This is a genomic window from Streptomyces beigongshangae (genome assembly GCF_019710745.1).
GTDB classification, from domain to species: domain Bacteria; phylum Actinomycetota; class Actinomycetes; order Streptomycetales; family Streptomycetaceae; genus Streptomyces; species Streptomyces beigongshangae.
The window spans coordinates 1-57671 of sequence record NZ_JAHKJW010000038.1 but is presented as its reverse complement, the minus strand read 5'-3'; the positions used below and the strand labels follow the sequence as shown (position 1 = coordinate 57671).

Here is a 57671-nt window from a genome sequence, read left to right as displayed (position 1 = left end):
CGCGTCATCGCCGCGGGCGTCGCGGAGTTCGGACGCGTCGACACACTGATCAACAACGCGGGGCTCTTCGTCGCCAAGCCCTTCACCGACTACACCGCGGACGACTACGCCGCCGTGACCGGTGTGAACCTGGCCGGCTTCTTCCGCATCACCCAGCTGGCCGTCGAACGCATGCTCGCCCAGGGCGGCGGCCACATCGTCAACATCACCACCAGCCTGGTCGACAACGCGGACTCCAGCGTCCCGTCCGTGCTGGCCTCGCTGACCAAGGGCGGCCTGCAGTCCGCCACCAAGTCCCTCGCCATCGAGTACGCCACGCGCGGGATCCGCGCCAACGCCGTCTCCCCCGGGACCATCAGGACCCCGATGCACCCCGTGGAGACCCACGAGGCCCTCGCCGCCCTGCATCCGGTCGGCCGGCTGGGCGAGCAGAGCGACATCGTCGACGCGGTGCTGTACCTGGAGAACGCCCCCTTCGTCACCGGCGAGATCCTCCACGTCGACGGCGGCATGAGCGCGGGCCACTGACCCGCGGGGGGCATGGTGCGGGGCCGCCCGGCCGGCTCCGCACCGGGGCCTCCCACCACTGCGGCGCAGTGACCGTACGCCGGACCCCACCGACACAGCGGCAGGAGAACCCCGTGAACACCACGACGGGCACCACGACGGACGACGCGACGGACGACGCGACAAGCAGTGCGACAAGCACCACGACGGACGGTACGGCGATCCTGCGGGGTGTTCTCGACCGGTGGAAGGCCGCCGTCGACGCACATCGACCGGAACGGGCGGCCGCCCTGTTCACCGAGGACGCCGTCTTCCAGGGGCTGCGCCCGTACAGCGTCGGGAGGCCGGGCATCGCCGCCTACTACGACTCGCAGCCCGCCGGGCTGACGGCGGAGTACCGGATCCTGGAGACCCGGCGCCCCGCCGACGGCCTCGTACTCGGCTACGCGGGCGTCGACTTCTCCTTCACGGACCGCCCGGCCGTCCGCGTGCACCTCGGCGTGCTGGTGAAGCGGCTCGGGGAGGACTGGTACATCGGCCACTACCAGGTCTCGCGCACCGGATGAGACCGCCGGCGCGCGTCAGGGGCGGTACATGCCGATCGATCAGGGACGGTACATGCCGATCGAGTCGTGCGCGGCGACGTCGACGAAGCCGAACTTCTCGTAGAGGAAGCGTGCGGGGCCGTCCGCGATCAGCGAGACGTAGGCGGTGGCGGGCGCCCGGCGCTCCAACTCCCCGGTGAGCGCGGCCATGATGCGCCCGCCGAGGCCGCGCCCCCGGTGCGCGGGGTGGACGCAGATGTCGACGATCTGGAACGCGGTACCGCCGTCCCCGACGACGCGCCCCATGCCGACGGGTTCGCCTTCGTGGTGCAGGACCACCCCGTACCACGTGCGGGGCAGGGCGAGCGCGACCGCTTCCGGGTCCCGGTCCGAGAGACCGGCATCGGTGCGCAGGCGGCGGAAGACATCGACGGAGGGGACGCCCGCACGCAGCTCGTAAGGGTCATCTTCAACCTTCATGGATTACATCCTAGACGGGGCGGCCGAGGACGCACGGGGAAGGACTTTGAACACTCGCAGTACAAAGTATGGACATGCCAAGTGAAAGTCCTCTACGTTGGCCGCGCAACGCAGCCACATCAGGAAAGACCGGAACGGAATCCGGCACGGTCCGGTCATGCACCATGGAGGACCGTTGTCCCACCATCAGTTCCTGCGTGCCCGAAGAGTCCTCACCACCCTACTGACCGGGGCCGTCCTGACCGGCGGCCTCCTGGCCGCCCCGGCGTCCTCGGCCGCCCCGGCCGCCGCCCCGCCCCAGGAACCCGGTGTCACACTCCGCGTGTTCGACGTGCAGACGCCGCTGAGCAAGCTCTGCACCCTCAAACCCGGACAGACCCCGAACCACGACGCGCTCAGGTCCACGGTGGACTGGTCCACGACCGAGGACTTCGGCGGCTTCTCCGACCGCTTCGTGACCGAGGTGACCGGCAACCTGGTCGTGCCCAGCGACGGCACCTACGGGTTGCGGCTCACCAGCGACGACGGTTCCCGGCTGTCCCTCGACGGCGCCACGGTGATCGACCACGACGGGCTCCACGGCGCGGAGCCGAAGGACGCCGCCGTCCAGCTCACCGCGGGATCGCACCCGCTGCGCATCGACCACTTCGAGCGCGACGGCGGACAGCAGCTCCAGCTCTTCTGGCGGCCGCCGGGCCAGGACGAGTTCAGCATCGTGCCCCGCGAGGCGCTGAGCACGGACGCCGACGTCGTCCGGGTGACGGCACCGGGACGCAAGGAGTGCGAGGGGAGCAACGACACCCCCGGCGACGGCCTCCCGCTCACCGAGGTGCGCCCCGACCTGACGCTCACGGATCTGCGCCCCGACGGTTTCGAACCGCAGGTCAGCGGCATGGACTGGCTGCCCGACGGACGGCTGGCGATCAGCACCTGGGGCGGGTCCGACAACGTTGCCGGTGAGGTGTACCTGCTGGACAACGTCACCGGGAAGACCAGCCGGGACAAGGTCACCGTCAAGAAGGTGGCCAGTGGGCTGCGCGAGCCCATGGGCATCAAGTACGTGGACGGTTCGCTGTACGTCTCGCAGAAGCACGAGCTGACCCGGCTCGTCGACCGCAACCGCGACGACGTGGCCGACGAGTACCGCACCGTCGCGACCTGGCCGTACGGAAAGAACTTCCACGAGTTCGCCTTCGGCCTCCTGTACCGCGACGGCCACTTCTACGTGAACCTCTCCGTCTCGATCAACCTCGGCGGGGCGACCACGGTTCCGCAGCCCGCCCCCGGCCGCGGCACGACGTACAAGGTCAGCAAGAAGACGGGGAAGATCAGCCCGGTGGCGGGCGGTCTGCGCACCCCCAACGGGATCGGCTGGGGTCCGGAGGGCGGCATCTTCGCCACGGACAACCAGGGCGGCTGGCTCCCCTCCTCGAAGCTCGTCCAGATCAAACAGAACCGCTTCTTCAACCACTACACCGAGCCGGCCGGCCCCTTCGACTCCGCCGAGCCGACCGCTCCGGTCCTGTGGCTGCCCCAGAACGAGATCGCGAACTCGCCCTCCACGCCGCTGTATCTGAAGAAGGGCCGCTTCGCGGGCCAGATGCTGATCGGCGACGTGACCTACGGCGGTCTGCAGCGTGCGTACCTGGAGAAGGTGAAGGGCCAGTACCAGGGCGCGGTCTTCCGCTACACGCAGGGTCTCGAAGCCGGCGTCAACCGCCTCACCCTCGGCCCCGACGGCTCGATCTACGCCGGCGGTCTGGGTGCCGACGGCAACTGGGGCCAGGAGGGCAAGCTCAGGTTCGGCCTGCAGAAGCTCACGCCCAACGGCGGCAACACCTTCGACATCCACACGATGCGTGCCGTACCGGGCGGCTTCGACCTGACCTACACCCAGCCGGTGTCCGCGAAGACCGCCGAGGAACTGGCCAAGCACTACCAGGCGCAGCAGTGGCGGTACACCCCGACCGCCGACTACGGCGGCCCGAAGATCGCCGAAGAGGCGCTGCCCGTGCGGTCGGCCGAGCTGTCGAAGGACAAGCGCACCGTGCGGCTGCGGCTGGACGACCTGAAGCCGGGACGGGTCGTCCACCTGCGCTCGCCGCGTCCCTTNTGGACGACCTGAAGCCGGGACGGGTCGTCCACCTGCGCTCGCCGCGTCCCTTCACCTCGGAGTCCGGTGAGTCGCTGTGGAACACCGAGGCCTGGTACACGCTCAACGCCATGCCCGGCAAGCAGCCGCCCGCCGCCACCCTGTACGAGGCGGAGGAGGCCCGTATCACCGGCACGCCCGGCATCGACCGCGACCACACCGGCTTCTCCGGCAGCGGCTTCGTCGACCGGTACGACACGGAGGGCAAGGCGGCCACCACCTTCGACGTCACGGTTCCCAGGACGGGCGCCTACGACGTGGGCCTGCGCTACTCCAACGGCCCGAACCCCTTCGAGGGGACCAAGTCCCTCTCCCTGTACACCAACGGGAAGAAACTGCGGCAGGTCAAGCTCCCCTCCACCAGCAACTGGGACTCCTGGTCCACCCGGACCGAGCGGGTCGTGCTGCGCGCGGGGAAGAACACCCTCTCCTACCGCTACGACGCCGGTGACACCGGCCACGTCAACCTCGACCTGATCACCGTCCGCAGGCACGGCGCACCGGCCGCCCTCTTCGACGGGAGCGCCGCCTCGCAGGCGCAGTGGCAGCACACCGACGGCCGCAAGCTGGAGTGGCCGCTCGCCGACGAGTCGTCCATGGAGGTGTGCTGCGGCGACATCCGCACCATCGACGCGTACCAGGACTTCAAGCTGCACGTCGAGTTCCGGGTGCCGCTGCTGCCCGACGAGGTCACCGGACAGGACCGCGGCAACAGCGGGATCTTCCTCCAGGACCGCTACGAACTGCAGATCCTGGACTCCTACGGTGACACCACGCCGGCCACCAACGAGGCCGGGGCCTTCTACCTGAAGAAGGCGCCCGACGTGAACGCGGCCAAGGCGCCGGAGACCTGGCAGACCTACGACATCGTCTTCCGCGCCGCCCGTTACGACGACGAAGGCCGCAAGACCGAGGACGCCCGGGTGACCGTGGTGTGGAACGGCAGGAAGGTGCACGACAACATCGCCCTGGACGGCCCCACCGCCTCGGGCCGGGCCGAGACACCGGCGACGGGAGCCATCCGTCTGCAGGACCACGGGAACAAGGTCCGGTTCCGCAACATCAAGCTGGAGCCGCTGAGTTGAACCGGTGACATGACCCGACACGGTCCGACACGACCTGAGACGGCCTGAGACCGGGCCCGGCTTCCGCCGGGCCCGGTCCGCTGTTCCCGGGCCGTGGCCGCGGACATGGGGCCGCCGGGTGTTCCGGCGGTAGTGCCTGCGGTACCGCAGGTGGGCAGCGTATGGGTTGGAGAAGGACCCCGTTCGCACGGGAATCTCCAGTCATGAAGCGACGCAAGGCAGTAATCATTCCCTCGGTCCTCCTCTCCCTCGGCGCCGTGGCGGTCGCCACCCCGGCCGTCGGCGGTGCCATGGACAGGTCACCGGCTCCGGTCCCGGCGTCCGCCGACCTGTCCAAGACCTCCGGCGGCTTGTCCGGGACCTCCGCGGCGGGGCATCGCACGGGCGGGGTGGGTGATGCGGGCGCTGTGGTCGACGCCATCGAGCGCAGTGCCCACACCCTGAGGAGCACCGAGCCCGAAGGCGGTCTGCGGGACCTGGACGCGCTGGGCCGTATGGTCGGCGACGCCGAGGTGGTGGGTCTGGGCGAGGCCACCCACGGATCGCGGGAGTTCTTCCGCATGAAGCACCGGGTCTTCCGCTACCTGGTCGAGGAGAAGGGCTTCCGGACCTTCTCCCTGGAACTCCCCTGGAGCAGCGGGCTGCGGCTCAACGACTACGTGCTGAACGGCGAGGGCGACCTCCGGAAGATGGCGGACGAGGAGTTCCAGGGGGCGTACCGGATCTGGAACAACCAGGACTACCTCGACCTCGTCGAGTGGATGCGGGACCACAACCGCCGGCACCCCGGGGACGAGGTGCAGTTCATGGGCAACGACATGGGCTATGCCGGGCCGGAGCTGTACGAGGAGGTGACCGACCGGGTGGCGCGCGCGTACCCGCGGTTGCTGGAGCGCGTCACGGAGCTGTACCGCGGGCTGGCGCCGACCACCGACGCCGGCACCTACGGCGCGGAGTACCTGGAGCTGCCCCTGGCCGAGCGGCAGGAGCGGGCGGAGCGGACCGGCGAGGTGTACGAGCTGCTGCGCAGGCAGCGCCCCGGCTCCGGTGCCGACCGCGGGGAACACCTGTGGACCGTGCAACACGCCAGGGCCATTCACCAGCTGGCCGAGGGCTACTCCCTCGACATCACCGACGAGACCCAGGTCGCGGAGATGATGAGGCTCCGTGACCAGGTGATGGCGGAGAACGTGGCCTGGTGGCGCCGGCACACCGGTGACCGCGTCCTGCTGTCGGCGCACAACACCCATGTGGCGTACGACTCGTTCGACGCGCGGTATCCCAAGACGCAAGGGGCCTTCCTGCGCGATGTGTTCGGCGGGGACTACGTCAGCGTCGGCTTCAGTTTCCACCACGGTGCCTTCAAGGCGTTCGGCACCGGCGACGACGTGATGCGCACCTACCGGGTGGGCGCCGCGAAGCCGGGCTCCAACGAGCACACCCTGGACGAGGCCCGCCAGGAGGACTACGTCCTCGACCTGCGCACGGCACCCCGCCCGGTGCGCGCCTGGCTGGACACGCCGCGCGTCACCTGGAACATCGGTGCCGGGTGGCCCGACCCCGAGACGTACCGGAGCGCCCCGGGCCGGGCGCACGACGTCCTCATCCATCTGGACGAGGTCGAGGCCACCGAGTACCTGGGCAAGCCCTGATCCGCACGGTGCCCCCCGGTGGGCGAATCGCCCGGTCCGGCTACGAGCTCGTCTGCGGCCGGGAGGACCATGACGACCGCGGACTCACCAGGGCGTACCCCGGCGGTGTTGACGACCGCGCCAACACCGGTGGTGAGGCCACCCCGATCGCGGCGGACCGCCTCGAACGCGCCGGGACCCCACTCGCCGGGGTGTCCCCGCCGGTCCGGGGATCTCGTTAGCCTGGGGATCTCGCCACCGAAAGGAGTCACCATGCCGGAGGAACCGACGCCGGGGGGCCCGCTGGGCACAGCGATGCGGAAAGTGACGTTCCCGGACGGGTCACGCGGGATCATCCTGGTGAAGGCCGGTACATCGCAGAAGGACGCGGACGAGCTGGCGGCGCGGGTGTGGGCCGACCGGGCGGAGGACGGCCCGGCGGGGGCGTAGCCGGACACGGCCCCCGGCGCCGCCGCCCGCCCGTACCGGACCGTCGCCACCCTTACCGGACCGTCGCCACCCTTACCGGGCCGTCGCCGCCCGTCCGTACCGGGCCGGGGCGCCCGCCGGAACGGGGCGCACCGGCCCGGTGCTGTCGCGCCGCCTCAGACGAGCCCGAGTTCCCGCGCGCCGAGCGGCTCGAAGAAACGCTCCACCTCCGCGTCGGTGACCTCGGCGAGCGTGGCGGGGGACCAGCGCGGACTGCGGTCCTTGTCGACGACCTGGGCGCGGATGCCCTCGACCAGGTCGGGCGTGGCCAGTGCGCGGCAGGAGACCCGGTACTCCTGCTCCAGCACCCGCTCCAGCGAACCCAGCCGCCGGGCGCGGCGCACGGCCGCCAGGGTGACCTTCAGCGCGGTGGGCGACTTGGCCAGCAGGGTCTCCGCGGTCTCCTTCGCGGCCGGGTCCCCGTGGGCGAACAGCCGCCGGACGATCTCCTCCACGGAGTCGGCGGCGAAGCAGGGGTCGATCCACTCCCGCCGCCCGGCGAGCTCCCCGGCCGGCGTGGGCTGCGTGTGCCGGTCCAGTGCCTCCCGTACGGGCAGGTCCGCGAGGTCGGCGACGAAGCGCGGGAGCGACGCGGACGGTACGCAGTGGTCGGCGAGCCCGCACAGCAACGCGTCCCCGGCACCGATCTGCGCGCCCGTCAGGGCGAGGCAGGTGCCCAGTTCACCGGGGGCGAGAGCGAGCAGGTGGGTGCCGCCGACGTCCGGCACGAAGCCGATGCCGGTCTCGGGCATGGCGATCCGCGACCGTTCGGTGACGACCCGGACGCCGCCGTGCGCGGAGAGACCGACCCCGCCGCCCATGACGATGCCGTCCATCACGGCGACGTAGGGCTTGGGGTAGCGCGCGATACGGGCGTTGAGGTGGTACTCGTCGCGCCAGAACGCGGCCGAGGCGGCGCCGCCGCCGTCGCGGGCGTCGTCGTGCACGACGCGGATGTCGCCGCCCGCGCACAGACCGCGCTCCCCCGCGCCGGTGAGGACGACCGTCTCGACGGCCGGATCGTGCTCCCACGCGGTCAGCGCCTCGTCGATGCGCCGCACCATGGTGTGGTTGAGGGCGTTGATGGCCTTCGGGCGGTTGAGGGTGATGTGGGCGGCCCGGCCGGTGGTGTGCAGCAGGACGGGGGCTTCGCCGCCGGTCATCCCGGTGCCTCCGTCAGGGCGCGGGCCACGATGACGTGCATGATCTCGTCGGTTCCTTCCGGGTTCCGCTGGACACGCAGGGCGCGCGGGACCGCGCGCAGGACATGGACGATCATCTCAGTGCCGTACGCGCCGGAGCGGCCGGAGCCCGCCCCGCCACCGGCCCGTGCGTCGGCCCCGGAACTCCGCGGGGAGTGCCGGGGCCGACGGGGTGCCCGGACGCGGTCCCGGGACGGCGGCTCAGACGTGCGGACCGCCGGTGCCGTAGTAGGTGCCCAGTTCCTCGCGGTGGCCCCGGTCGCCCAGGTGCTTGTCCCGGTCGAACTCGGGCGCGTCCTTGATCTGCTGCCTGGTGCGGTCGACGATGATCCGCCGCTCCTGCGTGTCGACGGTGAGGACCGTGCTCGCCGGGAGCAGGACCTCCCTGCCGAAGATCCACGCACCGGTGTCCACCACCAGGTAGGCGTCGTCGACCTCGTCGGAGTGCTTGTCGACCTTGCCGATGCTGCCGTCGGTGGCCTCGACCTTGTACCCCGTGAGGTCGACGCCCTCCGGACGGCCCGCCGTCACCCTGTAGCCCCAGACGTTCTCCGTCACGCGAAATCAACTCCTCCGGTACCACAGGCCGGTGGGGCTCCCCCACCGGCCACGCTCCATCCGTACGTCGTGCGCTGCCGGTCTCCGCGACCGTCCTGGCTGCGGGTGCCCCGCGTCCCGCGTCCCACGCGCCCCCGGGCCGGGTGTTCAGCCCCCGGACGGGGCCGAGGTGCTGCTCCGGACGACGAGCCGGGGCGTCATGGTCGTCAGGACCGCGTGCTCGCGGTGGCCCTCCACCCGTTCGATGAGCAGCCGGGCGGCGGTGGCCCCCATGTCGTGCCCGGCCTGGTCGACGCTGGTGAGCTGGACGGTGGCGAGGTCCGCGACGGCGGTGTTGTTGTAGCCCACGAGGGAGACGTCCCCGGGGACCCGCAGGCCCAGTTCGTGAGCCGCCCGCCAGACACCGAGCGCCGCCACGTCGGCACCCGTCATGATCGCGGTGGGCCGGTCCCGCGCGGTCAGCAGGCTCGTGCCGGCCTTGTGACCGCCTTCGTCGGAGTACGCCGCACGGCAGATCCGGGTGTGCTCCGCCAGGCGGTTGCGGCCCATCGCCTCGGCGTACCCGTTGCCCAGGACGATCTCCGGCGTGCGCGCCCACTTGCTCGACCGGGTGCCGGGCGAGGGGACCAGCGCGATGTTGCGGTGGCCCAGGGACACCAGGTGGTCCACGACCAGACCGGCTCCCGCCCCGTCGGCGTCCACGACGGAGTCGTGCAGTTCGGAGGTGTCGTGGTGGCCGATGACGACCGTGGGGGTCGACTGGGCGGTGGACAGCACCTCGGAGCGCCGGGTGCCGGGGGCGATCAGGATGAGGCCGTCCATCCGGCGGTCGACCATGGCCCGGACGGTCTTGCCCTGCGCCTCGGTCCCGAAGCCCGCGTCGCCGATCAGCACGGTGTACTCGCTGTCCCGCAGCTCGTCGCGGATGCCGTCGAGGATGTCGGCGAAGAAGGTGTTGCGGATGTTGTCCAGCAGGACGCTGATCGTGTAGGTCCGGCCGCGCATTCCGCGTGCCGCGGCGTGGGGCCGGTAGTCCAGCTCCGCCATGGCCGCCCGTACCTTCTCCCGCATGGCGGCGCTGACCCCGTAGGCGTTGCGCATGACCTTGGAGACCGCCGCGGTGGACACACCCGCGTGACGCGCGACATCCGTGATCGTCACGCGCTTCTTCCGCTCTGATCCCTGCTGCATTCCCGCTGTCCCCTGGGGTCCTCTTCGACGTAGAGAACGTTATACAACTAGGGCGCACCGGGTCGCTCGCGGGCCGCGCACCCCTGGATCCCCCTCAAGGAGCGAAAAAGCTTCTCTATAGGGGCGGTTCCGGGGTGTCCCCCGGAAGGACCCGGCAGAAGAATCGTCGCGAGACGAGAGGAGACCCATGCGTAGAGTCGCCCACGATTCCTCCGCCACCGCGATGAGCTCCGTACAACTGGACGGCGGTCCCATCGAGTTGGCCGGGGCAGTCGAGCTCACCGAGCTGGATGAGGTGATCTTCTCCGAGGAGAAGATCAAGATCCGTCACGGCAACGGATACGAGCACTACGAGTTCGTCCGCCCGCAGGTGCTCACGCCCTCCGGAAGTGAGGAATCCGAGCGGACGACCCTCCGGTGGGTCGGACGTACCAAGATCGCCGAGTAGGCGGGGAGGTCCACGGCCGTACCGGCACCGCGCCCCGTCCCTCCGGCGGGGCGCGGTGCCGCGCCGACCGTGCGGCCGGTGCGACGGCCCGGCCCCCGCCGGAGCGTGCCACAGCAGGACGGACCGGCCCCCGCCGGCCGTGTCACGGCAGGATGGAGTCGACGTATCCGCCGTCGACGCGCAGCGCGCCGCCCGTGGTGGCCGACGCCTGGCCGGAGCTCAGGTAGACGACCATGTTGGCGATCTCCTCCGGCTCGATCAGCCGCTGCAGCAGGGACTGCGGCCGGTACTCCCGCATGAAGACGCGCTGGGCCTCGTCCCACGGCAGATCGCGGTCGACGAGTCCGTACACGAAGTCCTCCACCCCGCCGGTGTGGGTGGGGCCCGCGATGACCGAGTTCACCGTGACGCCGGTGCCCGCCGCCTGTTTCGCGAATCCCCGGCCCACCGCGAGCAGGGCGGTCTTCGACATGCCGTAGTGGATCATCTCCGCGGGGACCACGACCGCCGAGTCGCTGGCGATGTACTGGACGCGTCCCCATCCCCGCTCCGTCATCCCCGGCAGGTAAAGGCGGGTCAGCCGCACGGCGGCGAGGACGTTGACCTCGAAGTAGCGGCGCCATTCGTCGTCGGTGATCTCCAGCGGGTCCGCGGACCCGAAGATCCCGAGGTTGTTGACGAGGATGTCCACCCGCGGCAGGGCCTCCACGACCTGTGCCGCCCCTTCCTCGGTGGCCACGTCCGCCGCCACCGGCACCACGTCCGCCCCGGGCACCTCCCGGGCCAGCCGCTCGGCGCTCTCCCCGGCACGCCCCGCGTCGCGCCCGTTGACGGCGACACGGGCGCCCGCGCGGGCGAGCCCGGCGGCGATCGCCGCCCCGATGCCCTGGGTGGAACCGGTGACCAAGGCCGTGCGGCCGGTCAGATCGATCTGCATCTCCATGCCCTTTCGTGTACGTCCGTCGGCCGGGTACCCGTTCGGGCGCTCCGGCAACAAGGGGCACGGACCGCGCCCCCGGACGGCCGCCACGCTGCTAGCCTCGATGCCATGGCACGAGGTATCTGGTCGCAGAAGGTCCGCTCCGCCCGCTGACGGCGGCGCCTTCCCCCACCTGAAGCAGCGTCCGCCGTCCCGGTTCCCGCCGGGCGGCCGCTCTCCGCTGCCCGGCTCCACTGCGAGCTGCGGAGCATCCCTTGAACCACCTTCCGGCCCCCGGAGCCACGTCCCCGTCCGTCGAGGCGAGCGCCGGCGCCCATCTCCGGGCCGAGCACATCACCGTCACCCTCGGCTCCCGGCGCGTCCTCGACGACGTGTCGGTCACCGTCTCCGCCCGGTCCCGGACCGCCGTCGTCGGCGAGAACGGCCGTGGCAAGACGACGCTGCTGCACGTCCTCGCCGGGCTGATCACCCCCGACGGGGGCACCGTGCACCGCGCCGGGACGGTCGGCCTGGCCCGCCAGGAGCTGCCCGCGCGCCACGGTGAGACCGTCGCCACCCTGACGTCCGAGGCACTGGCCCCGTCGCTCGCGGCCCTCGGCGCGCTGGACGAGGCGGCCCTCGCCATGGCGCAGGGGGATCCCACCGCCGGCGACCGTTACGCCGCGGCCCTGGACACCGCCGGCCGGCTCGGCGCGTGGGACGCCGAACGCCGCGTCGACGTCGCCCTCGCCGCCCTGGGCGCCTGCGCGGACCGCGACCGTCCGCTGTCCACGCTGTCGGTCGGGCAGCGCTACCGGGTCCGGCTGGCCTGTCTGCTCGGCGCGCACCACGACGTCCTGCTGCTCGACGAGCCGACCAACCACCTCGACGCCGGCGGGCTGGACTTCCTGACCCGCAGGCTGCGCGAGCACGACGGCGGCCTCGCCCTCGTCAGCCACGACCGGACGCTGCTGCGCGAGGTCGCGGACCGGTTCCTCGACCTCGACCCGGCCCGTGACGGCAGGCCGCGGCCGTACGCGGGCGGCTACGACGCCTGGCAGGACGCGCGGCGCCGCGAGCGGGAGCGCTGGGAGCAGGACCACGAGGAGCAGCGCGCCGAACACCGGCGGCTGCAGGACGCGGTCTCGCAGGCCCGGGACCGGCTCACCACCGGCTGGCGGCCGGACAAGGGGACCGGGAAGCACCGGCGCCAGTCCCGCGCGCCCGGCGTCGTGCAGTCCCTGAGGCGGCAGCAGGACGCCCTGGAGGCGCACCGCGTCGACGTGCCGGAGCCCCCGCCCGTGCTGCGCTGGCCGGACCTCGCCGTCCGGCCGGGCGTGCCGCAGGTGCGGGCGCACGGCGTCGCGGTCGACGGGCGGCTGGCCGGTCCGGTCGACCTCTCCCTCGACGGCGGCGACCGGTTGCTCGTCACCGGACCGAACGGTGCCGGGAAGTCCACGCTGCTGGCGGTACTGGCCGGCGCGCTCGAACCCACGCGGGGGCGAGTCCGGACGGCGCGGGGGGTACGCCTCGTCCGGGTGGCTCAGGAGACCGCCGTGGACCTGGAGACCGTCATGGGCCTGGAGGGCGCCGCGGGTCGGGAAGGCGCCCCGGCCCGGGAGGGCTCGATGGCGGGGGAGGGCGCCGTGCGGGGGCCGGGGCCCACCGCCCGTGAGGTGTACGCCCGCCGGGTGGGGCGGCTGGTGGCGGGCGGGGCGCTCCGCGACGCCGACGCCGACGAGCCCGGGTCGCTCGGTCTGCTGGACCCCGAAGCGCTGCGCACGCCGGTGGAGCGGTTGTCACAGGGGCAGCGGCGGCGCCTGGACCTGGCGCTGGCCCTGGCCGGGCGGCCCGGGCTGATCCTGCTCGACGAACCGACCAACCACCTGGCCCCGGCACTGGTCGACGAGCTGACCGCCGCGCTCCGCGCCACGAGCGCCACCGTCGTCGTCGCGACGCACGACCGCCAGTTGCTGCGGGACCTGGCGGACTGGCCCCGTCTGGAGGTGGGAGGGGGGCCGGCTCCGAGTGCGCGTTCCGGTCCGCCTCGTTAACGCGACGGGCCGGAGCCGGGGCCGGGGCCGTGGCGCCGGCCCGCGTCCGGGGTCAGCCGAGTCGTGCGAGTCGGCGCAGTGCCGCGTTGCGTCCGCGGTCGGGGACGGTCCACAGGGTCTGGCCCCGGACCCCCCGGCGTTCCAGCAGCGCGTTGGCCGCGAGGAAGCCGCTCGTGGCCGCGCGTTCCATGAGCGCCACGGGCAGCCCGGTGCGGACCAGGTCACCGGCCACCACCAGCCCGGGGTCGGGGGTGCGTACGGTCGGCCGGTCCGCGTAGCCGCCGACCGGGAACAGCGGGCAGTCGGCGCGCCATTCGTGCCGCTCGTCGACCACGGTCGCCGCACGCGTCTCCGGGTACACCCGGTGCAGCTGCTCCAGCAGGCGCTTCTGCTCCACGTCCGGCACCGCGGTGCCGGACAGGGCGTACGCGTGCAGTTCCACGACCGATCCCCCGGTGCGGGCGGCCCAGCGCGCCGCCTCCCCCTCCCAGCGCTCCAGCACGCTGACGTTGTCGAGGGACCCGTAACCGCTGGTGCCCAGGAAGCCGGGCCGGTCGGCGGCGACCGGGCGGTCCAGCCACAGGCGCGAGACGAGGAACGGCGGCGCGGCGCGCAGCCGGGAGATCCGCTCGCGCCACGCGGCGTCGCCCAGGCGCGGGGAGCGCGCGACCAGGGCGCCGAGCCCCGTCGCGTCCAGGGCGAGGACGACCGTGTCGTGGCGCCGTTCCTCCCCCGCGGCGGCGACGAGGAAACCGCCGTCCGGGGTGGGTTCGACCGTCTCGACGGGGCTGCCGGTGCGCAGGTCGGCGCCGTGGCCGGTCAGGTAGGCGGCGAGGGGTTCCCACAGGGCCGTGGGGAAGGGCTCGTCGGGCACGTCGAAGAGCAGCCCCTCGGAGGAGCCGAGGAAGTAGATGTGGAACATCAGCACCATCTCCGCCGCGCTCAGCCGGCGGGGGTCGGCGAAGAAGCTCCGGGAGAACACCTCGAAGGCGAGGTGGTGCGCGGCCTCGGGGAAGCGGATCGACTCCAGGAAGTCGTGGGCGCTGACGCCGTCGAGCCGCGCGTAGACCCCGGGGACGCGGACGTCCAGGAGGGGCAGTGCGGCGACCGGGTTCATGCGCATGAGGTCCCGCAGCCCGAAGGTGGGGCTCAGGGCGACGAATCCGAGCGCGCTCCACGGCGGGGTGCGCGGGACGTGCCGGAAGCTGTCGTGCAGCCCGCTGCCGTGCCGCAGCGGGTAGTCGGGCAGCGCGCGCAGGCGGTCGAGCCCCGGATCGGTACGCCGCAGCAGTCCACGCAGGTTGTAGTACTGACGGAAGAAGGCGTGGAAGCCGCGGCTCATGGTCACGGCGCTGCCGTCGGAGAGGGTCGTGTGCCAGCCGGCCAGGCGTCCGCCGAGGGTGGGTTCGCGTTCGTGGAGTGTGACCCGTACGCCCCGTTCGGCCAGGGCCGTGGCGGCGGCCAGCCCGGCGATGCCGCCGCCCACGACCGCGGCCGTCGGGGGGCGGTCGCCGGTGGAGCGCGGTGCGCCCGGCGCCGGAAGAAGGGTGCGGGCGCGCCGGTCCCTGCCGCGCCGGGCGCCGTCCGCACGCCGGGGGGCGGTCATCGGCCGGCCTCCGCCCCGGTGCCGGGACGACGGGCGACGACCGTATGGGTGATGCCGGTCTGCCAGCCCGGCAGGGGCAGCACCCGTACGTCCCGGAGACCGGCGGAGCGGGCGCGGGCGGCGAACTCCTCCGCCGTGTCGAACTCCACGACACTGCGCCACAGATGGCGGTAGAGGGTGCCGTCGCCGAGGGCGGTGGCGACGGGCAGGACCAGGCCCCGGCACACCGCCGTCCACACCGCGCGGTGGGCGGCCCGGCCGCTGAGGGTGTACTCGTGCACCGCCAGGCGCCCGCCCGGTGCCAGTGCCTCGCGAACGGCCGAGAGCACCGCGTCGGGGTCGGCGACGTTGCGGAAGAGGTAGGCGGCGAACACCGCGTCGAAGGGCCCCCACACCCCCGCCTCCGCCAGGCGTTCGGCGGGGGCCTGCACGAAGGTCACACCGTCCCGCCACGGTTTGCGGGCCGCGCGTTCCAGCATGCCGGCGGAGGCGTCCACCGCGGTGATCTCGGCGCCGGGCAGGACCGCGGCGAGCGCGGCCGTCGAGGCTCCGGTGCCGCAACCGAGGTCGAGCACGCGCAGGCCGTCGCCGCCGCGGGGCAGGCCGAGTCGGCGTGCCGAACGGCGGAGGTGGGCGTGGTAGCCGGGGTTGGCGGCCACCAGCGTGTCGTAGCTGCGAGATGCGTAGTCGAACGCGGTGGCCAGGTCCTCGTCGCGCAGCAGGGTCATGCGGTCTCCTCGGTCGGTGTGCACGGATCTTCTTCGTACCGGGGCCGGGGCCCGGCTCGTACCGGGGCCTGACCCCGGTGCATACCGGGGCCCGGCTCGTACCGGGGTCAGGCTCCGGGAAAGGGTCTGCGGGGAAGCCAGGACAGCTCCGCCGCGGAGCGGAGCATCGGCAGCACGGGCGTACGAAAGCCGAGGGAGAGGTCCTCGTGGAGGCGGGTCCTCCCGTCGAGGAAGCGCAGCAGCCGCTCCATCGGCACGCGGGAGAAGAGCCGTGCGAAGAACGCGGCACCGTCGACACGTCCGCTGTCCAGGGCCCTCAGCAGCACCGCGTCCATGGCGCGCGAGCGGGCCGGGTGGGCGGGGGGAGGCATCGGGTGGCGTCCCGCGTGCAGGGCGTCCGCGACGGCCCGGCTCTGGCGCTGCACGGCGGAGAAGGTGTAGCCCGTGGACGGCCTGGTGGCTCCCCCCGCGGCGCCGATGCGGAAGACCGACGGCGCCGTCCGGCGGGCGAAGCGGGCGTCGGTCATGGGGATCACACCGGTCTCGGTCGAGGTGATCCGGAAGCCTCCGAGGCGCAGCACGTCCTCGGTGTAGCGGCGCAGGGCGGTCTCGTACTCCTGCGGGGACAGCACGGCGCCGGAGAACTCGGTGTACTCCACCAGTGCCTCACGGGGACCGGTGGGCAGGACGTAGCCGAAGGCCAGTCCCCGCGGCGGCTGCGGGACCCGGAAGTCCATGAGCTCCACCGTGCCGGGGTCGAACACCGGGCGGTCGGTGCGGACGAACCAGCCGTGGAAGTGCTGGAGCACGGTGGTGCGGGCCGCCGGGAGGCTGCCGAGCGGCCGGGAGTCGAACACCCAGCGGGCGCGCACGGTCAGGGGGGCGCCCTGTCCGGTGCGGGCCCGGATCTCGGCTCCGCCGGCGACACCGTCCACCGTCTCGACGGTCGCCTCCAGCCTGCGGACGGTGCCGCTCCGCGTCAGGTCGCGCGCGACGAGACGCTCGAAGTCGTCGGAGCGGAGCATCTTGTAGGTGAGGGGCGTGATGCCGTCCTCCACGGGCAGGCCCGCGGGGGTGTGGATCCGCAGCCGCTGCCAGGAGGCGGTCAGCGCGGCGTCGTACGGGCCGGGGCCCTTCTCCCAGAAGCACCAGGTGCGGCTCGGCGGGCGGAGCGGGCCGGGCGGGGGGTCCAGCAGGACCGCCGACACCGGCCGGACCCCGGCAGCGGGGTGGGCGAGCCGGTGGGCGAGGGACAGCCCCGCCGCTCCCGCGCCCACGATGGCCACCTCGGCGTCCGGCACGAACCGCTCCCTCCCTGCGCGCGTTCCACCGGCGCTGCGCGGGCGGCCGGTGGTCTGTCGGAAGCTTTCCCCCTCCGGGGTCCGCGCGGATGCAGGCTCGGCCGGGTTGTCGCCCTTCCGCCGGGCCCGGGCCGTCGGTCGCTCAGTCGTGCGGGCCGCGGGGCGTGCCGGGCAGAAGGCGCGCGAGGGGCGCGAGGAGACGGAGGACGGCTCGCACGACGGCGGCCGCGCACCGTAAGACGCGTTCCCCGGCGCGACACACGGCGCGGGGGCGAGGCCGGTCCGAAGGCGGCGTGCCACGGACGCGGGACCGGCCCGGCGGCGGCGTACGGAGGTCGTCGGTCGCGATGCCGCTCCGGACCGCGGCCCACACCCCCGGGGGAGGCTCCTGCAGCGTCTGGCCCGGCTGGGTCAGCCGTCCTGCCCTGACGACGCGTTCATAGGCGGTGAGCCGGTCACGGCACGCGCGGCACCGGCTCAGATGACGCGCGGCCGAGGCGCTCCAGGCGGCCCGGCCGCCGTCGAGTGCGCGGACGGCCAGCTCCGTGTTCGGAATGTGGCACCACGCCCGGTGATCGCCCACGCCGCCGCCTCCTCTCGGCCCCGGCCTGTCGCACAGGCCTCGCGGAACAGGCAGTTCCGTCGGCCTCTTTACAGTCGGGGACGGGATGCCGGATGCACCGGCCGCCGTCGCGGGCGGGACGGTGGACGACGACCTGCGACCGGCCCCTGCCGCGGACGCGCGTTCCTCGGCCCTCGGGCCACCGGACACGACCCACCGGACACGACCCACCGGGCACGGCCCACGCCGAGTGACCCACGGCGGGCGGACACCGGTCGACGCCTGCCGGACCATACTTCCAACCACTCGCATCGTTCGTGCAGCGTATTACTCCCCGTACCCCTGTACCCCGTGCTCCTCCAGGCACCTGCCGAGCCGCTGGAGTCCGCGCCTGGCATGGCTCTTCACCGTGCCCAGGGGCCACCCCGTGAGCTCCGCGATCTGCGTCTGCGTCAGGTCGTCGTAGAAGGCGAGGGTCAGCACCCGGCGCTGAGCCGCGGGCAGCCGGGCCAGTTCCTCGCCGAGGACGACCCGGTCGAGCACGGCGGACTGGGTGTCATGGGCCGTGGGCCCGACGGACATCCGCGCCCCCGCGGCCGCCACCAGCTCCGCCCGCCGCGTGCGCGCGGACAGCGCGTCGGCGATCTTCCTGCGGGTGATCCCGACGAGCCAGGCCCCCAGCGCACCGCGCTCGGGGGCGAAGCCCGCACGCCCGCGCCACGCGGCCAGGAACACCGTCTGCGTGACGTCCTCCGCCTCCCGGACGTCCCCGAGCGACCGCTGTGCCAGCGTGTACACCAGGGCGCCCCACCGGTGGTAGACGGCGGCCGGTGAAGCCTCGTCACCGGCCGCGAACCGCGCGGCCAGCTCCTCGTCGGCGAGGCGCTCCCACGCCGGGGCCCACAGCGGGACGCCGTCCGGGGCCCGCTCGGTGACCTGCTGTGCAGCCATGTTCCCCGCTCCTCGTGTGAGCCCTGGTCGTTCCGTCCCGCGGGGTACCCCTCATGGCCCACCCCACGGGTGCCGGCTGCCGGCCGCTCCGGCGGCCCCGGCTCCTCCACCCTGCGAGAACCCCGAACGGCGCAACAACTTGCATCGTCTCTGCATCACTTCTTCTGGGCTTCCTCGAGACTTCTTCGGTACTTCCTCGGCGCCCCTTCGGCCGTCCGGCGGTGCGTCACGGCACTTCATCGCCCGATCGGCCCCTTGTGCGAAAACCGGTCGCGCCTTCTCCCCCGTCCGGCGCATCCGCGGACGCCCTTGCCATGGAAAGCGTTCCGTCAGACACATATGCGATCACGACGAGAGGAACCGGGATGCGCTCCAGCGAGGCGAAGGATCACTCTGCGGCCGGGCGGGCGCCCGGCTCTCGTCCCGAGCCCCCGTCCCCGCATGCCGAACCCCCTTCCCCGCGCTTCCCGCCGGCCGCGGTCGACCCGCACGTCATCGACAGTGACGTGTCCGCGGCCGTGGGGCGTGTCCTGGAGGACCAACTGGCCGAACGGACGGGACGGGCCGTCGCCCTGGACCCGGTGTTCGGCCGCGACCTCGCCGAGCGCGTCGCGCGCTTCACCCTGGACGGCGGCAAGCGCACGCGGTCCCGGTTCGTGTGGTGGGCGCTGCGCGCCTGCGGCGGCGGGCCGGAGGCGGCGGCGGCCGCCCTCCGCGTAGGCGCCGCGCTCGAACTGATCCAGACCTGCGCCCTGGTCCACGACGACGTGATGGACGGCTCACGGCTGCGCCGGGGCCGGCCCGCCCTGCACGCGGACGTCACCGCCCAGTACGCCGGTACCGTCGCGCCCGCGCTCGGCCCGCGCTTCGGCGAGGCCGCGGCGATCCTCGCCGGGGACCTCGCCCTGGCCTGGGCGGACGACATGGTCGCGGCCGTCGACGGGGCACCGGCCGCCGTACGCACCCTGTGGAGCGCCATGCGCACCGAGATGGTGGCCGGGCAGTACCTGGACGTCCACGGCCAGGCCACCTCCTCCCGCTCCCTGGCCCGCGCGCTCCGGGCCGCCTGCCTCAAGAGCGCCCTGTACTCCGTGGAGCGCCCGCTGGCGCTCGGGGCCGCGCTCGCCGGGGCGGACGCCGCGCGCAGCGAGGCCCTGTGCGCGGCGGGCCGGCGCGTCGGGATCGCCTTCCAGCTCCGTGACGACCTCACCGATGTCTTCGGCGACGCGCGGCACACCGGCAGACCCGCCGGTGGCGACATCCGGGCGGGCAAGCCGACCTACCTGGTCGCCCTGGCGCAGGCCCGGGCCGAGACGACCGGGGACCGGCGCGCCCTGGCCGTGCTGCGGAGCTCGCTCGGCCGCGCCGACCTGTCCGAGAGCCGTCTCGAAGAGGTGCGTGACGTGCTGGTCCGCACCGGTGCCCGGGACATCGTCGAGGCGAGGATCGAGCGGCTGGCCGATCAGGGGATGCGTCATCTGCAGTCCGTACCGCTGGAGCCGGAGGGCCGGCTGCGGCTGCGCGAGCTGCTGCACACCACGGCCGGTATGGCCCCGCCGCCCATGCCCGCGCCGCCCGGGGCTCCGCACAGCACGCCTGTCCCGCTCCTGCTGACCGCCGGCGCCGGCGCCGGTGCCGGTGCCGGTGCCGGTGCCGGTGCCGGTGCCGGTGCCGGTGCCGAGGGGGCCGTCCGATGACCAGGAGCATCCCCGGTCCCACGGACCACGTCGTGGTGGTCGGCGCCGGGCTCTCCGGCCTGGCGGCCACCCTGCACCTGCTCGGCGCGGGCCGCCGGGTCACCCTCGTGGAGCGCGACGTGCTGCCCGGCGGCCGTGCCGGGCTCCTGGAGCGCGGCGGCTACCGCATGGACACCGGCCCCACCGTGCTGACCATGCCCGACCTGGCCGACGAGGCATTCGCCGCGGTCGGCGGGAACCTGCGCGACCGCGTCGACCTCATCCCCCTCCACCCGGCCTACCGCGCCCTGTTCGCCGACGGCAGCGGCATCGACGTACACACCGGGGCGGCGGCGATGGAGGCCGAGGTCGAGCGCTTCGCGGGGGCCGGGGAGGCCGCGGGGTACCGGCGGCTGCGCCGGTGGCTGGAACAGCTGTACAGGGCGCAGATGCGGCGCTTCATCGACACCAACTTCGATTCGCCCTTCCAGCTGCTGACCCCCGACCTGGCACGGCTCGCCGCGCTCGGCGGATTCGGGCGGCTGGACGCGCGCATCGGCCGCTACCTGCGCGACGAGCGCCTGCGCCGCGTCTTCTCCTTCCAGTCGCTGTACGCCGGGGTCCCGCCCCGGCAGGCCCTCGCCGCGTACGCCGTGATCGCCTACATGGACACCGTCGCCGGCGTGTACTTCCCCCGCGGCGGAATGCACGCGCTGCCCCGGGCCATGGCGGACGCCGCCGCGGAGGCGGGCGCCGACCTGCGCTTCGGGCAGGACGTCACCCGGCTCGAACGCTCCGGCGACCGCGTCACCGCCGTCGTCACCGACCAGGAACGCATCCCGTGCGACGCGGTGGTCCTCACCCCGGACCTGCCCGTCGCGTACCGCCTCCTCGGCCACGTGCCGCGTCGTCCCCTGCGGCTCAGGCACGCGCCGTCGGCCGTCGTCCTGCACGCCGGCACCGACCGGACCTGGCCCGGACTCGCCCACCACACGCTGTCCTTCGGCGCCGCGTGGCACGGCACGTTCGACGAACTCACGCGCACCGGCGACCTGATGAGCGACCCCTCGCTGCTCATCACCCGTCCCACCGCGACCGATCCCTCGCTCGCCCCGCCCGGCCGCCACCTGCACTACGTCCTCGCGCCGTGCCCCAACACCGACATCGGACCGGACGTCACCGCCTGGGGCGAGCTGGCCCCGCGCTACCGCGACAGTGTGCTGCGGGAGCTCGACGGGCGCGGGTTCGAGGGCTTCGCCGACGCCGTGGAGGAAGAGACCCTGGTGACCCCGGCCGACTGGCACGCCCAGGGACACGCGGCGGGCACGCCCTTCTCGGCCGCCCACACCTTCGCGCAGACCGGTCCCTTCCGGCCGCGCAACCTCGTCCGCGGCACCGAGAACGCCGTCCTCGCCGGCTGCGGCACCACGCCGGGCGTCGGCGTCCCGACCGTCCTGCTGTCCGGCAAGCTCGCCGCGGCCCGGATCACCGGACGGCACACGGCCGCCGTCCCGGGACGCGCACGCACCGCGCGGTCCGCACCGACGACGCCGACACCACCGACCGCACCCACCGCACCCACCGCACCGACGACGCCGTCAGCACCGGAAGGAACCCGCCGATGACCGTCCGCGAACTCGACGCGGCAGGCATCACCGAGCCCGCCCTGCGCGACGCCTACACCCGGTGCCGCCGGCTCAACGCCCGGCACGGCAGGACCTACTTCCTCGCCACCCGGCTGCTGCCCGTGGAACGGCGGCCCGCCGTCCACGCCCTCTACGGCTTCGCCCGCTGGGCCGACGACATCGTCGACGACCTGGACACGCGTCTGCCGCCCGTCCGCCGCGCGGCGGACCTCGCCCTGCTGCACCAGGACCTGGAGCGCGGGCTCGGCAGCGGGGACAGCACCGAGCCGGTGGTCCTGGCGCTCGCCGACACGGCCGGGCGGTACGGCATCGACCACCGGCACTTCACCGACTTCATGGCGTCCATGCGCAGCGACCTGGAGGTCACCGACTATCCGACGTACGACGACCTGCGCGCGTACATGCACGGGTCCGCGGCGGTCATCGGGCTGCAGATGCTGCCGGTCCTGGGAACCGTCGTCCCACGCGAGGAGGCGGCCCCGCACGCGGCCGCCCTGGGCGTCGCCTTCCAGCTGACGAACTTCCTGCGCGACGTCGGCGAGGACCTCGACCGGGGGCGGGTCTATCTGCCGGCCGACCTGCTGGGCGCGCACGGCGTCGACCGGGAGCTGCTGGGCTGGAGCCGCGGCACCGGCCGCCGCGACCCTCGGATCACCGCGGCGCTGAGGGCCTTCGAGGACCTCACCCGCGGCGTCTACCGCGAGGCGGCACCGGGGCTCGCGATGCTCGACCCGGTGTCCCGTCCCTGCATCCGCACCGCCTTCGTGCTGTACGGCGGCATCCTGGACGCCGTCGCCGACGACGGGCACGCGGTCCTGCACCGGCGTTCCGCGGTCCCCCGCAGACGGCGTGCCGCGGTGGCCGCCGACGGGCTCGTACGCCTGCTGGCCGCCCGGGCCGGGACGCGTGGGCGCCGCCCCGCGCGGTACCCGGCACCTGAACCGCCGTCCTTCACGGGACCCGTGGCGCCCGGGTCCTCCCCCGTTCCGGCGCCGTTGCAGAAGGAGATCGTGTGAGCCCCGGCCGTGCCGTCCGCCGCGGACGGTTCCCGCTGTCCCTGCGCGAGGACCCGGTCGCCTGGGAACGGCAGCGCCCGACGTGGCGCGAGGCCCGTCCGGCGGTGATCGCCGGGGCGCTGAAGCGCGCCCAGACCCGTCCGTCGGGCAACTGGTACGTGGTCGGCTCGTCCCTGTCCGTCCGAGCCGACCGGCCGCTGGCCCGGACGGTCGGCGGACAGGAGGTCGTCGTCTGGCGCGACGCCACCGGCCGGCTGGTCGGCGGTCCCGGTGCCTGTCCCCATCTGGGTGCCCCGCTCCGGGACAGTCCGGTGCGCTGCGGCACCCTCGTCTGCCACTGGCACGGACTCGCCCTGTCCGGTACGGCGTTCGCCGGCTGGGAGCCCCTGCCGGTGCACGACGACGGCGTACTGGTGTGGGTGCGGCTCGACGACGTCGGCGGCGAGCCCCCGCTGGCGGCACCGGTGGTCCCGGTACGGCCCGCCCTGCCGGAGGCGGTGTCGGCCGTGTACGTCGGCGTCGGGACGTGCGAGCCGGAGGACATCGTGGCGAACCGGCTGGACCCGTGGCACGGGGCCTGGTTCCATCCGTACTCCTTCGTCGACCTGACCGTCGTCGACACACCGGCGGCGGGGGACACGGGAACCGCGGGAGGGCCGGAAGGGCCGGGAGGCGCGGAGGACACAGAAGCCGCAGAGGACACGGACGGCTTCGCCGTCGACGTCTCCTTCAAACTCGCCGGGCGGCTCGTGGTGCCCGTACGGGCGGTGTTCACCGCGCCCGAGCCGCGCACGGTCGTCATGCACATCACGGAGGGCGAGGGACAGGGATCGGTCGTCGAGACCCACGCGACCCCGCTCGGCGCCGACGACCGGGGCAGGCCGCGGACCGCCGTGGTCGAGGCGGTGGTGGCGGCGTCGGACCGCCGGGGGTTCACCGTGGCACGCCGGATGACGCCGTTGCTGCGGCCGCTCGTACGGGCCGCCGCCGGACGCCTGTGGCGCGACGACCTGGCCTACGCGGAACGCCGCTGGCGGTTGCGCTCGACGGGGCGTTTCCCCGGCTGACCCGGCCCGGCCGTGCCGCCCCCGCGGCACGGCCGGGGCGTGCAAGGCGTGTCGTCCCCCGCGAGGCGCACGCGGGTGCGTACGGTCGCCCCGGTGGCTGCCGTGCGCACCGCGCCCCGATGCCGTTCAGCGCATCCGTTCGACCGCGTCCGGCGGAAGAACGTGCGGGTCGTGTGGGTTGCCGAGAGTCGACGGGGGTGCCGGTGGGCATGAAGGGCGGCGAGTCGGTGGAACCGGCCGACCCGGGCGTCACGACCGGTTTCCTGGCCCGCACGCTGGGCGTGTCCCCCACGACCCTGCGTTCCTGGGACCGCCGGTACGGGCTCGGGCCCGCCGTCCGGGCGGACGGCCGTCAGCGCCGGTGGGCACCGCAGGACGTGGCCATGCTGCGGGAGATGTGCAGGCTGACCGCCACGGGGGTGCCGCCTGCCGAGGCCGCGCGGTCCGCCCTCGAACGCGCGCGGGGCGGGCGGGCGGGTGCCGTGGACGCCGAAGCCCCCGCGGCCGCCCACCCGCTCGACGCACCGGCCGCGGCAGAAGCAGCGGCAGCGACAGGGGCAGGGGCAGGGGCATCCACACGGTCGCTGCCTCCGTCCGCTGCCGCACGGGCGGGCGACGGTGCCTCCCGCTCCCCCGCCGCGCTGCCCGTGGGAGCGGCGCGGCAGGAGTGCCGTGGACTGGCCCGGGCAGCCGTACGCCTCGACGCCCCGGCGGTCCAGGAACGGCTCAGGGCCGCGGTGCGCGCCCACGGGCTCGTGACGGCGTGGGAGGAGGTGATGGTGCCCACCCTGCGGGCGGCGGGCCGCAAGTGGGAGTCCTCCGGCGACCGCTACGTGGAGGTCGAGCACCTGCTGTCCTGGCACGTGTCCACCGTCCTGCGGCACGTGTACGTCTCCTCGGCCGCGTCCCACCACCGCCAGGACGCCTCCCCCGTGTTGCTGGCCTGTCTGCCGGACGAGCAGCACACGCTGCCGCTGGAAGCGCTGAACGCGGCGCTGGCGGAGGCGGGCGTGCCGACGCTGATGCTCGGCGGGGCCGTTCCCGTCGAGGCGGTGGACACGGCCGTGCGGCGCGTCGGTCCCGTGGCGGTCGCGCTGTGGGCCCAGTCGCGGTCCACGGCGAACCTCCCGCTGGCCCGCCACCTCGCCGCGACCCGCTGGGGCATCCGCGGTGCCCGCCGGCAGAGCCCGGTGCTGCTGTGCGGCCCCGGCTGGGGCCGCGGCGTGCCCGAGGGACTGCTGCGCCCGTCGGGGCTGCGGGACGCGGTGCGCATGCTGGTCCCGCCCGACGCGTCGGCGCGACCGTGACACACACCGGCCCGCAACGCCCGTCCCGGTCTCGGTGGCGGTCCGGCTCGGCCCGAACGGGAGTGGGCTCCGGGGCGGGCGCGGGCGCATGGTGCGGGCCGCGCGGCGCCCGAGCGGACGGCCCGCCACCGGCTCAGGCCGTGGTGCCGTTCGTCGGAGTACCGCTCGTGAGCGTGTCGCTCACAGGGGTGTCGCTCACGGGGGTGTCGGACAGCGCGATGCGGGCCGTGACGCGCTTGCCGACCGGCTCCGTACGGATCTCCAGGTCCTGGGCCACGGCTTTGACGATCTCCAGGCCGTGCTGTCCGATCCGGCCGGGATCCGCGACGCGTGCCTCGGGGACCGTCGGGTCGCTGTCCCAGACGACGACCTCCACGGTCTGCGGGGTGAGGCCCAGCTCCAGCAGGACGGGGCCCGGGGCGTACTTGCACGCGTTGGTGACCAGCTCGCTCACCACCAGCTGCGTCAGGTCCATCACCCGGGCCGACACGACCGCGTACCGGCCGTTCCGCGCTCCCTGCAGGAAGATGGTGGCGTGCCGACGGGCATCGGCGATGCATCCGTCGTCCCCGCCCGTGGCATAGCTGGTCTGCAGCAGGTATCCGTCGGACCCCGACCCCGACCCCGACCCCGCACAGCCGTCACCGTCGTCGTGGGATCCCACCGGCATCGCCCTCATTCCCCGTTCACGAGCGCTCCGATACCCGCCTTCCCGCCATTCATGCATCGTACAAATGTGCTCTCCGGCACATTCTCCCGGGTGCATCCGCCGAATCGTTCGGGCAGAATGACCGGGCAGACCCGCGTTCGGGGCGATCCCGGCACCCGGCACACCATCGCAGTCGAGGAGACGGTGACCAACATTCAGAGCGTGGACCAGCCAGGCCGGCTCTCCGTCGAGCAGTCCGCGGTCGACGGCATCCGTGTGGTGACGGTGCGCGGCGAGATCGACCACACGGTCAAGGACGTACTCGGTGAGGCCCTGCTGCCCCCCGGTGCCGCCGCGGGGACGCGGACGGTGGTCGACCTCAGCGGTGTGACCTTCATGGACTCCAGCGGCATCAGCGTGCTCATCGGCGCGTACCAGGCCCTGAGCGACACCGAGGGGTGGCTGCGGATCGCCGGGGCGCAGGAGGGCGTGCTGCGGATCCTGCAGATCGTCGGGCTGGACACGTTGATCGAGTGTCACCCGAGCCTGCGGGAAGCGCTCCGCGCCTGACCGCCCTTCCGCGGGTACGAGGACGGCTCAGGCTCCCGGCCTGCGCGAGGCGGTCCGCCGTCGGGCGCGCCCCCTCAAGCCGCGCACCGGCTCCTTTCCGACCACGGGTGCGGGCCGCGGGTAGGGTCGGCCGGTATGACCGTCGCCCGCTCCGTCGCCCTGTTCGCCGTCGCCGCCCTCTTCGAGATCGGGGGCGCCTGGCTGGTGTGGCAGGGTATCCGCGAGCACAAGGGCTGGATCTGGATCGGTGCCGGTGTCATCGCCCTCGGGCTCTACGGAGCGGTGGCCACCCTCCAGTCCGACGACGACTTCGGGCGCATCCTCGCCGCGTACGGCGGAATCTTCGTCGCGGGTTCGATCGCCTGGGGCATGGTCGCCGACGGCTACCGCCCCGACCGCTACGACGTCGTCGGCGCCCTGGTCTGCCTGGCCGGCATGGCGGTGATCATGTACGCCCCTCGCACCCACTGATCCGCACCGGCGCCGCGGGAGCGGGCCCGGCGGTGGACCGGCGGTCGTTCAGGCGCCGGTGGTGGCGCCGGTCCGGTCCTTGTCCGGGTCCGCAGCCACCCGCGCATCGCAGGCGAGCGCCTTGTTGCGGCGGACGGAGGACCAGAAGGAGGCGCTGATCAGGACGACGCCGATCAGGCCGGTGACGATCTCGTTGATCTCGTACTGGATGGTGACCAGGAGCAGCACCGCCAGGGCGCCGATGGCGTAGTGGGCGCCGTGCTCCAGGTAGACGTAGTCGTCCAGGGTCCCCTGGCGGACCAGGTACACCGTCAGGGACCTGACGTACATCGCGCCGGTGCCGAGGCCCAGCGCCATCACGACGATGTCGTTGGTGACGGCGAAGGCGCCGATGACGCCGTCGAAGGAGAAGGACGCGTCCAGGACCTCCAGGTAGAGGAACATGAAGAACGCGGCCTTGCCGGTCAGGGCGACCGCCGAGCGTGGCCTGCCGCTGCGTGCGGCCTCGCCCTCCGCCTCGTGCTCGCGCTCCTCGTCCTGCTCGATCTTGGTCTCGAAGTGGCCGGAGAGACCGCCGACGAGCATGTAGGTGACGAGACCCGCGATGCCGGACAGGAGGACGGTCTCCGCCTTGTCCGCGTGCACGCCGCCGTGCTGGTGGGCATGGGCCGCGAAGGTCAGGGAGGAGATCAGCAGCACGGCCAGGGCGATGCAGACCGACAGCATGTCGACCTTGCCGAGCTTGGCGAGCGGGCGCTCGATCGGACCCAGCCACTTGATCTCCCGGTCCTCGAAGACGAAGTCGAGGAAGATCATCAGCAGGAACATGCCGCCGAAGGCGGCGATCGACGGATGCGCGTCGGTGACGAGCTCCTGGTAGCGGTCCTTGTCCGTCAGCGCCAGGTCGACGGCCTCGATCGGGCCCATGGAGGCGCTGACCGCCACGATGACGACCGGGAAGACCAGCCGCATGCCGAAGACGGCGATCAGGATGCCGACGGTGAGGAAGATCTTCTGCCAGAAGGCGCTCATCTTCTTCAGGATGCCGGCGTTGACCACCGCGTTGTCGAACGACAGGGAGATCTCGAGGACGGCGAGGATGGCCACGATGCCGAAAGCCTGCCAGCCCCCGTAGAGGACCCCTGCGGCCAGGGCGATCGCGGTGACCGCGAACGACCAGCCGAAGGTTTTCAGAAGCACTGGTTACCCCATCGTGTGGTGAGGGGCCCGCGGGCCCCGGGTGGTGCGGTCGTGATCGGTGAACGGTGTTCCGGACGGTGCGCGTCGATGGTACTCACGGGTTCCCGCCGCTCCCGCGGGAAACCGCGCCCGGGGTCCCGGTGTCGGGACCGGTCCCGGCGGGACCGGTCCCGACAGGAGGGAACCGGTCCCGGCGGGAGGGCGGCGCCCGGAAGGGCGCCGCCGGTGGGACGAGGAGCCGGGGCTCGGACCCGGTGTCAGTCGGCGACGACCCTCTCGGGGTCGTCGGCCGAAGTGCCGACGCGCAGCCAGCGGTACCCGTAGGCGGGCAGTTCGACCGGGAAGAGGCCGTCGTCGGGCACCGTGAGGCCCTCGTGCCCCTCGTCGAGCAGATCGGTCAGCCTGCCGCCCGGTCCGGCCTCGGACAGCCGCAGCCGTACGGTGACGGGCCGGCCGGCGAAGTTGTGCACGGCGAGGACGGTCCCGTCGGACGTACAGCCGACGTGCGCCATGACCGCGTCCTCCCCGGTCTCCACCAGCCGGTAGTCGCCCCAGGCCAGCTCGGGGGCCTCGCGGTAGCGCTCGGCGAACAGCCGGATACGGCTCAGCAGCGAGCCCGGATCGCGGCTCTGCCCGTACACGTTGACCTCCTGGGGCCCGAACGCGCCCTCCACCAGCGGATTGGGGAACGCCTCCGGTCCGGCGGTGGAGAAGCCGGCGCCCGCCTCCGGTGTCCACTGCATGGGGGTGCGCACGGCCTGGCGCCCCTCGGCCGCCAGGTTCTCCCCCATGCCGATCTCCTCGCCGTAGAAGAGCACGGGGGTGCCGGGCAGCGTGAACAGCAGGCTGTACGCGAGCTCGACACGGCGCCGGTCGCCGTCGACCATCGGCGGCAGCCTGCGGCGCAGTCCCCGGTCGTAGAGCTGCATGTCCTTCTCGGGACCGAAGGCGGCGAACACCTCGGCCCGTTCGTCGTCGCTCAGCTTGTCGAGGGTGAGCTCGTCGTGGTTGCGCACGAACGTGGCCCACTGGGCGTCCCGCGGCGCGGCGGGACGGTCCCGCAGCGTGCCGGTGAGCGGCCGCGCGTCCTCGCGCGCCATCGACAGGTACATCTGCTGCATCCCGACGAAGTCGAAGCACATGGTCAGCTCGTCGCCGCGGTCCGAGTCCGGGTCGCCGAAGAACCGGGTGAGGCCGTCGTAGGGCAGGTTGACCTCGCCCAGCAGCACCGACTCCCCGTTGCGGCGGCCCAGGAAGGCGCGCAGGTCGGCGAGGTACTCGTGCGGGTCGGGCAGGTTCCCGGCGTCGTCCTGTCCGTCGGTCTCCAGCAGGAAGGGCACGGCGTCGACGCGGAAGCCGGACAGCCCGAGCTGCGTCCAGAACCCCATGATGCGGGCTATCTCGTCGCGCACCTCGGGGTTGGCCACGTTGAGGTCGGGCTGCTGCTTGTAGAACCGGTGCAGGTAGTACTGGCCACTGCCCTCGTCGTACTCCCACAGGCTGTCCTCCGCGTCGGGGAAGACCACTCCCTCGGGCCCGTCCTCGGGCGGCTCGTCCGCCCAGACGTACCAGTCGCGGTGGGCGGAGTCCCGGCCGGAGCGGGCGTCCTTGAACCAGGGGTGCTCCACGGAGGTGTGGTTGACGACGAGGTCGGCGATCACCCGGATGCCGCGGTCGCGGGCGGTGCGGACGAACTCGGTGAAGTCGCCGAGGGTGCCCAGGCGCGGGTCGACTCCGTAGAAGTCCGTGATGTCGTACCCGTCGTCGCGCTCCCGCGTCGGGTAGAAGGGCATCAGCCACACACAGGTCACCCCGAGGCGCACCAGGTGGTCGATGCGCTGGGTGAGGCCCGCGAAGTCGCCCACGCCGTCACCGTTGCCGTCCTGGTACGTCTCGACGTCCAGGCAGTACACCACCGCGTTCTTCCACCACAGGTCGGAGGTACGGGTCAGACGCATCGGTACTCCTTCGCCGTGGCGGGCAGCGGGCGGGTGACGTCGAGCTGCGGCAGCACGTCGGCTCCGAACGCGTCGATGAACGCTTCCTGCCGCTGACCCACGTGGTGGAGCATCACGGCGTCGAAGCCCAGCTCGGCGTACTCCTGCAGCCAGGCGGTGTGCCGGCCCAGGTCGGACGAGATGTTGACGGTGCCCGCCAGCTGCTCCAGGGTGACGTGTTCGCTGACGATGTCGAACAGTTCCGGGGAGTCGAGGTCCCAGCTGACCGGCGGAGCGTGTACGTTGCTGCGCCACTGGTCGTGCGCCAGCGCGCCGGCCTCCTCCTCGGTGGGCGCCCAGCTCAGATGCACCTGGAGGTGCAGCGGGCCGCGGCCGCCCGCGTCGCGGTAGGCGCCGACGATCTCGCGCAGCCGTTCCCGCGGGGCGTTGACCGTGATCAGGCCGTCCGCCCACTCGGCGCACCAGGCGGCCGTGGCCGTGCTGCAGGCGGCTCCGATCAGCGGCGGGACCTCCGGCGGCAGGGTCCACAGCCGGGCCCGGTCCACGGTGACCAGGCCGTCGTGGCTGACCTCCTCCCCGTGCAGCAGGGCGCGGATGACGTCGACGCACTCGCGCAGCCGCGCGTTGCGGAGGTCCTTGCGCGGCCAGCCGGTCCCGGTGATGTGCTCGTTCGATGCCTCCCCGCTGCCGAGTGCCGCCCAGAACCGGCCCGGGTACATGGCCGCGAGACTGGCTATGCCCTGGGCGACGATCGCGGGGTGGTAGCGCTGGCCCGGCGCGTTCACCACGCCGAACGGCACCCGGTCGGTGGCCTGGAGCGCGGATCCGAGCCAGGACCAGGCGAACCCGGACTCGCCCTGGCGGACGCTCCACGGGGAGAAGTGGTCCGAGCACATGGCGGCGGTGAAGCCCGCGCGTTCCGCGTGGACGACGGCTTCGAGCAGGTCCGCGGGTGGGATCTGCTCGTGCGAGGCATGCAATCCGTAGACAGTCATGTCCCGGCGGGTACCCCTCCGACGCCCTCTCAGCGGCAGGTGTCGAGGAAGTGGGCGCACTTCCTCGAAGAAGCGCTCTCGAAGAAGCACTCCACGAAGGGGCGTGCGCCGCGGCGGAGTCGTTCCGCGCCCGGTGTGCCCGGCGCGTCCGTCGGCGCGAGGAGGCGCCGGGGCGGGCGGCGGTGCCGTCCGCCCCGGCGCCTTCCGGTGACGGGCCGCGTCAGCCGACCGCGGTGCGTTCCCGGATCTGCTCCGGAGTCAGATACGCGTTCGTGTACTCGAAGTCCCGCAGCGTCGCGGGCGTGCGGGACTGGAACCCGGTACGGACGAAATCGTCTCCGGCCAGGCCGTTCAGCACCCAGTTCGTCGCCACCCGGGCCTTCGCCACGTTGGTGCGCAGCGCCCCCCAGTGGTAACCGCGGGCGGCGATCAGGGCGGGCACGCCGCGCAGCTCGACACCGAGCGGCTTGGACACGGCGTCCAGACCGCCGAGGTCGACGACGAGACCCAGGTCCTTGTGGACGTACGGCGTCATGCGCTGCCCGCGCAGCGAGGCGATGACGTTGTCGGCGACGTGCTTGCCCTGGCGCATCGCGTGCTGGGCGGTCGGGGGGCAGACCGCGCCCGCCACGTCCTTCGCCTCGTCCGGTACGGCGGCGGCGTCGCCCAGTGCGAAGACACCGTCGTGGCCGGGCAGGCACATCTCCGAGGTGACCGCCAGCCGCCCCTTGACGGTCTCGGCCCCCAGGGTGGCGATGAGCGGGCTCGCCGCGACCCCGGCGGTCCAGATCAGCGTGTGGGTCGGGATGACCCGTCCGTCGGTGAAGGTGACCTCCTCGGGACCGGCCTTCTCGATGGACACGCCCAGCGAGACCTCGATGCCCCGCCTGCGGAGGATCTCCTGGGCGCTCCTGCCGAGCTTGTCGCCCAGCTCGGGCATCAGCTTCGGCGCGATGTCGATCAGGTGCCACTTGATCAGCCGCGGGTCGAGCCGCGGGTAGCGCTTGACGGCGTTGTGCGTCAGGCGCTGCAGGCACGCGGCGGTCTCGGTGCCGGCGTAGCCCCCGCCGACCACCACGAACTGCAGCCGCGCCGCCCGTTCGGTCTCGTCGTGGCTGGCGTCGGCGATGTCGAGCTGCGAGATCACGTGGTCGCGGACGTATGCGGCCTCGGCGAGCGTCTTCATGCCGCGGGCGTGGTCGGCGAGGCCCGGGATGTCGAAGGTGCGCGTGACGCTGCCGGGCGCCAGGACGATCTTGTCGTACCGTTCGTTCACGATCTCGCCGGTGATCTTGCGGACGACGCAGACCTTGGCGTCCACGTCCACGCCGATGGCGCCGCCGGGAATGATGCGCGTGCGGTACCTGCGGCTGCGGCGCAGCGACACGGCGATCGACTGGGGGGTCAGCACCCCGGAGGCGACCTGTGGCAGCAGCGGCAGATAGAGCTGGTAGGAGAACGGTGTCACCAGTGCCAGTTCGGCCTCGTCGGGTCCCAGCTTGCGCTCCAGGCGGCGGACGCACTCCACTCCCGCGAAGCCCGCTCCCACCACCAAGATCTTCGGTCGTACCACGATGCTCATCCCTTTCACCGGCGCGCTCTGTCGGGCTTCCCCCCCTTCCCTCTGCCCCTGAGTTCCCCCCTCGCACATGGTGATCCCTCGGCGAGACGAGCCGCCGTACCTCCACCGTCCGGCGAGTCGGCCCGTACCGGAGCGCGGGTGAGGGCCCGTCAGCGGCCATGCCCGGTGCGCAGCTGCTTCAGCACGGCACGTGCCATGGCCTCCTCGCCCTTGGCGTTGGGGTGCGCGGGGGCCGCGGGCGAGGCCGGCTGCAGCGGTTCGATCCAGCGGACCGCCGGGTCCTTGCACATGTCGTGCCCGACCGTGGGGCCGTACGTGTCGACGTACTCGGCCCGGTTCAGCCGCGCCACCACGCGCATCATCAGGTTCAGGCGCTTGCCGGTGTCACGCAGGTAGGGGAAGTCCTTCGCCGCGAACGGGACCGAGGGGTAGCAGCCGCTGCCGTCCTCCGGAAGGAGGTCCGGATAGCCGACGACCAGCACGCGCGCGTGCGGCGCCCTGGCGTGCACGGCCCGCAGCACCCGGGCCAGCTCGGGCGCGGCGCCGAGGATCGTCAGCGCGAGGCGGTCGGCACCGGACGGGGACGTGTAGTGGCGCCGGCACGGGTCGCCCGACAGGTCCTGCGAACTCAGCGCGGCGCAGGTGCTGATGATGGAGCCGAACCCGATGTCGTTGCCGCCGATCTGGACCGTCACCAGGTCGGTGCCGCGCCGCAGGGCGTCGAGCTGCGGCGGGTTGGTGCCCTGGGCCTTCCACATGTGCTCGGTGGTGGCACCGCCGCAGCTCACGTCCTTGAACGTGGACACTCCGCGCTCCGCGGCGACGAGCGAGGGGTAGTTGCGGTCGGAGCGGGCGCAGTTCGCGTCCACCTGGTTCGGGATCAGTGGTCCCGAGGTGTACGAGTCGCCGAGCGCGACGTAGTCCGTGCCCCTGCCGTGGCTGGTTCCGTGGCTGGTTCCCTGGACGGCTCCGTGGGCCGCGACAGGTGCGCCGGAGGTGACGACGAGGGCGCAGCCGCTGACGGCCGCCGCGAGGGCGGTGACCCGGCGGCGCCTCGACGCGGCCCTGCCGTACTGGGTGGGACGGTTCATCTGGTACCCCCTGGGTCCGGGACGGCGCGTGACCGACCTTGTATACCGGCGGGTTCACTCCGGGGGCCAGGGGTGCGGACCGGTCGCGCGGTTCCCCGCACGACCGGCCACGACGGTGCCGCGCCGTGGAACCGAAACGGAACCGGGGCGGCACCGGTGGTGTCAGACGCCGAACTCCGCCGGCGACAGGCCCAGTGCGGTGCAGGCGTCACGGATGACGTACTGCTCGGACGCCTCGAAGTGCCCGTCGGCGCCCGCGACCACCATGCCGGTCTGGATGACCGCGCGGGCCTCCGCCGGCTTCTTGGCCGCCTTGGCGATCTCCCGCAGCGCCTCGGCCTTGCCCTGCTCGAAGTTGGCGGTGAGCCGGTCCACGTGCTGGTTGAAGCGCTGGCGGAGCTGGTCCGCGGGGAAGTTCTGCAGCACTTCGTTGCCGACGATCAGCTCTTCGACGCGCTGCCTCTCGGCCGGCTCGACGTACCCGTCGGCCGCCGCCACCAGTGCGCACATGGCCATGCTGGCGTCCCGGTACGCGCCGCTCTTCAGCTCGGTCTTCACCGACGCGAGCTGGGTCTTGAACAGCCCGATCAGCTGGGCCTTGGAGCCACCGGAGGAACTGCCGGAGGACGGACCGGGTGCGTGGCCACCGTGCTGCGCCTGCCCCGCCGGACCGTATCCCTGTCCGGCGGGGGCACCGTACCCCTGTCCGGCGGGGGCGTGGCCCTGACCTGCTCCTCCTCTGCCGCCCTGGGACTGCTGGAGGTTCTTGGCCTGGTCCTTGAGCCGGTCCCACATCGCCACTACGCCACCTCGAATTCTGCCGTTGCCTGTACGCGGTCCGTCGGTTGAACGGCTGCCGTGTCCGGAGAGGTTCCCGAATGGCAAAGGTAACGTAAAACGATCATCCGCAGGGCCGGTGAAGGGGCCTGCCTCACCCGACCGGCGCGAGGACCGTCGTACGGCCGCCCAGCGCGGCGGAGAACCGGTCCGTGACCCGGGCCAGGGCCTCGGCGGCGGCCGGGGCGACGGTCGGTGTGCCGTCGTCCCCGGTGCCGATCGGTCGAGCGGACTGTCGCGTACGTGGCCGTACAGGAGGTCGTACGGGCAGTCATAGAGGAGGTCGCACAGGAGGTCGTGCGACCGGATCGTGCGGTTGCGCGCCCGCGGCGAGGAGCAGGGCGATCGTCTCCGGGTAGGGCCCGGTCATCGCCCATTCGAGCGGGGACCGGCCCGTGCCGTGGTCCTCACGGAGATCCGGATCGGCTCCGTACGCGAGAAGCGCGCGCACCGTCCCGGTGTGGCCCCAGCACGCGGCCGCGCACAGAGGCGTGCCCTCCGTTCCGTGTCCGCTCTCGGTGTCGGGCGGGGCCCCGGCCGCCAGCAGACACAGCACGTTGTCCGTGGCCCCGTGGACCGACGCGGCGTACAGGGGCGTGGTGCCCTCGGGGTCGGCCGCCTGCGGATCGGCCCCGGCCCGCAGGAGAGCCCTGATCCGGTCGCCGTCGCCGAAGGCCGCCGCGTCGACGAGACGCCGCGCCGACTTCTTGCGCCGCCGTGCGTTCACCGTGACGCGGACCGGTGGAACTCGTGGACCAACCGGATCCTGCCGACGATGTGGGCGTTGAACTCCGCCAACTCCTCGGCGGGAACCCGCGGTTCGAGGATCGTCCGGCCGCCTGCCTGCCGGACCGGGTGGAAAATGGGCTGCTCGGGGAGTCGGGGCGGCCAGGCCCGCCGGTCCGGCGCACGTACCAGGTCCAGCTCCACGGGACCCGTGGGACGCCACAGGGTCGTGGTGGTCGGCGGGTCGGTCCTGGTCACTGGAATCGCTCTCCGGGTGGGCAGCCGCTGACGCGGTCGGTCGGGAGCCCCGACGGTATCCGCGCTTCCGGTGCGCAGGCCAACCGATTTCGCCCCCGCCGCCGAGGTCGACCACCATGTGGCCGGGGAGCATCCGGGAACGTGAGAGGGCCCGGATCACCTGGATCCGGGCCCTCTTCGCAGTAGCGGGGACAGGATTTGAACCTGCGACCTCTGGGTTATGAGCCCAGCGAGCTACCGAGCTGCTCCACCCCGCGGCGATGCCTCTACCGTACGCCATCGGAGCGGCGGTCATGACCACGCCGTCCGCTGTCGCCCGCTGCTGCCCTCCGCCGCGTGTCGCCCCTGCCGCCCTCCGCCGCGCTCCGGGACGGCGCGTGAACGGGTCGTGCATCGGCCGCGAAGGCGGGTAGTCGGAGAGAGTGCCCGGCGATGCCGGGTGTGGCGGCCGCCGTCCTCTGTCCGTGACGACGGCGGCCGCCGGCGCGAGGACTCGCATCGTCCCCTGACGCGAGGGCCTCGCGCGGGATCGTCCTCACGGCACTTGGGGCGCGCGGGAGTACGCCCCAACTCGAAAGGCCGGGAGGACGAGGGACCGGGGCCCGTACGGAGCAGCGCGGGATGCGGGCTCCGGTTTCCCTGTTGGCTCCTGTTGGCTGCTGTTGAGCGGTGGTTCCTGCAGACCCGGGGGCTGGGGGCCAAAAGGGGGCCGCCGCGGCGGACCCACCGGCCGCGTGGGCGGTGACCGGTTCTCCTGTCCGAAATCTTAGAACGTGACCGGTACGAGGCAAGAACGCGTTTCGGCCCCGACGGGCGGGGCCAGCCGAATCGCATGGGGCCGGATGGAAGCCGGCCGGGTCCGCGCCGGGATGGCCGAGAGTCGACGTGCTCCGGCGGCGTCCGGCCGTGCGGGTCCTCCGCACAGGGGTGCGGGCGACCCGCCCGCACCCGGGACGACCGGCCCCGGCGGTCGCGCGGCGGCGTCCCGCGCATGACCCGGAACAGACGGCTGAAGTGCGTCGGTCCGGCGGGGCCCCGGCGGGCGGCATCGGCCTGCCGTCGGGCGGCGCCGGTCCGGCCCTGGTGGCGACGGCCTGAACCCGACGCCCCGGACCCGGACCCGGACCCGGACCAGCCACGGTCGGGAGACCGTCCCCGGTCGGCACCGCGCCGGCCGGCCGCTGACCGGATCGGTCCGCCGCCGGACCCGATACGACATGTCGTGCGCCCGCCCCGATGACGCAGACTCGGGACATGAGCCGAGCACTGATCGTCATCGATGTCCAGGAGTCCTTCCGCGCGCACCCGCTGTGGCCGACGATCTCCGACCCGAAGATCGCCGACCGGGTGGGCCGGCTGGTCCGGCTCGCCCGCCGGGCCGGTGATCTCGTGGTGTGGGTACTGCACTGCGAACCCGGCAGCGGCGATGTCTTCGACCCTGCCCTGGGCCATGTACGGATCATGGAGGAGCTGACGCGGGAGGAGGACGAGCCGCTGCTCCACAAGACCTCGCACAACGCCTTCACCACCACCAACCTGCAGCAGTTGCTCACCGGACGCGGCATCGGCGAACTCACCGTCTGCGGCATCCGCACCGAGCAGTGCGTGGAGACCACGACCCGCCTCGCCGGCGACCTCGGCTACCGGGTCACCTTCGTCACGGACGCGACCGCCACCAACCCCGTCCCGCACCGGGACGCTCCCGCCGGCCGGAGCGTCGCCGACCTGCTGGCCGACCCCCTCACGCTCTCCGCCGACGAGGTCATCAGGCGCACCGAGTACGCCCTGGCCGGACGCTTCGCCACCGTCACGACGGTCGACCGGCTGGAGGCCGCGGCAGGGGATCGGGCATGATGACCGGATCGTGAGCCGCATAGTCTTCTTCCTGGTGCCCGGGGTCCATCTGCTGGACCTGGCGGGACCCGCGCAGGTCTTCTCCACCGCGGCCGACTTCGGGCTCCCCTACACGCTCTCCTACGTCGCCGAGCACCCCCGGGTCAGCACCCCGCAGGGGCTGCCGCTGGTGGCCGGGCTCCAGTGGCCCGAGCTCGGTCCCGAGGACCTGATCGTGGTGCCCGGCTGGCGGACGGGCCCGCCGGCCGGCCGTCCCGCCATCGGCGCCACGCCCCTGCGGGTCCTGCGGGACCACCACGACGGGGGCGGGACGGTGGCCAGCGTCTGTTCCGGGGCGGAAGCGCTCGGTATGGCCGGCCTGCTGGACGGCCGCCGGTGCACCACCCACCACGACGTGCAGGACGAGCTGGCGCTGCGCCACCCCCGGGCGGTGGTCGTGCGGGACGTCCTGTTCACCGTGGACGACCGGGTGATCACCTCGGCGGGCATCGCCAGCGGTATCGACCTGGCCCTGCACCTGGTCGCCACCGGGCACGGCCCGGCCGTGGCCGCCCGGGTGGCCCGGGAGATGGTCGTCCACACCCGCCGCAACGGCCACGAGGCACAGTCCAGCGCGATGTTCCGGCACCGCTCCCATCTGGACGACACCGTGCACCGGGTCCAGGACCTCATTGACAGCCGCTTCGACCAGGCGCTCCCCCTGCCCGTGCTGGCGTCGTCCGCGGGGGTCAGCGAACGCACCCTCACCCGTCTCTTCAGCCGCGCCACCGGACTGACCCCCCTGCGCTACCAGCAGACACTCCGGCTGGAACGCGCCCTGCACCTCATCGGCCACGGTGCGACGACGGCTGCCGCCGCCCGCTCGGTGGGTTTCGAGGACCCCCGTATGCTGCGCCGCCTCCGCGCCCGCCATCACCCGTTCGCTGAGCAATCCTGAGTGCAGGCTTGTCAACTTTTCTCCTCTGGGCTATATAAGAAGGCGAAGGGCATCGCACCCAGTGACACCAGGAAGGAGTGACCCGTGATGCTCATGCGCACCGACCCGTTCCGCGAACTCGACCGCCTCAGCCAGCAGGTCTTCGGCCCCTCTCGCCCCGCGGCGATGCAGATGGACGCCTACCGCTCCGGCGACGACTTCATCGTCCACTTCGATCTCCCCGGCATCGACCCGGAGAGCATCGACCTGGACGTCGAGCGGAACGTGCTCAACGTACGCGCCGAACGCCGTTCCCCCGCCCCCGAGGGTGCCGAAGTGATCGTCGCCGAGCGTCCCACCGGCACCTTCACCCGGCAGCTCTTCCTGGGCGAGACCCTGGACTCGGAGCGGATCGACGCCTCGTACGCCGCCGGTGTCCTGACACTGCGCATCCCCGTGGCCGAGCAGGCCAAGCCGCGCCGCATCCACATCTCCGGCGACAGCGACCACAAGCAGCTCAACCGCTGACGCCCACCCGCCGAGCGCCGCCCCACGGATGTCCCCCGTGGGGCGGCGCCGCGTTCGCAGAGCGGGCGGGTCGTCGTCCGGGCGGCCGTCACCGAGGGGGCGGGGTGACCGCGGAGGGCCCCTCCGCCTCGGCGAGGAGCGCGACGAGGGTGGCGCGGGCCCGCGCCACCCGCGAGCGGATCGTCCCGACGGGGCAGCCGCACACCTCGGCGGCCTCCTCGTAGGGCAGTCCCGCCAGTTGGGTGAGGACGAACGCCCGGCGGCGCTCGGGGGCCAGCGCGTCCAGGAGGTCGAGCAGCGCCACGCCCTCCTCGAAGCCGGGCGGTCCGCCGGGCAGGACCCGGTCGGCGCACACCGTCCGGTCGGCTGCGCCGGCCGGGCCCGGTCGTGCGGCCGCGTACCGCAGGCTGTCGGCCACCGCGCGGCGCGCGATGGACAGCAGCCAGGTACGCGCCGACGAGCGTCCCTCGAACCGGTGCAGGCTGCCCAGGGCCCGCAGGAACGTGTCCTGGACCAGGTCGTCGGCGGCCTGGTGGTCGACGCCGGCACGGGTGAGGTAGCGGACGACGTCGGGGGACAGGGCCCGTACGAACCGTTCGGCGGCGTCGGGGTCACCGCCACGGGCCGCCAGCGCCCAGGCGGTGGCGGAGTCGTCGCGCGACGCCGGCGCGTCCGGCCCGGCCGTCATGACGGCCCTCCTCTCACAGCCCTGCCGGGTCCGTTCGTCCATGAGGCCCGTCGGCCGTCGCCCGTCGGTGGTCGTCCGTCGGTGGTCGTCCGTCGGTCAGTTCCCTCCCTGACCGGGCCGGTCCACGACCGCCTCGCTCCGTACCGGGCCACTGCGCTCGAAGTGCAGGGTGAACGCGACGAGGTCGCCGATCTCCCAGTCCGGGTCCGCCGGCACGACCACGTCGAGACCGCCCGGGGACATGGTGACGCTGTCGCCGGCCGGGACCGGGACCGAGTCCACCGTCCGCGCGGAGGCCGAGCGGGCGCCGGTCATGCGGTGGCGGCTGAGGCTGGCGGCACCGTCGACCTCGGCGGAGGTCACCTTCAGCAGCCGGTCCCCCGAACCCCCGCTGTTGGTGATCCGGAAGAAGGCCGCCGTGTCCGGGGTGTCGCCGGTGGGCAGGAACAGCCGCCCGCCGGTGACCGCGATCCGGGCCGGGCTGCCCGCGTTGCCGAGGACGGTCCACAGGCTCAGCCCGCCGAGGGCGAGGACGCAGGCGGCGACGGGCGCGAGGGCGGCGGCCAGGGCGTCGGTGAGCCGGCCGCGTGTCGGCCGCCGGAGGGTCCGGCCGGTCACCGGGTGCGTCCCCGGGGCGCGGACGGGGGCTGCCAGGCGCGCAGGCGCAGGCTGTTGGCGACGACGAGCACCGAACTGGCCGACATGGCCAGCGCGGCGAGCATCGGGTCGAGCAGGCCGACCATGGCGAGCGGCACGGTGACGGCGTTGTAGCCGAAGGCCCACACGAGGTTGACGCGCATGGTGCTCAGCGTGCGCCGGGCCAGCAGGACCGCGTCCGCCAGGGTCTCGATGTCGCCGCGCACCAGCGTGACGTCGGCGGCTCCGATGGCCACGTCGGTGCCGCTCCCCATGGCGATGCCCAGATCGGCACCGGCGAGGGCGGCGGCGTCGTTGACGCCGTCGCCGACGACCGCGACCCGGTACCCCTGCTCCCGCAGGTCCCGTACGAGCTCGGCCTTGCCCTCGGGCGTACGGCGGGCGTGCACCTCGTCGATCCGCAGGGCGTCCGCGACGGCCGTCGCGGGCGCCTCGCGGTCACCGGTCGCGAGCACGGGGCGCACGCCGAGCCGCCGCAGCCGTTCGACGGCCCGGTAGCTGCCGGGCCGTACGGTGTCACCGATCTCGATCAGCGCTTCGGCCGTGCCGTCCACCCGCACCACGACGGGGGTGCGGGCGGTGGTCCCGGCCGCCGCCAGGGCGTCCGCCAGTTCCGCGGGGAGCCCGTCGTCCGGGGCGAGCACCTCGACGAGGCGTCCTTCGACCCGGCCACGTACTCCACGCCCCGGCAGGGCGGTGAACCCGCTGACGTCCGGCAGCGGCCGGCCGGGCGGTTCCCGCCGGGCGTACGCGGCGACGGCCCGGCCGAGCGGATGCTCCGAGCCCTGCTCGACGGCTCCCGCCAGCCGGACCACCTCCTCGCGTCCGAGCCCGCCCGGTACGGCGGTGACCGCGGCGACGGCCGTACGGCCGGAGGTGAGCGTGCCGGTCTTGTCCAGGACGACGGCGTCGACGTGCCGCAGCCCTTCCAGTGCCTGCGGCCCGGTGACCAGGACACCCAACTGGGCTCCCCGGCCGGTCGCGGCCATCAGCGCGGTCGGGGTGGCGAGGCCCAGGGCGCACGGGCAGGCCACGACCAGGACGGCCACGCACGCGGTGACGGCGGCCTGGGCGTCGGCACCGGCGCCCAGCCAGAATCCGAGCGTGGTCACGGCCAGCGCCAGGACGACGGGCACGAACACACCGGCCACCGTGTCGGCCAGCCGCTGGGCACGCGCCTTCCCGGCCTGTGCGTCCGTCACCAGCCGGGTGATGCGGGCGAGTCGGGTGTCCGCGCCGACGGCCGTGGCCCGTACGAGCAGCAGTCCACCGGCGTTGACGGCCCCGCCGGTCACGGCCGACCCGGGCCCGATCTCGACCGGCCCGGTCTCCCCCGTGACCAGGGACGGATCCACCGCGGAACTGCCCTCCACCACCTCCCCGTCGGTGGCGAACCGCTCCCCCGGCCGTACGGCGAAGACCTGTCCGGCGCGCAACTCCTCGATGGCGACGAGCCGTTCGGTGCCGTTCTCGCGCACGGACACCTCCTTGGCCGCGAGCCGGGCCAGCGACCGCAGTGCCGCCCCGGTCCCGTGCCGGGCCCGCGCCTCCAGGAAGCGGCCCGCCAGCACGAACAGCGGTACGCCGACCGCGGCTTCGAGGTAGAGGTGCGCGACGCCGTCCGACACGGAGGGCACGAGCGTGAACGGCATCCGCGTCCGGGGATCACCGGCGCCGCCGAGGAAGAGGGCGTACGCCGACCAGGAGAAGGAGGCCAGCACGCCCAGGGAGACCAGGGTGTCCATGGTCGCCGTGGAGTGCCGCAGTCCGCGTGCCGCGCGTACGTGGAAGGGCCAGGAACTCCACACCGCGACGGGCGCGGCGAGGGCGAAGCACAGCCACTGCCAGTTGCGGAACTGGAGCGCGGGCACCATCGACAGGACGAGGACGGGCAGGGCGAGCAGGGCCGTGACCACCAGCCGGTCGCGTTCGGGCCGCAGGTCCTCGGACCCGTCGCCGTCCGCGGCTTCCGGCACGTCGTGCTGTCCCCGCCGTCCGTGCCCGACCGGTGCGGATGCGGATGCGGATGCGGTTGCGGTTACGGGTGGAGGCGCGGGTACGGCGGCCGTGTAGCCGGCCTTCTCCACGGTGGCCACGAGTTCGCCGGGGCCGATGTCCGCCGGATGGGTCACGCGGGCCTTCCCGGTGGCCAGGTTGACGGTCGCCGTGACCCCTGCCAGCCTGCCGAGCTTCTTCTCGACACGGCTCACACAGGCCCCACAGGTCATCCCGCCCACGGTGAGATCGGTGACCAGCAGGGCGGTGGCCGGTTCCGCGCCCATCAGTGGCCGCCTTCCCGCGGGTCGCCCGTGCCACCGGTCTCCCCCATGTCCTCCATGCCGCCCATGTCCTCCATGTCGGAGGTGCCACCGCCGCCCGTACCGCTCGTCCCGGTGCCGTGCATGCCGGGCGCGACCGGCCCGGCGGAGGCCCCGGCGGCGTGGGAGGCCGTGAAGACCAGGACCAGCAGCAGGAGGAAGCCGCAGAGGGCGGGCGGAGGTGCCGCGCCGCGCAGGAGCGCGACCGTACGGGGCACGGGGGGTGCAGGGGATTGCCGGGACTCGTCCATCAACCGCGTCTCCAGGTCATGTCGTACGGCGTCGTACGACGTCACTCGGATCGCGCCGTACCGCCCCAGTAGTCGGGACCGTGCCGGGTCGGGTTCCTCGGTGCGCATGTGGCCCGGGTCACACGGGGGACGGCGCCCGGCGAACGGCCCGGAACCGGGCCCGCGGAGCCGGAACCGGGGTCCGCGGAACCCGAACAGGGGCCCGCAGGGGTTGCCACGAAAGCCGGGGAGAAGGTCCTAAAATCCAAGAGGCCAAGGTCACAGCGTCGGCCTCTGCTACGGCCCGCGGAATCTGCCCTAGCATCCGAGCATGACGGTCCTGCCCAATGACGGGCTCCCGCTGGCCGCCGAGTTTCCTTCCGCGACACATGAGCAGTGGCGCCGCCTGGTGGCGGGCGTGCTCAGCAAGTCGGGCAAGGATGTCTCGGACGAGACGGCGGAGGCAGCCCTGTCCACCGCGCTGGAGGACGGACTCACCACCCGCCCTCTCTACACGGCGCACGACGACATTCCCGATCCCGGTCTCCCCGGCTTCGCGCCCTTCGTACGAGGCGGCCGGCCCGAGGGGAACACCGTGGGCGGCTGGGGCGTGCGCCAGCGGCACACGACGGCCGACAACGCCGCGGTCCTCGCGGACCTGGAGAACGGGGTCACCTCGCTCTGGCTGGTCGTCGGCGAGGGCGGCTTCCCCGTGTCCTCGCTGGCCCGGGTCCTCGACGGCGTCCACCTCGACCTGGCGCCCGTCGTCCTCGACGCGGGACGTGACACCGAGTCGGCCGCCGGGGAACTGCTGCGGCTGTACGGGGAGCGGGCCGTCGCCGGGGACGCCGTACGCGGCAGCCTCGGCGCGGACCCGCTGGGTCACGAGGCGCGTACCGGCGAGGCGTTGCCCTTCGCGCCGGCCGCCGCGCTGGCCCGGCGGTGCGCCGACGCGTACCCGGGGCTGCGGGCGCTGACCGTCGACGCGCTGCCGTACCACGAGGCGGGCGGCTCGGCCGCGCAGGAGCTGGGTGCCTCCCTGGCGACCGCGGTCGCCTATCTGCGGGAGCTGACCGGGGCCGGGCTCTCCGTGGAACAGGCGTGCGGGCAGCTGGAGTTCAGGTACGCGGCCACCGCCGACCAGTTCCTGACCATCGCCAAGCTGCGTGCCGCGCGCCGTCTGTGGGCGCGGGTCGCCGAGGTGTGCGGGGCGCCGGAGGCGGGCGCGCGGCCGCAGCACGCCGTCACGTCCCCGGTGATGATGTCGCGCCGCGATCCGTACGTGAACATGCTGCGCACGACCATCGCCACGCTCGCCGCCGGGGTCGGCGGCGCCGACGCCGTCACCGTGCTCCCCTTCGACCACGCCCTCGGACTGCCGGACGCCTTCGCCCGCCGCATCGCCCGCAACACCTCGACGATCCTCATCGAGGAGTCGCACCTGGCACGGGTGATCGACCCGGCCGGCGGCTCCTGGTACGTGGAGCGCCTCACGGACGAACTGGCCCACGCCGCTTGGGAGTTCTTCCAGCACATCGAGGGCCTCGGCGGTCAGGCGACCGCCCTGCGCTCGGGCCGCCTCGGCCAGGACCTGGCGGACACCTGGCGGGCGCGCAGCGCGAAGCTCGCCACGCGGCGCGAGCCCGTCACCGGGGTCAGCGAGTTCCCGAACCTCGCCGAGCCCGCCGTGGAGCGCGAACCCGCTCCCGAGCCGCCGTCCGGCGGACTGCCGAAGGTACGGCGCGACGAGGCGTACGAGGCGCTGCGGGCCCGTTCCGACGCACACCTGGCGGCCACCGGGACCCGGCCGCGCGTCTACCTCGCCACCATCGGCCCCGCCGCCGCCCACACCGCCCGGACCACCTTCGCCGCCAACCTGTTCCAGGCCGGTGGCATCGAGCCCGTCACCGAGGGCTCCTTCGAGGACAGCGGGGCCACCGAGGCGTGCCTGTGCTCCAGCGACGCGCTGTACGGGGAGCAGGCCGCGGACACCGCCCGGGCCCTGCGGGCGGCGGGCGCCCGGCAGGTGTTCCTGGCCGGCCGTCCCGGGCAGTACCCGGATGTCGACGCGTACGTCTTCGCGGGCTGCGACGCCGTCGCCGTGCTCTCCGCCACCCTCGACCGCATGGGAGTGTCCTGATGGGAATCCCCGACTTCTCCGGGATCGGCCTGGGGACCCCGGCCGCCGCGGCCGGCGCCGAGGACTGGCGCCGGGCCGTCAAGAACGCGACCGGCGGCGACGAGGCGTTCTGGGAGACCCCGGAGGGCATCGCGGTCAAGCCGCTGTACACCGGCCGTGACCTGGAGGGCCTCGACTTCCTGGGCACCTACCCGGGTGTGGCGCCGTACCTGCGCGGCCCCTACCCCACGATGTACGTCAACCAGCCCTGGACGATCCGCCAGTACGCGGGCTTCTCCACGGCCGAGGAGTCCAACGCCTTCTACCGGCGCAACCTCGCCGCCGGCCAGAAGGGCCTGTCGGTCGCCTTCGACCTGCCCACCCACCGCGGCTACGACAGCGACCACCCGCGTGTGACGGGTGACGTCGGCATGGCGGGTGTGGCCATCGACTCGATCCTCGACATGCGTCAGCTCTTCGACGGCATCCCGCTGGACAGGATGACCGTCTCGATGACGATGAACGGCGCCGTGCTGCCGATCCTCGCGCTGTACATCGTGGCGGCGGAGGAGCAGGGCGTACCGCCGGAGAAGCTGGCCGGGACCATCCAGAACGACATCCTCAAGGAGTTCATGGTCCGCAACACCTACATCTATCCGCCGAAGCCGTCGATGCGGATCATCTCCGACATCTTCTCGTACACCTCGCAGCGGATGCCGCGCTACAACTCCATCTCCATCTCGGGCTACCACATCCAGGAGGCGGGCGCGACGGCCGACCTGGAGCTGGCGTACACGCTCGCGGACGGTGTCGAGTACATCCGCGCGGGCCGCGGGGCCGGCCTGGACGTCGACGCGTTCGCGCCGCGGCTGTCCTTCTTCTGGGCGATCGGCATGAACTTCTTCATGGAGGTCGCCAAGCTGCGCGCGGCGCGCCTGCTGTGGGCGAAGCTGGTGAGGCAGTTCGACCCGAAGAACGCCAAGTCCCTCTCCCTGCGCACCCATTCGCAGACCTCGGGCTGGTCGCTGACGGCGCAGGACGTGTTCAACAACGTGACGCGCACCTGTGTGGAGGCGATGGCGGCGACCCAGGGCCACACCCAGTCGCTGCACACCAACGCCCTCGACGAGGCGCTCGCCCTGCCCACCGACTTCTCGGCGCGCATCGCCCGCAACACCCAGCTGCTGATCCAGCAGGAGTCGGGCACGACCCGGGTCATCGACCCGTGGGGCGGCAGCGCGTACGTCGAGAAGCTGACGTACGACCTCGCCCGCCGGACCTGGCAGCACATCGAGGAGGTCGAGGCCGCGGGCGGTATGGCGCAGGCCATCGACGCGGGCATCCCCAAGCTCCGGGTGGAGGAGGCCGCGGCCCGCACCCAGGCGCGGATCGACTCCGGCCGCCAGCCGGTCGTCGGCGTCAACAAGTACCGCGTCGGGACCGACGAGCAGATCGACGTCCTCACCGTCGACAACTCCTCCGTGCGCGCCCAGCAGATCGAGAAGCTGCGGCGGCTGCGGGCGGAGCGCGACGAGCGGGCCTGCCGGGACGCGCTCGACGCCCTGACCCGGGCGGCCGGCGGCGAGGGCAACCTGCTGGAGCTGGCGGTGCACGCGGCCCGCGCCAAGGCCACCGTCGGGGAGATCTCCGACGCCCTGGAGAAGGTGTACGGGCGGCACGCGGGCCAGATCCGTACGATCGCCGGTGTGTACCGCAACGAAGCAGGCGAGTCCCCGTCCGTGGGCCGCACCCGTGCGCTCGTCGACTCCTTCGAGGAGGCCGAGGGCCGCCGCCCGCGCATCCTGGTCGCCAAGATGGGCCAGGACGGCCACGACCGCGGCCAGAAGGTCATCGCGACCGCCTTCGCCGACCTCGGCTTCGACGTCGACGTCGGCCCGCTGTTCCAGACGCCCGCCGAGGTGGCCCGTCAGGCGGTGGAGGCGGACGTGCACATCGTGGGCGTCTCGTCGCTGGCCGCCGGGCACCTGACCCTCGTACCGGCGCTGCGGGAGGAGCTGGCGGCGGAGGGCCGGGAGGACATCATGATCGTCGTCGGCGGGGTGATCCCGCCGCAGGACGTGCCGACCCTGCTGGAGATGGGCGCGGCGGCCGTGTTCCCGCCCGGGACGGTGATCCCGGACGCGGCGTACGACCTGGTCCGGCGGCTCTCGACCGGGCTCGGGCACGACCTGTGATCGAACTCGACACCTACGTCAAGGGCGTGCTCGACGGGAAGCGCGCGCTCGTCGCGCGCGCCATCACCCTCGTCGAGTCCACCCGGCCGCGGCACCGGGCGCTGGCGCAGGAGCTGCTGACCGAGCTGCTCCCGCACAGCGGCCGGGCGCGGCGGATCGGCGTCAGCGGCGTCCCGGGGGTCGGCAAGTCGACGTTCATCGACGCGTTCGGCACGATGCTCACCGGGCTCGGCCACCGGGTGGCGGTGCTCGCCGTGGACCCGTCCTCCAGCCGCACGGGCGGCTCCATCCTGGGCGACAAGACCCGGATGGAGCGCCTGGCCGTGGACCCGGCGGCCTTCATCCGCCCCTCCCCCACCGCGGGCACCCTCGGCGGGGTGGCCAAGGCGACCCGTGAGTCGATCGTCGTCATGGAGGCCGCGGGCTACGACGTGGTGCTGGTGGAGACGGTCGGCGTCGGCCAGTCCGAGACCGCGGTCGCGAACATGGTCGACTCCTTCCTGCTGCTGACGCTGGCCCGTACCGGCGACCAGCTCCAGGGCATCAAGAAGGGCGTCCTGGAACTGGCGGACGTGATCGCCGTCAACAAGGCGGACGGCCCCCACGAGCGTGACGCGCGGGCCGCGGCACGGGAGCTGGCGGGCGCCCTGCGGCTGATGCACGGCAAGGACGCGGTCTGGACCCCGCCGGTGCTGAGCTGCAGCGCCCGCGAGTCGGCGGGCCTGGACGAGGTCTGGGAGCGTCTCGAACAGCACCGTGCGCTGCTCGACTCCTCCGGCCGGCTCGCCGCGAAACGCCGCGACCAGCAGGTCGACTGGACCTGGACGATGGTCCGCGAGGAGCTGCTGGGCCGGCTGCACGCGGACCCGGCCGTACGGGCCCTGGCGCCCGAGCTGGAACAGCGGGTGCGGCAGGGCGAGTTGACGGCCACGCTGGCCGCCGAGCGCATCCTGCGGGCGTTCGGCGGGACAGCGGCGGGGACGGGAGCGGGGACGGACGGCTGACGGGGTCCCGGGCCCGCGGGTCCGGGACGTGCGGCCCAGCGGGTCAGCGGGTCAGCGGGTCAGCGGGTCACGGTCAGTGGGTCACGGGGTGCTGTCCCGCACATCGAGGTGGGCCCACGGGTCGTCGACCCGCTGGGCCCCGGCCGCTTCCTCCCGGGCGGCCGCTTCGGCGGCCGCCCGGGCCCGCTTCGAGAACGCCACGGCCCGGCGGGCCTTGGCGATGACCTCGTCGTGGTCCCAGCCGAACGTCGCGGCGTCGAGCCGCGCGTCGAAAGCGGTCAGCACCTCGGGGTTGATCTCCGCGAGCGCGGCACGCAGCTCGGCGAGCGTCTGCGGACCGTCGGCGAACTCGAACGCGTACGGGTCCGAGGATGCCTCTGTACTCGGCTCGTGCGGTAGCGCGGACATGTGTATGACCTCCGGTCGTGAGGGCCCCACGGTACGCGGTGGCGGTGGCCCCCGTGCAACGAGGACCACGGACGGCATACGGGTACCCCGCTCGCCCCATGGCGCTCCACGGGGTTTCACCGGCCGGTCGCAGGACGCGGCTTTCACCCTTTCGGTGACCCCTGGCGACAGGACCGGATCCCATGGTTCCGCCCTGGGTGCAGGCGTATGCCAAAACGATTTGCCAGGACCACTTGCCGGAGCTGTCTGCCACGGCTACTTGCCGTGTTCAGGGCCGGTAAAGACCCGGTGACGACCCCGTCACGATGGCCTCCCCGGGCGTGGCCCGGCGTGAGGGCCGTCGTTGGACGTGCCATGACGACATGGGACGAGGTCGGGCCCACGGCGGCCTTCGCACAAGTACCGGGTGCGGCGGGTGCGTCCCGGCCGGCCGAGGAGAGTGACTGCCGTTGGTGCAGCATCCTCCTCGGTCCCGGTCGTACAGGGGAACGCGAACCTGGATCCGCACCCGCACCCGCACCCGCACCCGCACCCGCACCCGGTGGACGCGTCGAGCGCCGCGTGCGAAGCGTGCGTGCCCGGATCGGGCGGGTCCGGCAGGTGACGCTCCCGGTGGCCGCGCTCACAGTGCTGACGGCGCTGACCTTGGCGGCGCTGGCCCTGGCGGTCATGGCCTGATCCGCCACCGTCCTGCCCCGCTTCGCGAAGTGCCATGAAATGCCCCACCCCCGGGGAGGGACGAAGGCCGCCCCTTCCTGACAGGGTGGCCGGACGGCCGCCGCCATGGTCGGCGATGGCGGCGGCCGTCGACGGACGCCTACCGCGTCACGGGGCGAGCAGCAGGCTGTCGCCGCGCTCCTTGGCGGCGGTGTAACGCCTCGACACGTCCTGCCAGTTGACGACGGCCCACATGGCGTCGATGAAGTCGACCTTCTGGTTCTTGTACTGGAGGTAGAAGGCGTGCTCCCAGGCGTCGAAGACCAGGATCGGGGTGGAGCCCTGGCCGACGTTGCCCTGGTGGTCGTAGACCTGCTCGACGATCAGGCGGCCGCTGAGCGGTTCGTAGGCGAGGACGCCCCAGCCCGAACCCTGCGTGGTCGCCGCCGCCTTGGTGAGCTGCGCCTTGAACTTCGCGAAGGAGCCGAAGGACTCGGCGATCGCGTCCGCGAGTTCGCCGACGCCGTCCTCGTCGAGGGGCTCGCCGCCTCCGTCGCCGGTCATGTTGTGCCAGTAGACGGAGTGCAGGATGTGGCCCGAAAGGTGGAAGGCGAGGCTCTTCTCCAGGCCGTTGATCGAGCCCCACGCCTCCTTGTCCCGCGCCTCCGCGAGCTGCTCCAGGGTGTCGTTCGCGCCCTTCACGTACGCCGCGTGGTGCTTGTCGTGGTGCAGTTCGATGATCTGCGGATTGATGACCGGTTCGAGCTCCGCGTAGTCGTACGGAAGCTCCGGAAGCGTGTAGAGCGCCATGTCCAACATCCTTCGACCTCGTTATTGCCAATCATATGCAGTTGCACGCTAGCAGCAAGAGTGGTCGCCGCCGACAGGACAACCGACAAGACACGGGCTCCGGGACATGACGTCGCGAACGCCCGCCCGCCCTCCGCGGTCCCCTCACGTATGCTCGCCGCCGGGTCGCACCCCGCCGGGGCCGAGCCGTACGCCGAGACCGAGAGCAGTGAGAAGAATCCCGTGACCACGTACGACCACGAGTACGACCACGCGTACGAGTACGAGAAGGACGGCGCGGCCATCTACCGCCGGTCCTTCGCCACCATCCGCGCCGAGGCGGACCTCACGGCCCTGCCCGCCGATGTCGCCCAGGTCGCCGTACGCATGATCCACGCCTGCGGGATGGTCGACCTCGTACGCGACCTCGCCCACAGCCCGGACGTGGTCGCCAGGGCCCGCGAGGCCCTGCGCGCCGGGGCACCCGTCCTCTGCGACGTGCAGATGGTCGCCTCCGGCGTGACCCGCAGGCGGCTGCCCGCCGGCAACGACGTCCTGTGCACCCTCTCCGACCCGGCCGTGCCCGGCCTGGCCGCGAAGCTCGGCACCACCCGCAGCGCCGCCGCCCTGGAACTGTGGCGCGACCGCATGGACGGTGCCGTGGTCGCCATCGGCAACGCGCCCACCGCCCTCTTCCGCCTCCTGGAGATGATCGCGGAGGGCGCGCCCCGCCCCGCCGCCGTGATCGGCGTCCCGGTCGGCTTCGTCGGCGCCGCGGAGTCCAAGGACGCGCTCGCCGCGAACCCGTACGGCCTGGAGCACCTGGTCGTACGCGGCCGTCGCGGCGGCAGTGCCATCGCCGCCTCCGCGGTCAACGCGATGGCGAGCGAAGAGGAGTGAGGGCACGGGGTGCGGGGCGCCCCTCCCCCGGTCCTGTCAGCCGGTGACGTCCGGAGTGCCGATGGCGCCGAGGCGCCGGGTGACCCAGCGCGCCGCCGCCCCCGGATCGGCCGCCAGTGGAACGCCCTGCGGAACCGGTGGCCGGCGGACCACGACCACCGGCAGCCCGGCTTCACGCGCGGCGGTCAGCTTCGGCGCGGTGGCGTCGCCCCCGCTGTCCTTGGTCACGACGATGTCGACGTGGTGGCGGCGCAGCAGTTCCCGCTCCCCGTCCAGGTCGAAGGGGCCGCGGTCGAGCAGGACTTCGAGGCGGGCCGGGTACGGGGGCTCCGGTGCGTCGACGGACCGGACGAGGAACCACAGGTCGTCCAGGCCCGCGAACGCGGCCAGGCCCATCCGCCCGGTGGTGAGGAACACCCGGCGCCCGAGCCCCGGCAGCAGTGCCGCCGCCGCCTCCAGCGAACCGGCCTCGTGCCAGACATCGCCCGCGACCGGAACCCAGCCGGGACGGCGCAGCACCAGCAGGGGCACCCGGGTGACGGCGGCGGCCCGCACCGCATGGGAACCGATGGTCCCGGCGAAGGGGTGCGTGGCGTCGACGAGCACGTCCACGGAGTGCTTGCGCAGCCATGCCGCCAGACCGTCCGCCCCGCCGAACCCACCGACACGGACCTCGCCCGGGGGCAGCCGGGGGCTGGCGACCCGCCCGGCCAGGGAACTGGTCAGCTCCAGGCCGGGGGTGCCGTGCAGCAGCCCGGCCAGCTGCCGGGCCTCCGTCGTCCCACCGAGTATCAGTACGTGCATGGAGCGCGTGGAGTGCATGGGGGCCGGGATCCGTTCGTGAACAGCGTGGTGCGGGGCGTCGACCGGGCGGTGGACGGCCCGGCGCTCCACTCAAGCACACCCCGCCGCGGCAGGGTGGTCCCCGTCGTCCCGGTCCCGGGGAGGGTCCGGCACTGTTGGCGCATGAACTCTCCGCGCAAGCCCGTCCTCCTGGCCGCAGCGGCCGCGGGCCTCGGCACCCTGCTCGTCGCCGCGGGCCTGTACGGCCTGCCCCTCGACGGCACCGGGCCGGCCGCCACCGAGGTGGCCGTCAGGGTCGACCAGGCCGGTTATGTGCGCGGCGAGACGAAACGGGCCTACGTCATGGGGCCCGCGGACGCGTTCGCGGGAGCGCGCTTCGAGGTCGTGGACGCCGGGAACAGCGTGGTCACGGCAGGCCGGCTCGGTGCCTCCACGGGGCGCTGGAACGCCAGGTACCCCTCGGTGCGCACGGTCGACCTCTCCGCGCTGGACACCCCCGGCACCTACCGTCTCGTCCTGACCGGGACCGCGACCGGCCGTTCGCCCGCCTTCCGGGTCGCCGGGGCCCGCGAACTGATGACCCCGCTGGTCCGGGACAACGTCCGCTTCCTCCAGGCGCAGCGCGACGGGGCCGACGTGCGCCCCGATCCCCCTCGTCCCGCCCCGGAGCACGTCCTGCGGCACGGGCCGTCCCATCTGGCCGACCGGGACGCGACCGTCTACGCCCCGCCGGAGTACGACGAGGAGGGCACCGAGCTGCTCGACGAGCGGCTGACCCCGGTCGACGACGGGGTCGACGTCTCGGGCGGCTGGTTCGACGCGGGGGACTTCCTCAAGTTCACCGGCACCACCTCCTACTCGGTCGCCGCGCTCCTGCTGGCGCAGCGCGATCTGCCGGACCCGGTGGAGCTGTCCGACGAGGCCTCGCACGGGCTGGCCTGGCTGGACAGGATGTGGGACGAGGACAGCGAGACCCTGTACGCGCAGGTCGGCATCGGCGTGGGCAACGAGGCCGTACGGACGGACCACGACGTGTGGCGGCTGCCGGAGGCCGACGACCGGCTCGATGTGGCGTTGGGCGACCCGGACTACACGATCAAGCACCGGCCGGTCTTCCGGGCGGCCGGACCGGGCGAGGAGATCAGTGCCGGCCTGGCGGGACGCGTGGCCGCGGCCTTCGCCCTCGCCGCACAGCGCGCGGCCGCCACCGACGAGGAGGAGGCATGGGACTGGCTGGACAAGGCCGCCGCCGTCTACGCCCTGGCCGACACCGGTCCCGAACCCGGCGAACCGCTCCTCACCGCGTTCCCGAGCAGCTTCTACCCCGAGGACTCGTGGCAGGACGACATGGAGTTCGGCGGCGCCGAACTGGCGCTGGCGGCACGGGAGCTGGGGGACGACCGGGAGGGCGACTGGGCCCATGACGCGGCCCACTGGGCCGGTGCGTACCTGGACTCCGACGTCCGGGGCACCCTCGGTGTCGCGGACGTCAGCGCCCTGGCCCATGTCGACCTCGCCACCGTCCTGGACGGCGAGGAGGTGGACGGGACCGGCGCCGCGGACCTGTACGCGGACCTGCGCCGCCAGCTGGACGACGCGGTCGCCCGCGCCGGGCACGACCCGTTCGGGGCCGGTGCCGTCTACGACGACTTCGACGCCGTCCCGCACACCTTCGGGCTGGTGGCCACCGCACAGCTGTACGCCGGGGCCACCGGGGACGACCGCTACGCGGCCTTCGCGGAGCGGCAGCGGGGCTGGGCCCTCGGTGCCAACGCCTGGGGCACCAGCTTCATGATCGGTGCGGGGGAGGTCTATCCGCACTGCCCCGAACACCAGCTGGCGAACCTCGCGGGCAGCCACGACGGGAAAGGCGCCGTCCTGCGGGGCGCCGTGGTCAACGGCCCCAACGCCGCATCGACGCTGGAGGAGCTGAACAGCTTCCCGACCATGCGGAAGTGCGCCGCCGCCCCGCCGGAGGGAGCCTGGACGGACTTCGACGGCAAAGGCGCCCGGTACCTGGACGACGTGGGCGCCTGGCAGACCGTGGAACCGGCACTGGACTTCACCACGACGGCACTCCTGGCCTTCGCCCTGACCGCACGCGCCGACCACGGTGACCGCTCCGATCACCCCGATCACTGACGGACTCGTGCCGGCACCGGCCGTCGGGCACGGACGCGATCCCCGGGGAGGGGGGCGACCGTCTCCAGTCGCACACCGCAGTGTGCGGGCCGGGCGTCAGGACTGACGGATCGAGTGGTTTGGGTGCCTCGTCCGTGTGAATTCCCTGGTTCCGCACCGGTCTTGCGCCAAGCATGAACGCGATGAGTACACACGACATGAGCACTCCGGACGTGACCCCTCCGAACAAGAACGGGGCCGGGGACAGGGACAGGCCCAGAGCCAGGGCCAGGGACGGCAACCGGAACGACACGGACGCGGCGCCCACGCGGCGCTCCGTGGTCACGGCGGCCGGCGTCACGGTCACCGGTGCCACGGCGCTCGCCGCCGGGCTCAACTCGGTCGTGCCTGCGACCGCGTTGAGCCCGGCCGCGCCACCCCTCGCGGCACCGGCCGCGACGCCGCCCGGTGTCGACCCGGCCAGGTACACCACGGTGGCCCGTGCCATCGCCGTCTACGACCAGCACGACAAGCCCCTGGTTCCCTCCTACCTGAAGGCCGTGGAGAAAGGGCTGCCCCCGAGCGGCGCCAGGGCCTCGAAGCGGGTCCTGATCGTCGGGGCCGGACCGGCCGGCCTGCTCGCCGCCGACCTGCTCAACCGGGCGGGCCACGACGTCGTCGTGATCGAGGCCAACGACAACCGCGTCGGCGGCCGTGTCAAAACCTTCCGCAAGGGTGGCCACGAGAACGGCGAGCAGCCCTTCGCCGACCCCGGGCAGTACGCCGAGGCGGGGGCGATGCGACTGCCGGAGAGCCATCCGCTCCTCATGGCGCTGATCGAGAAGTTCGAGCTCCCGCGCCAGGAGTTCCTGCTGGTGGACGTGGAGGTCGACAACCCGACGCAGCGCGCCAACCGCACCTGGATGCACATCAACGGCGTCCATCTGCGCCGGGCCGACTACGAGAAGCACCCCGAGAAGATCAACGACACCTTCGGCGTCAAGGACCCCCATCGCACGAAGACCGCCTCGGCCATCCTCGCCGCCGCGCTGGAACCGGCGCACCTGCTCATCCGCGGCAAGGAGGGCACGGCCCTCGTGGAGGGGTGGGTCAAGGTCCTGGAGCGGTACGGCCACTGGTCCATGTACCGGTACCTCACCGAGGTCGCCGGGCTCGACACCAGGACCATCGACCTCGTCGGTACCGTGCAGAACCTGACGTCGAGGCTGCACCTCTCCTTCCTGCACAGCTTCCTGGGCAGTGCGCTGATCAACCCCGGGACCAAGTTCTGGGAGCTGAAGGGAGGCACCGCCAAGCTGATCGACGCGTTGTACGCACCGGTCAGGGGCAAGGTGCGCCTCGACAGGCGTGCCGTACGCATCGAGCGCACCGGCGGCGACCGTACCGGCGGCAAGGTGCGGGTGCACACCGTGTCCGAGGACTGCCAGACCGGCGAGGGAGGTGTCACGGAGGTCTTCGAGGGCGACGAGGTCATCGTCACCGTGCCCTTCTCCGGGCTGCGCCACGTGGCCTTCGACCCGCCGCTGAGCTACGGAAAGCGCCGGGCGATCACCGAACTGCACTACGACGCCGCGACCAAGGTGCTCCTGGAGTTCTCGCAGCGCTGGTGGGAGTTCACCGAGGAGCAGTGGAAGGAGGCGCTGGACTCCGTCGAGGACGGCCTCCACGCCGCGTACGCGGCGGGCCGGGTCGAGGACGGCAGACACCTCGGCGCACACCGGTCCGTACGGGACCTGGGGGTGCGGGTCCCCGACGGACTCAAGAAGTGCTTCTCGGCCTTCCGCCCCGCCGTGCAGGACGATCCCGAGGCCGCCCACGTCCGTGGCGGCGGCTCCGTGAGCGACAACGCCAACCGCTTCATGTTCTTCGAGCACGCCCACCCCCTGGAGGGCAGCGACGGCGGCATCGTCCTCGCCTCCTACAGCTGGTCCGACGACGCCCTGAAGTGGGACGCGTACGCCGACGAGGAGCGGTACCTGCGGGCGCTCGCCGGGGTGCAGGGCGTCTTCGGACGGCGCTGCGAGGTGTTCTTCACCACCAAGTGCAAGACGCAGTCCTGGATGCGCGACCACTACGCCTACGGTGAGGCGTCCGTGCTCTTTCCCGGCCAGCACGCGGAACTGTTCCCCGACATCCCCACGTCGGAGGGGCCCCTGCACTTCGCGGGGTGCCACACCTCCGTCAAGCCCGCCTGGATCGAGGGCGCCCTCGAATCCGCCGTCCGTACGGCGCTGAAGGTCCACACCGGCTGACGGCGACCGCCCGGGGCCCCTGGCCGGCCCCGGGCCCGGACCCGACGCGCCGTTCACGGCCGTTCCCGTCCTCCTACCCGTTCCCGCCCCGCTCCTGCCCGGGACCCGCCGTACGGGTGGCGAGGGGGCGACCGGCCCGCCCTCGCCGAGACCGGCGGCCGTCGGCGAGGGACGTCCACCGCCGACGGCCCGGAGCGTGCCTCCGTACGGCCGGCCGGTCAGCTGAACGGGTCGAGCGTGATGTACGCCGTCTGCGGGTCGCCGTCGTGGACCAGCGACTCGTGGGCACCGACGTCGTCGAAGGCGAACCCGTACGCCTTGCCGTCGGCCATCTGCTCGTGGATCTTCTTGGAGTAGTGGTTGGTCACCGCGTCCTTGTAGAAGCCCGCCGAACTCGTGTCGGGCTGGTTGGGGTTGGTCAGCAGCGTGGAGCGGTTGTAGCCCGCGCACAGGGTGCGGGAGATCGGGCCGCGCACCAGGTCGTTCGGCGCGTCCAGGTGCTTGTAGCAGCCGAAGACGCTGTCCGAGTCCGGCTTCTGGAAGCTGGTGACGACCGCGCCCGAGCCGTTGGTGAAGTTCATGACGTTGCCGGAGACCCTGCCGTAGTACTTGGTGGCGGGCTGGTTCGCGAACGGTGTCACCGTCAGCGTGGTGGAGGCGTACTTGGTCCACACCCGGTTGATGTAGTCGTTCATGACGGTGCCCGGCAGCGCGCCGGCCTCGATGCCGTGGCCGGGTGCGAGGGCGCGCAGGACGGTGCCGTCGGACCGGGTCCTGATGAGGTTGGCCCAGCCGCCGGACTGGCTCCGCAGGGAGTTGAAGAAGGCGGTGTAGCCGCCGGGCTTCAGGTGTCCGGTGGTCTTGACGGTGCCCGCGGCGCTCTTGACTCCGACCGCGTACGGGGCCGAGAACATGTCGACCTGGGTGCTGTTGATCCACAGGCCGGAGTCGTTGAGGGTGTACTCCGTCCAGTTGAAGAGGATGTTCGCGTTGGGGTCGGAGGGGTTCTGCACCGCGGGCTGGACGAGACCGCCGGTGGTCAGTTTGAAGACGAGCTTCTGGCCGTAGGAGAAGTAGACCCGGCCGGAGAACTTCGGCATGCGGATCGTCTTGCTCTGGCCGTTGGCCGGTCCGGCGATCGACGCGTCGGGCGCGGGGGTCGGCGGGTTGCCGCCGGCGGGCCAGGGGTGGAAGGTGCCGTTCGCGTCGGCCCAGCCCTGCTGGCCGGTCGAGAGCAGGGTCCCGATGACGTAGACGTAGACCTGGTCCCCGCGCCCCGAGCTGTTCTTGAGTTCGAGCGGGATGGTCGTCGGCACCGCGGCCTCGGCCTGGGCCACCGGGCCCACCGCCGTGAGTCCCGTGCCGACGGCCGCCGCGGCGACTGCCGCTACCAGCGCTTTCCGTAGAGCGAGCATGCTCGTCCTCCTGCCAGGTGGACTCGTTGCCACCGGAGTTGAAGTGCGACGGACGGACGGTTGGGGGGCCGCGTCCCGCCGGAGCGGAGGTACGGAGAAGCGGACCCTTACGGTCCATTGAGAGCGCTCTCAGGGTGCCTGCATGAACAGGACACGTCAAGGTCTAGACCAACATCGATTCAGGGTTTCAGGGCGGGGCGGCGCCGGCTTCCCGGCACCGCCCGCTCTGCACGTCCGCCCGCCCCGCCCGCACGACGACCGCCGCCGACTCCCGCCGACCGCCGCCGAGCGCGGCGGCTCGACCCGTCGGCCGCGGGCCGTCGCGACGGAGCCCGCG

48 protein-coding genes, 1 tRNA gene and 1 pseudogene (1 of these 50 running past the window's edge) are annotated in these 57671 nt (G+C 73.0%); 23 read left to right on the top strand and 27 right to left on the bottom strand.

Annotation, left to right across the window (positions count from 1 at the left end; all coding sequences use genetic code 11):
* Positions 1–528, top strand: the 3' portion of a protein-coding gene (locus KM933_RS26405) for an SDR family NAD(P)-dependent oxidoreductase (protein ID WP_221356382.1). 186 nt of this gene lie to the left of the window's left edge; the window shows 528 of its 714 coding nt (coding positions 187–714); its start codon lies beyond the left edge, outside the window; it ends in the stop codon at positions 526–528.
* A 200-nt stretch (positions 529–728) separates the two neighbouring features.
* Positions 729–1073, top strand: a complete 345-nt coding sequence (locus tag KM933_RS26400; RefSeq protein ID WP_221356427.1) for a YybH family protein — start codon at positions 729–731, stop codon at positions 1071–1073.
* Positions 1074–1112: 39 nt separating this feature from the next.
* Here the strand turns inward: KM933_RS26400 and KM933_RS26395 are convergent, their stop codons facing one another.
* Positions 1113–1532 (bottom strand): GNAT family N-acetyltransferase, encoded by a 420-nt coding sequence (locus KM933_RS26395; protein ID WP_221356380.1) that lies wholly within the window; start codon positions 1530–1532, stop codon positions 1113–1115.
* 157 nt (positions 1533–1689) lie between these two features.
* Here KM933_RS26395 and KM933_RS26390 point away from each other — a divergent pair.
* The 3 genes and pseudogenes from KM933_RS26390 (at position 1690) to KM933_RS26380 (ending at position 6850) form a co-directional block, all read left to right on the top strand.
* Positions 1690–4769 (top strand): annotated as a pseudogene (locus KM933_RS26390) (3-keto-alpha-glucoside-1,2-lyase-like domain-containing protein).
* A gap of 203 nt (positions 4770–4972) precedes the next feature.
* Entirely contained in the window at positions 4973–6421 is a 1449-nt protein-coding gene (locus KM933_RS26385; RefSeq protein ID WP_221356378.1) for an erythromycin esterase family protein, read from the top strand.
* A 252-nt stretch (positions 6422–6673) separates the two neighbouring features.
* Complete coding sequence (locus KM933_RS26380) at positions 6674–6850, top strand: hypothetical protein (RefSeq protein WP_221356376.1); 177 nt, start codon at positions 6674–6676, stop codon at positions 6848–6850.
* 155 nt (positions 6851–7005) lie between these two features.
* Here the strand turns inward: KM933_RS26380 and KM933_RS26375 are convergent, their stop codons facing one another.
* The 3 genes from KM933_RS26375 to KM933_RS26365 all read right to left on the bottom strand — a co-directional run bounded on the left by KM933_RS26375 (position 7006) and on the right by KM933_RS26365 (position 9810).
* On the bottom strand, positions 7006–8052 hold the full coding sequence (locus KM933_RS26375; RefSeq protein ID WP_221356374.1) for an enoyl-CoA hydratase/isomerase family protein: 1047 nt from the start codon (positions 8050–8052) through the stop codon (positions 7006–7008).
* Between the two features lie 240 nt (positions 8053–8292).
* Positions 8293–8649 carry a PRC-barrel domain-containing protein gene (locus KM933_RS26370; protein ID WP_221356372.1) on the bottom strand — a complete coding sequence of 119 codons (357 nt, stop codon included), beginning with the start codon at positions 8647–8649 and terminating at the stop codon, positions 8293–8295.
* 147 nt (positions 8650–8796) lie between these two features.
* A complete protein-coding gene (locus KM933_RS26365) occupies positions 8797–9810 on the bottom strand; it encodes a LacI family DNA-binding transcriptional regulator (protein ID WP_308013552.1) in 1014 nt (337 codons plus the stop codon).
* Positions 9811–10027: 217 nt separating this feature from the next.
* Between KM933_RS26365 and KM933_RS26360 the strand changes: the two genes are divergently transcribed.
* Complete coding sequence (locus KM933_RS26360) at positions 10028–10288, top strand: DUF5988 family protein (protein ID WP_221356369.1); 261 nt, start codon at positions 10028–10030, stop codon at positions 10286–10288.
* A 142-nt stretch (positions 10289–10430) separates the two neighbouring features.
* On the opposite strand, the gene KM933_RS26355 is transcribed toward KM933_RS26360, so the two are convergent.
* Complete coding sequence (locus KM933_RS26355) at positions 10431–11225, bottom strand: SDR family NAD(P)-dependent oxidoreductase (RefSeq protein WP_221356425.1); 795 nt, start codon at positions 11223–11225, stop codon at positions 10431–10433.
* 257 nt (positions 11226–11482) lie between these two features.
* Here KM933_RS26355 and KM933_RS26350 point away from each other — a divergent pair, with 257 nt between their 5' ends.
* Positions 11483–13261 (top strand): ABC-F family ATP-binding cassette domain-containing protein, encoded by a 1779-nt coding sequence (locus KM933_RS26350; RefSeq protein WP_221356367.1) that lies wholly within the window; start codon positions 11483–11485, stop codon positions 13259–13261.
* A 52-nt stretch (positions 13262–13313) separates the two neighbouring features.
* On the opposite strand, the gene KM933_RS26345 is transcribed toward KM933_RS26350, so the two are convergent.
* The 4 genes from KM933_RS26345 to KM933_RS26330 form a co-directional block, all read right to left on the bottom strand.
* Positions 13314–14867 (bottom strand): FAD-dependent oxidoreductase, encoded by a 1554-nt coding sequence (locus KM933_RS26345; protein ID WP_221356365.1) that lies wholly within the window; start codon positions 14865–14867, stop codon positions 13314–13316.
* Entirely contained in the window at positions 14864–15595 is a 732-nt protein-coding gene (locus KM933_RS26340) for a methyltransferase domain-containing protein (RefSeq protein WP_221356363.1), read from the bottom strand. The genes KM933_RS26345 and KM933_RS26340 overlap by 4 nt, the downstream gene beginning before the upstream one ends.
* A 107-nt stretch (positions 15596–15702) precedes the next feature.
* Positions 15703–16896 carry a lycopene cyclase family protein gene (locus KM933_RS26335; RefSeq protein ID WP_221356361.1) on the bottom strand — a complete coding sequence of 398 codons (1194 nt, stop codon included), beginning with the start codon at positions 16894–16896 and terminating at the stop codon, positions 15703–15705.
* Positions 16897–17785: 889 nt separating this feature from the next.
* Positions 17786–18409 (bottom strand): sigma-70 family RNA polymerase sigma factor, encoded by a 624-nt coding sequence (locus tag KM933_RS26330; protein ID WP_221356359.1) that lies wholly within the window; start codon positions 18407–18409, stop codon positions 17786–17788.
* A 365-nt stretch (positions 18410–18774) separates the two neighbouring features.
* Here KM933_RS26330 and KM933_RS26325 point away from each other — a divergent pair, with 365 nt between their 5' ends.
* The 5 genes from KM933_RS26325 to KM933_RS26305 all read left to right on the top strand — a co-directional run bounded on the left by KM933_RS26325 (position 18775) and on the right by KM933_RS26305 (position 25121).
* Entirely contained in the window at positions 18775–20106 is a 1332-nt protein-coding gene (locus KM933_RS26325; protein WP_221356357.1) for a polyprenyl synthetase family protein, read from the top strand.
* Positions 20103–21710: a phytoene desaturase family protein gene (gene crtI / locus KM933_RS26320; RefSeq protein ID WP_221356355.1), complete on the top strand. Its 1608-nt coding sequence runs from the start codon at positions 20103–20105 to the stop codon at positions 21708–21710. Before KM933_RS26325 ends, crtI begins: the two co-directional genes overlap by 4 nt.
* Positions 21707–22747 (top strand): phytoene/squalene synthase family protein, encoded by a 1041-nt coding sequence (locus KM933_RS26315; RefSeq protein ID WP_221356353.1) that lies wholly within the window; start codon positions 21707–21709, stop codon positions 22745–22747. The genes crtI and KM933_RS26315 overlap by 4 nt, the downstream gene beginning before the upstream one ends.
* The gene (locus tag KM933_RS26310; RefSeq protein ID WP_221356351.1) at positions 22744–23814 is read left to right on the top strand and encodes a DUF5914 domain-containing protein; all 1071 of its coding nucleotides are present in this window, start codon (positions 22744–22746) and stop codon (positions 23812–23814) included. Before KM933_RS26315 ends, KM933_RS26310 begins: the two co-directional genes overlap by 4 nt.
* A gap of 209 nt (positions 23815–24023) precedes the next feature.
* Positions 24024–25121: a MerR family transcriptional regulator gene (locus tag KM933_RS26305; RefSeq protein ID WP_221356349.1), complete on the top strand. Its 1098-nt coding sequence runs from the start codon at positions 24024–24026 to the stop codon at positions 25119–25121.
* A gap of 133 nt (positions 25122–25254) precedes the next feature.
* On the opposite strand, the gene KM933_RS26300 is transcribed toward KM933_RS26305, so the two are convergent.
* Positions 25255–25785 (bottom strand): ATP-binding protein, encoded by a 531-nt coding sequence (locus KM933_RS26300; RefSeq protein WP_430727371.1) that lies wholly within the window; start codon positions 25783–25785, stop codon positions 25255–25257.
* 189 nt (positions 25786–25974) lie between these two features.
* Between KM933_RS26300 and KM933_RS26295 the strand changes: the two genes are divergently transcribed.
* Together KM933_RS26295 and KM933_RS26290 are read left to right on the top strand one after the other, a co-directional pair.
* Complete coding sequence (locus tag KM933_RS26295; protein WP_308013551.1) at positions 25975–26340, top strand: STAS domain-containing protein; 366 nt, start codon at positions 25975–25977, stop codon at positions 26338–26340.
* 135 nt (positions 26341–26475) lie between these two features.
* Positions 26476–26811, top strand: coding sequence for a YnfA family protein (locus KM933_RS26290; protein ID WP_221356343.1), 336 nt, complete (start codon positions 26476–26478; stop codon positions 26809–26811).
* Positions 26812–26859: 48 nt separating this feature from the next.
* Here the strand turns inward: KM933_RS26290 and KM933_RS26285 are convergent, their stop codons facing one another.
* The 9 genes from KM933_RS26285 to KM933_RS26245 all read right to left on the bottom strand — a co-directional run bounded on the left by KM933_RS26285 (position 26860) and on the right by KM933_RS26245 (position 35715).
* On the bottom strand, positions 26860–28011 hold the full coding sequence (locus tag KM933_RS26285; RefSeq protein WP_221356341.1) for a DUF475 domain-containing protein: 1152 nt from the start codon (positions 28009–28011) through the stop codon (positions 26860–26862).
* Between the two features lie 257 nt (positions 28012–28268).
* Complete coding sequence (locus KM933_RS26280; protein WP_260334181.1) at positions 28269–29969, bottom strand: alpha-amylase family protein; 1701 nt, start codon at positions 29967–29969, stop codon at positions 28269–28271.
* Entirely contained in the window at positions 29960–30964 is a 1005-nt protein-coding gene (locus tag KM933_RS26275) for a TIGR03885 family FMN-dependent LLM class oxidoreductase (RefSeq protein WP_221356339.1), read from the bottom strand. The genes KM933_RS26280 and KM933_RS26275 overlap by 10 nt, the downstream gene beginning before the upstream one ends.
* Positions 30965–31184: 220 nt before the next feature.
* Positions 31185–32546: an NAD(P)/FAD-dependent oxidoreductase gene (locus KM933_RS26270; RefSeq protein WP_221356337.1), complete on the bottom strand. Its 1362-nt coding sequence runs from the start codon at positions 32544–32546 to the stop codon at positions 31185–31187.
* Between the two features lie 149 nt (positions 32547–32695).
* Complete coding sequence (locus tag KM933_RS26265) at positions 32696–33637, bottom strand: SGNH/GDSL hydrolase family protein (protein WP_221356335.1); 942 nt, start codon at positions 33635–33637, stop codon at positions 32696–32698.
* Between the two features lie 162 nt (positions 33638–33799).
* Positions 33800–34438, bottom strand: coding sequence for a tellurite resistance TerB family protein (locus tag KM933_RS26260; protein WP_221356333.1), 639 nt, complete (start codon positions 34436–34438; stop codon positions 33800–33802).
* A 307-nt stretch (positions 34439–34745) separates the two neighbouring features.
* A complete protein-coding gene (locus KM933_RS26255; protein ID WP_221356331.1) occupies positions 34746–35201 on the bottom strand; it encodes an ankyrin repeat domain-containing protein in 456 nt (151 codons plus the stop codon).
* Positions 35198–35458, bottom strand: a complete 261-nt coding sequence (locus KM933_RS26250) for a hypothetical protein (protein WP_221356329.1) — start codon at positions 35456–35458, stop codon at positions 35198–35200. The genes KM933_RS26255 and KM933_RS26250 overlap by 4 nt, the downstream gene beginning before the upstream one ends.
* A 183-nt stretch (positions 35459–35641) precedes the next feature.
* Positions 35642–35715 (bottom strand) — tRNA-Met (locus KM933_RS26245).
* A 997-nt stretch (positions 35716–36712) separates the two neighbouring features.
* On the opposite strand from KM933_RS26245, the gene KM933_RS26240 reads away from it, so the two are divergent.
* From KM933_RS26240 to KM933_RS26230, 3 genes are all read left to right on the top strand, one after another.
* On the top strand, positions 36713–37312 hold the full coding sequence (locus KM933_RS26240) for an isochorismatase family protein (RefSeq protein WP_221356327.1): 600 nt from the start codon (positions 36713–36715) through the stop codon (positions 37310–37312).
* Positions 37313–37322: 10 nt separating this feature from the next.
* Complete coding sequence (locus tag KM933_RS26235; RefSeq protein ID WP_221356325.1) at positions 37323–38249, top strand: GlxA family transcriptional regulator; 927 nt, start codon at positions 37323–37325, stop codon at positions 38247–38249.
* 87 nt (positions 38250–38336) lie between these two features.
* Complete coding sequence (locus tag KM933_RS26230) at positions 38337–38756, top strand: Hsp20/alpha crystallin family protein (RefSeq protein WP_221356423.1); 420 nt, start codon at positions 38337–38339, stop codon at positions 38754–38756.
* Between the two features lie 88 nt (positions 38757–38844).
* On the opposite strand, the gene KM933_RS26225 is transcribed toward KM933_RS26230, so the two are convergent.
* From KM933_RS26225 to KM933_RS26210, 4 genes are all read right to left on the bottom strand, one after another.
* On the bottom strand, positions 38845–39444 hold the full coding sequence (locus KM933_RS26225; protein ID WP_260334180.1) for a sigma-70 family RNA polymerase sigma factor: 600 nt from the start codon (positions 39442–39444) through the stop codon (positions 38845–38847).
* Positions 39445–39540: 96 nt separating this feature from the next.
* Complete coding sequence (locus tag KM933_RS26220; RefSeq protein ID WP_221356321.1) at positions 39541–40062, bottom strand: copper chaperone PCu(A)C; 522 nt, start codon at positions 40060–40062, stop codon at positions 39541–39543.
* Positions 40059–42383 (bottom strand): heavy metal translocating P-type ATPase, encoded by a 2325-nt coding sequence (locus KM933_RS26215; protein WP_221356318.1) that lies wholly within the window; start codon positions 42381–42383, stop codon positions 40059–40061. Before KM933_RS26215 ends, KM933_RS26220 begins: the two co-directional genes overlap by 4 nt.
* Positions 42383–42778, bottom strand: a complete 396-nt coding sequence (locus tag KM933_RS26210; protein ID WP_430727370.1) for a hypothetical protein — start codon at positions 42776–42778, stop codon at positions 42383–42385. Before KM933_RS26210 ends, KM933_RS26215 begins: the two co-directional genes overlap by 1 nt.
* 202 nt (positions 42779–42980) lie before the next feature.
* Between KM933_RS26210 and KM933_RS26205 the strand changes: the two genes are divergently transcribed.
* Genes KM933_RS26205 through meaB form a run of 3 tightly spaced genes read left to right on the top strand, consistent with a single transcriptional unit; the run spans position 42981 to position 47967 of the window.
* Positions 42981–44789 (top strand): methylmalonyl-CoA mutase family protein, encoded by a 1809-nt coding sequence (locus KM933_RS26205; RefSeq protein ID WP_221356316.1) that lies wholly within the window; start codon positions 42981–42983, stop codon positions 44787–44789.
* Positions 44789–46963, top strand: coding sequence for a methylmalonyl-CoA mutase (gene scpA, locus KM933_RS26200; protein WP_221356314.1), 2175 nt, complete (start codon positions 44789–44791; stop codon positions 46961–46963). The genes KM933_RS26205 and scpA overlap by 1 nt, the downstream gene beginning before the upstream one ends.
* A complete protein-coding gene (meaB, locus tag KM933_RS26195) occupies positions 46960–47967 on the top strand; it encodes a methylmalonyl Co-A mutase-associated GTPase MeaB (RefSeq protein ID WP_221356313.1) in 1008 nt (335 codons plus the stop codon). Before scpA ends, meaB begins: the two co-directional genes overlap by 4 nt.
* Positions 47968–48048: 81 nt before the next feature.
* On the opposite strand, the gene KM933_RS26190 is transcribed toward meaB, so the two are convergent.
* Both KM933_RS26190 and KM933_RS26185 read right to left on the bottom strand, forming a co-directional pair.
* Positions 48049–48375: a hypothetical protein gene (locus KM933_RS26190; RefSeq protein WP_221356311.1), complete on the bottom strand. Its 327-nt coding sequence runs from the start codon at positions 48373–48375 to the stop codon at positions 48049–48051.
* Positions 48376–49200: 825 nt separating this feature from the next.
* A complete protein-coding gene (locus KM933_RS26185; RefSeq protein ID WP_221356309.1) occupies positions 49201–49842 on the bottom strand; it encodes a superoxide dismutase in 642 nt (213 codons plus the stop codon).
* Between the two features lie 150 nt (positions 49843–49992).
* On the opposite strand from KM933_RS26185, the gene KM933_RS26180 reads away from it, so the two are divergent.
* Entirely contained in the window at positions 49993–50721 is a 729-nt protein-coding gene (locus tag KM933_RS26180) for a precorrin-8X methylmutase (RefSeq protein ID WP_221356308.1), read from the top strand.
* A gap of 36 nt (positions 50722–50757) precedes the next feature.
* Here the strand turns inward: KM933_RS26180 and KM933_RS26175 are convergent, their stop codons facing one another.
* Positions 50758–51525, bottom strand: a complete 768-nt coding sequence (locus KM933_RS26175) for a cobalt-precorrin-6A reductase (RefSeq protein WP_221356419.1) — start codon at positions 51523–51525, stop codon at positions 50758–50760.
* Positions 51526–51687: 162 nt separating this feature from the next.
* Here KM933_RS26175 and KM933_RS26170 point away from each other — a divergent pair, with 162 nt between their 5' ends.
* Positions 51688–53667: a glycoside hydrolase family 9 protein gene (locus KM933_RS26170; protein ID WP_221356305.1), complete on the top strand. Its 1980-nt coding sequence runs from the start codon at positions 51688–51690 to the stop codon at positions 53665–53667.
* A 182-nt stretch (positions 53668–53849) separates the two neighbouring features.
* Complete coding sequence (locus tag KM933_RS26165; protein WP_260334179.1) at positions 53850–55919, top strand: FAD-dependent oxidoreductase; 2070 nt, start codon at positions 53850–53852, stop codon at positions 55917–55919.
* A 218-nt stretch (positions 55920–56137) separates the two neighbouring features.
* Here the strand turns inward: KM933_RS26165 and KM933_RS26160 are convergent, their stop codons facing one another.
* Positions 56138–57334, bottom strand: coding sequence for a glycoside hydrolase family 64 protein (locus KM933_RS26160; RefSeq protein ID WP_221356304.1), 1197 nt, complete (start codon positions 57332–57334; stop codon positions 56138–56140).
* Between the last annotated feature and the right edge of the window lie 337 nt (positions 57335–57671).

Coding starts and splice junctions, on each gene's coding strand:
- KM933_RS26180 (WP_221356308.1), top strand. CDS start 49,993: ATGCTCGCCGCCGGGTCGCACCCCGCCGGGGCCGAGCCGTACGCCGAG.
- KM933_RS26205 (WP_221356316.1), top strand. CDS start 42,981: ATGACGGTCCTGCCCAATGACGGGCTCCCGCTGGCCGCCGAGTTTCCT.
- KM933_RS26385 (WP_221356378.1), top strand. CDS start 4,973: ATGAAGCGACGCAAGGCAGTAATCATTCCCTCGGTCCTCCTCTCCCTC.
- KM933_RS26190 (WP_221356311.1), bottom strand. CDS start 48,375: ATGTCCGCGCTACCGCACGAGCCGAGTACAGAGGCATCCTCGGACCCG.
- KM933_RS26225 (WP_260334180.1), bottom strand. CDS start 39,444: ATGACGGCCGGGCCGGACGCGCCGGCGTCGCGCGACGACTCCGCCACC.
- KM933_RS26175 (WP_221356419.1), bottom strand. CDS start 51,525: ATGCACGTACTGATACTCGGTGGGACGACGGAGGCCCGGCAGCTGGCC.
- KM933_RS26240 (WP_221356327.1), top strand. CDS start 36,713: ATGAGCCGAGCACTGATCGTCATCGATGTCCAGGAGTCCTTCCGCGCG.
- KM933_RS26360 (WP_221356369.1), top strand. CDS start 10,028: ATGCGTAGAGTCGCCCACGATTCCTCCGCCACCGCGATGAGCTCCGTA.
- KM933_RS26265 (WP_221356335.1), bottom strand. CDS start 33,637: ATGAACCGTCCCACCCAGTACGGCAGGGCCGCGTCGAGGCGCCGCCGG.
- KM933_RS26160 (WP_221356304.1), bottom strand. CDS start 57,334: ATGCTCGCTCTACGGAAAGCGCTGGTAGCGGCAGTCGCCGCGGCGGCC.
- KM933_RS26375 (WP_221356374.1), bottom strand. CDS start 8,052: ATGACCGGCGGCGAAGCCCCCGTCCTGCTGCACACCACCGGCCGGGCC.
- KM933_RS26290 (WP_221356343.1), top strand. CDS start 26,476: ATGACCGTCGCCCGCTCCGTCGCCCTGTTCGCCGTCGCCGCCCTCTTC.
- KM933_RS26315 (WP_221356353.1), top strand. CDS start 21,707: ATGACCGTCCGCGAACTCGACGCGGCAGGCATCACCGAGCCCGCCCTG.
- KM933_RS26345 (WP_221356365.1), bottom strand. CDS start 14,867: ATGACCGCCCCCCGGCGTGCGGACGGCGCCCGGCGCGGCAGGGACCGG.
- KM933_RS26340 (WP_221356363.1), bottom strand. CDS start 15,595: ATGACCCTGCTGCGCGACGAGGACCTGGCCACCGCGTTCGACTACGCA.
- KM933_RS26330 (WP_221356359.1), bottom strand. CDS start 18,409: ATGGCTGCACAGCAGGTCACCGAGCGGGCCCCGGACGGCGTCCCGCTG.
- KM933_RS26215 (WP_221356318.1), bottom strand. CDS start 42,383: ATGGGCGCGGAACCGGCCACCGCCCTGCTGGTCACCGATCTCACCGTG.
- KM933_RS26270 (WP_221356337.1), bottom strand. CDS start 32,546: ATGAGCATCGTGGTACGACCGAAGATCTTGGTGGTGGGAGCGGGCTTC.
- KM933_RS26185 (WP_221356309.1), bottom strand. CDS start 49,842: ATGGCGCTCTACACGCTTCCGGAGCTTCCGTACGACTACGCGGAGCTC.
- KM933_RS26325 (WP_221356357.1), top strand. CDS start 18,775: ATGCGCTCCAGCGAGGCGAAGGATCACTCTGCGGCCGGGCGGGCGCCC.
- KM933_RS26275 (WP_221356339.1), bottom strand. CDS start 30,964: ATGACTGTCTACGGATTGCATGCCTCGCACGAGCAGATCCCACCCGCG.
- KM933_RS26230 (WP_221356423.1), top strand. CDS start 38,337: ATGCTCATGCGCACCGACCCGTTCCGCGAACTCGACCGCCTCAGCCAG.
- KM933_RS26280 (WP_260334181.1), bottom strand. CDS start 29,969: ATGCGTCTGACCCGTACCTCCGACCTGTGGTGGAAGAACGCGGTGGTG.
- KM933_RS26165 (WP_260334179.1), top strand. CDS start 53,850: ATGAGTACACACGACATGAGCACTCCGGACGTGACCCCTCCGAACAAG.
- scpA (WP_221356314.1), top strand. CDS start 44,789: ATGGGAATCCCCGACTTCTCCGGGATCGGCCTGGGGACCCCGGCCGCC.
- crtI (WP_221356355.1), top strand. CDS start 20,103: ATGACCAGGAGCATCCCCGGTCCCACGGACCACGTCGTGGTGGTCGGC.
- KM933_RS26305 (WP_221356349.1), top strand. CDS start 24,024: ATGAAGGGCGGCGAGTCGGTGGAACCGGCCGACCCGGGCGTCACGACC.
- KM933_RS26210 (WP_430727370.1), bottom strand. CDS start 42,778: ATGCGCACCGAGGAACCCGACCCGGCACGGTCCCGACTACTGGGGCGG.
- KM933_RS26170 (WP_221356305.1), top strand. CDS start 51,688: ATGAACTCTCCGCGCAAGCCCGTCCTCCTGGCCGCAGCGGCCGCGGGC.
- KM933_RS26380 (WP_221356376.1), top strand. CDS start 6,674: ATGCCGGAGGAACCGACGCCGGGGGGCCCGCTGGGCACAGCGATGCGG.
- KM933_RS26355 (WP_221356425.1), bottom strand. CDS start 11,225: ATGCAGATCGATCTGACCGGCCGCACGGCCTTGGTCACCGGTTCCACC.
- KM933_RS26395 (WP_221356380.1), bottom strand. CDS start 1,532: ATGAAGGTTGAAGATGACCCTTACGAGCTGCGTGCGGGCGTCCCCTCC.